The organism is Ochrobactrum sp. BTU2 (genome assembly GCF_024539785.1).
Classification (GTDB): domain Bacteria; phylum Pseudomonadota; class Alphaproteobacteria; order Rhizobiales; family Rhizobiaceae; genus Brucella; species Brucella anthropi.
This window is the reverse complement of record NZ_JAHWRG010000012.1, coordinates 1-57671: the sequence shown is the minus strand read 5'-3', so window position 1 is coordinate 57671 and position 57671 is coordinate 1. Positions and strand designations below refer to the sequence as shown.

Here is a 57671-nt window from a genome sequence, read left to right as displayed (position 1 = left end):
CCCTTTCGGACGCTATTTATCTAAAGGCCTACAATCAGCTTTTAACGCGCTGGATCAGAGAAATGGTTCTCGGAGCGCGTTAATTCGTGTCTCGGTTCAAATTTCATTATTCAAAGCTAGACCTTGCCGTTTCTCGTTCGCTGTCTTCCGATATTGCTTATGGAACATTCATTCGTTTCACTGGTTAGGACACCTCTCACAGAAGGGAGGAATTCCATGAAAAGGTCAATCCACTATCCCGCAGCTGCTGCACTTGTTCTATTCGCATCCGCTGCATTTGCCCAAACATCTCCGTCGGAAAAGCCGCAAACACCTGCGGTAACAACGCCTGGTGAAACCAATCCAAAAGCGCCTGTACCGGGGAAGAACAGCTTTACCGAGGAGCAGGCAAAGCAACGCCTGACTGACGAAGGCTATACCGAAATCATGAACCTCGAACTCAGCGAAGATGGTATTTGGCGGGCCGAAGCGATGCGCGACGGACAGCCTTTTAAGGTTCAGCTCGATTATCAGGGCAACATAACGACCCGATAAGCAAGTAGCTAAGCCCTAAACTGAATGAAGGAGACGACGATGGTACATGTCACAGGTCTATTCGACAATCACGATGAAGCGCTTGACGCGGTCCGTGCGCTGGAAGAAGCAGGCATTTCGGCCGACAATATCAGTCTGATATCCAACAATACCAACGGACAATATGCCGGTGATGCGGTGCGGGAAGACCAATCCACAATCACGGGCGTAGAAACCGGGGCTGGCGTCGGCGCCGTCGCAGGCGGTGGTGCTGGATTGCTGACAGGACTTGGCTTGCTCGCAATACCCGGCGTCGGGCCCGTTGTTGCTGGTGGCTGGCTCACGGCCACACTGGTCGGGATGCTTGGTGGCGCAGCTGCCGGAGGTGTCGCAGGCGGAATTGTCGGCGCGTTTATGGAGAGCGGCATTCCTGAGGAAGAAGCGCAAGCCTATTCAGAAGCAATTCGCCGAGGCAGCACACTGATCGTCGTTCGCTGTGACGAGAACGAACGACAAAAGGCCGAAGCAATTTTCGATGAATGGGCGCGCGTGGACATAAGGAAGAGACGCAACGCCTATATCGATGAAGGCTGGGAAGGGTTCAACGCTTCTGGAACTCCCTATACATCCGACCAGATTGAACAGGAACGCCGTCGATGGCTATAGGCCGGGAACGGAGCAGCCACTATGAAGGAGCTTTCTCCCAAGGATGCCCGTCAGGGTCGAAAAGGTCGTCATGTTTTCGTGATCCTTATCGTCAGCCTCATTCTGGCACTCATTGTCTGGGCTGCCGTTGGCTTTTACGGCTCCCAAATACCGGGCCGGGGTTTCATGGTAGATGACAGCAAGCCACCTGCGTCCACGGAATCGCAACCGCCTGCCTCCGCGACCGGTACGCGATGACACGCCGTGCGCATAAACAAGCGGAAGTCGCGTTGGGACCTGTCCGTCACGAAGCGCTCTATTGCAGTGTGCTTTTCCTGAACGATCGACGATGGCCGACGAATTCGCCAGTGAACCATAGCGCGAGTCCAAACGTGAAGTTTGTTACAGCGATAGCGCGGAACATCGATGGCCTGACGGGGTTAGGCTTATGTCACGCGCGACAAAACGCACTTTGAAACACCTAAACCACCGGAAGGAAAGAAAATGGCCCAGAGTCATTCACAAAGCCATACCCAGGGTGGCCCCCACGAACAGCATGTAAAAGCTGGTCAGCAAAGCCATAACAATGATGGCAAGCAGGCAAGCAGTGGCAACAATCAGCAGTCCTCATCACGTGGCGGCTCGCATGAGCAACATGTTAAGGCGGGACAGAAAAGCCACAAGAATTCATGACCAAAGGGGGCGGCCTTGTGCCGCCCCATTCTCAAACCGAACCGTGGTTCGGAAAGGTCAGACTGATGCCTTGCCCTCTTCATTCCGACTACACGTTGGAACCTGACGATCTTGTGGAGATGATCCCCGCTCTGCGCGCTTTTTCGCGCACTTTTTATCGACAAAGGGAAGATGCCGAAGATCTCGTTCAGGAAACACTTCTCAAAGCTCTCGCCAATCGGGAGAAATACGTCCCTTATTCCCCCCTCAAATCGTGGCTTTTCACTATTATGCGCAACACTTTTTGCACCCGTATCCGGCTGCAGAAGAGAGAAGCGCCCGGTGTTTCCGATTGCGTATCTCCAATTGCGAGCGTAGGTCCCTCCCAGGAAGACACTGTTGAAGCACATGATGTGCAAATCGCGCTGCAAACACTGCCGCACAAATATCGCCGGGTACTTTCGCTGGTGGTGTTTGAAGGCAAAAGCTACGAACACACAGCGGAACTTTGCGAGTGCTCAATCGGTACGGTCAAAAGCCGCTTGCATCGGGCCCGCCATAAACTGCACAACATGGTCGATGGTTCATGAATGGAAGCAATCAGGCTCGATTGTCTGATGAGGAACTGGTTATGACGCTGCAACGCGACCCGCTGATAGCTTGCGTTTTGAATTAAGGCATGACCAACTGTCTGTTATGACAAGTCGAAATGATAGTGCCATGCATTCATTTTCTGGCAAACGTATCCTGGTTTTTGAAGACAGCTTTCTTCTATCGGAAGAAGCCGCGCAAAAGTTTGGGTCCCTTGGGGCTTTCATTCTCGGACCCGTCAATACGATTGAGCACGCATTGCGTTATCTGGAAAGTAATCTGGTTGACGCAGCGATACTGGATGTTGCGCTCGAACCAGCAGCCGTGCTGCCACTTGTCGAAGCGCTTGAAACGCGCTCGACTCCCTTTGTCTTTGCACTGCCGGTCAACCCCGCCATCGACAGCAAAGGCTTCGCTGGCTTTGTACTCAGCAACCGAGACAATGACCTATCCGTCATCGCGGAAGCACTTTTTCGGCGACGTGGTCTGGAACAGTAGGCCTGATCTTAGGCCTCTTTTGTAACGTGATTGGAACACAGGATGTCTCCGGTGGTTAGGTCCGAAGCAGCAACTATGCTGAGGAAGGATTACCCGTCATGAATGAGCAATATCCCGCCCCACCTTTCGATACGCCCCGTCAATCCATACCCGGCTTGACGGAACGAATGAATCCAAGACCCGACCATGGCGAAAAATCCTACAAAGGGTCCGGAAAGCTTGAAGGCCGCAAAGCCATCATAACGGGCGGCGATAGCGGCATCGGTCGGGCCGTTGCAATTGCGTTCGCACGCGAAGGTGCAGATGTGCTTATCGCCTATCTCCAGGAAGAGGCTGACGCGCTTGAAGCCGCTGCTTTGATCGAGGCTGAGGGGCGCAAGGCTATCTTGATGAAATGTGACCTTCAGCGCGCAGAAAACTGCCGGGAGATCGCGAAGCGGGCCGCGAGAGAATTTGGCCAGATCGATATTCTGGTTAACAACGCGGCACACCAATCGAGTTTTGCCTCGCTTGAAGATATCAGCGACGTTGAATGGGAATTGACCTTCCGCGTGAACATCCATGCGATGTTCTATTTGACGAAGGCCGCTTTACCCCATATGAAGCCGGGCGCGGCAATCATAAATACAGCTTCGATCAATTCAGACATGCCGAACCCGACCTTGTTGGCCTATGCGACAACCAAGGGCGCTATCCAGAATTTTACGGCAGGTCTAGCTCAATTGCTGGCGGAGAAAGGCATTCGCGCCAATGCAGTTGCGCCGGGTCCAGTATGGACACCACTAATCCCCTCCACACTTCCGGAAGAAGCTGTGGCGTCCTTTGGAAAGCAGACCCCAATGAAGCGACCAGCCCAGCCCGCGGAACTGGCATCTGCTTACGTCATGCTGGCCGACCCGCTATCAAGTTATACCTCGGGTGCGACCATCGCGGTCACTGGCGGCAAGCCTATTCTGTAATTAAGCGCCCGCATGGAACGGGCACTTTTAATTGGGAGGATTGGTTTGTAAAGAATGAGGAGGAGGCTGCGTGCCAGCATCGTCATCGGCTATTCGATACAGAAGAGAGCCAACGACCAAAAGTAAAACCACGCCGATGATCAAGGGAAGAAGTGTTTTCATTCGTCTTCAACGCGCTGTGCGTAAAGCCAGTGCTCCTTATCTAGGTCGTCCTTTTTCGAACGTTCAGCCTCTTTTCGCGCCTTAAGCTTTTCAGACTCAGTATCCAGTGCGCGAGATGTCGTTTTATTGTTATTCGACGCCTGCTTGTCGACAGTATCCACCATGTCGTTCTCCTTTGAACAGATGCCTCTAACCGACAAGGGAGGCCGATGTTCCCGATGAAGGAAGTTATTTGCTTTCATTCCGGTTAAGAGCTGCAATGAGGCTCATCAATTGAGGTTCGTCAACCAACAGACCCACTTCCTCTGTGGAAAGCCATTTGCGCTGACGCTGCTCATATTCTGGCCATTGCGCCTTCTCACATTGAACATGCAAGGGATAAACCCTAACCTTCACTGGGATGAATACTCTCTTCAAGCGTTTCCAATAAAGATAGTGGCCGATTGTCGAACGAGCGACGTTTCCTTCAATTCCGGCTTCTTCCTGAGCTTCGATGCGCGCAACATCGGCCATACTTCTTTTTTTCATCGGCCAACCTTTCGGCAGGGTAAATCTGCGCGTCCCGCGCGATGTAATAAGCATTATCTTAAGGCTGCCATTTTCAAACCGGTAAGGAAGTGCAGCGGCCTGCTCAATCTCCTGACCAGCCTTCGCCCGTCGAATTCGTTTCTTCCATTTTCGTTTGCCCATCGGCTCCTCCTCAGAGAGCGTCTGATGCATAACCGCCAACATTGCTTGCTGTTCCATTGAAACAAAAGTGTGGCTTCGCTGTTGGGAGCTATCATTGGATAGGAGAAAATGACAATGCGCGATACAACGCTAATGAATTGCATCTGTGCCTGTCTCGAATGCCATCGCACCTGTACAGAAATGGCGTCGGACCATTGCCTTGAACGTGGAGGGCCGCATGTCGAACCAAAGCAATTCCGAACCATGCTGGCATGCGCCGAAATTTGTGGAGCTTCAGCGCAGATGATGATGCTTCAAAGTCCTTATCATCACGCGCTCTGTATGCTCTGTGCGCGGATATGTGAAGACTGCGCCGATAGTTGCCGCGCCTTGGATGGAATGGAAGCCTGTGTAAAGGCATGCGAACGTTGCGCCGTATCATGCCGCGAAATGGCAATCCATCATTCGGGAAAAGACGATATTCTCAAAGCGGCTTTTCTTGAGGTATCCAATGGATCGCATCGGGATTGATTCCGAGAAGCAATGCCACTGCGACGGCGCGCGCCTTCAACTCCGTGGTTAGAACTGCAGACCGAGACAATACCCAGAAATAGTTGCGGCTTGATCCGACCACGATTGACCATTCATAATTTGCATCCAGATCGACAATATTGTAGCCGCCGAAGAACGGGCCGAAGAACGATACCTGCAGCGCACCCTCATCTGTCGCACCGACAAATCGCGCAGTGCCAGTTGCGCTTGTAGTGCATCCCTTCCAAGGATCAAAGCCGCGATTGACGACGCGTACCGTTCCATCTGCATTCAAAGAGTATTCCGCGGAGGTGTGGGTCAGCCCGCGCTCAAACCGGTTTTCGATACGGCCCAGTTCAAACCATTTTCCCAGGTAGCGCGAGATGTCAAATGGCTTGACTGGAATAACACCTTTTGGCACCTGCGGTGACGCGGCCCTAGCCAGAGCGATCCCCAGTGCCAACCCCGAAATGCCGAGTAGAAACTTGGCCGTTCTCATGTGATATCCTTCCTTGTCATTCCATGACTAACCTCATGCAAGAAAAATGGTTCCGACTTTAGGCATACACGATCAACCATTTCAGCGTATTGCGTTCGGCTTTGCTCAGTCGAGGGGCCACAAGCCGATTTGAGGCGACTGCTTCAATTTCGGATGCCAGCACGCCTTCAAGCCAATGTTCGATGACATTCGGATGAATATAAGCACTCCGACATACTGCACGCGTATTGCTAAGGGCTTGTGCAATTTTATCAATCACCTGATTGAGTGCTCGCTTCTTCGCGGCTTCGCTATAGGGAAGTTCCATAGATTGAAATGCATCAAGCGCGCCGACGGTTGCAGCCCAGGTTCGGAAATGCTTGGATGTGAATTCGCTCTTCATGACATCCTGCAAGTAGTCATTGATGTCCTGAGAGCTAACAGGGTGATAACTCCCCTCATCATTGACATACTGGAACAAGTGCTGACCGGGCAGTTCCTGTATGGAGCGTACAATACGTGTAATTCGGCGATCGGACAGTTTCAGGTTCCAGTTTTGACCTGATTTACCCGTGAAAACGAGGCGCAGGCTGACTCCTTCGTCTTTCACATGGCGGTTGCACAAAGTCGTGACGCCAAAGCTCTTATTTGCACGCGCGTAACCGGAATTACCAACGCGCAACAACAGTCGGTCCATCAACCAGATAATTGTCGCGACAACTTTTTCTCGGCAGAGAGAGCGTCGACGCATATCTGCATCGATCTTCTCGCGCAGTTGGCTCAAATCGCTGCCAAAATATTGCAAGCCCGAAAACTTGCTGTCGTCACGTCGTTTCATCCAGTCGGGATGATAGATATATTGCTTTCTGCCACGCGCATCACGGCCTGTTGCCTGTATATGCCCATATTCGCTCTGACATATCCAAACGTCCTTCCAAGCGGGTGGAATGGAAAGGGCTACAATGCGCGCTTTATCCGCCACACTAACAGCACGTTCTTGGGTATCGACATAGCGAAAACCTTTGCCACAGCGAATACGCTTCAGCCCAGGTTCGGCATCACTGGTATGAATCAGGCGTGAACGGACCGTTGATTTCTTTGCCAAAGTGATCCCCGATTTTTCTGTCGTGATTTCATCGGTGAGATAACACCCCAAATGAGCGGTGGGTTCCCGCATCAACATTTAAACCCGGAACCTTCCAGCCTTCAGCTGGTTATTCTTCACTAAAAAGAGGATAAGCCGGTGCCCCACGCATTCTGGAAAGGTTACTTAAAGTTATCGCTCGTCACCTGCGCGGTGGAAATAATGCCTGCGACCATTGAAAGCGAAAAAGTGCGCTTCCACACGCTCAATGCTAAAACGGGCAACCGGGTGATCAGTCGCTATGTCGATTCAGTGACACATAAGCCCGTGCGCGACGAAGACGAAATTAAGGGTTTCGAGAAGGCCGAAGGAGACTATGTCCTCCTCGAGGACGACGAGCTCGAAGCCGTGGCTCTCGAAAGTACTCGCACTATCGATATCGAAAAATTCTTAGAGCGCGATAGCATCGGTTGGATTTGGTACGATAAACCCCATTATCTTTCACCATCTGACAAGGTCGGGCAGGAAGCCTTTGCGGTTATTCGGGAGGCAATGGACAAGAGCGGCGTCTATGGTCTGGCAAGGCTAGTCATGTATCGGCGTGAACGAGCTGTTCTTCTGGAGCCACGAGGACAAGGTATTGTGCTATGGACATTGCATTTCGGTGATGAAGTTCGAAAAGCCGACGATTACTTCGCAGGCATCAAGGCGGAGAAGCCCGACAAAAAGCTGTTCTCCATGGTTCGCACACTGATCAAGCGCAAAACGGACGACTGGAAGCCGGACTTGCTGACGGATCCGGTTCAGAAGAACCTGCAGTCAATGATCGCCGCCAAGAAAAAGAAAATTAACACGCCGACAAAACCCAAATCTGCAGCGACCGCCCCGGCGGCCGGCGGCAATGTCATCAACATCATGGATGCTTTGCGCAAAAGCCTTGCCAACGAGAAAAAGCAGCATTAGCTGCTCAAGAGACAACCTTTTCGCACTATTTTGGCAAAGCCGTCGCCGCTTTGCGAAAGTCGTACCAGGGATCAAGCTTCGAAGCTGCTAGCCGCGTTGCTGTATTCAGGATCGTGAAATGTGCTGGACCGATAGCGGGATTCAGTTCATTCCAGGCGAGTGGCATGGAAACGGCTGCTCCAGCGCGAGCACGTGGAGAGTAAGGTGCAACAGCCGTCATGCCTCGTTGATTGCGCAAATAATCAATGAGTATTTTGCCTTTGCGTTTGGCTTTGGAAATGGTTGAAACATAGCGGTCAGGACTGTCTGCCGCCATCTCATTGGCAATCGACTTGGTAAAGATTTTGAGGCTGTCCCAATTGGCTTTCGGCTTCAATGGCACGACGACGTGCAGTCCCTTTCCTCCGGATGTTTTTACAAATGTTGTCAGGCCATGCTTCTCAAGCCGCTCTTTGGTTTCAAAGGCCCCGTCGATGACACGTTCCCAGGCAACCCCCTCCCCTGGATCAAGGTCCATGGTTAGCATATCCGGCAATTCCCAGTCCCTGAGGCTCGAACCCCAAGGATGGATTTCTAGCGAGGCAGCCTGAACCAAACCGATCAAACCGTCAAAATCCTTGATCGCGATGTAAGGCTCTTCATCCTTCTCCGAGGGATCATCCACCTCAACAATATGTTCGTTCAGACCCTTCCATGCATGTTTCTGGAAGAAATGCTGGCCATCGATACCGGTCGGACAGCGCAGCAGAGCCAAAGGCCGATTGACAATAAATGGTTCAATTCGTGACCAAACTTCGGCGTAGTAATCCATCAGCCCCTGTTTTGTTATGCCCTCCTCTGGCCAGTACACGCGATCCGGGTGAGTGAGCTTCACATCAGCTTCTTCGTGGGATGTCCTATACGGCTGAGATGGCATTGCACTTTTATCCAATGTGACCTCCTCGGCAGTCTTGTCGTCACGCAGTCCGCGGAAAGATGCATGGCGCAGTCTTCTGTCTGCAGTCCAGGCACGGAACTCTATTTCTGCAACCATTTGCGGCTTGACGAATATCGCGCCGCGTTTTTCTTCAGCGGTCAGCTCTATTGCGAATGGGCTTTGTTCCTGACGTATCGACGTGAGCTTCGTGTAAAGATATTTGGCCAGCTTGACGGAAAAACCAGTTCCCACACGCCCAACAGGAACAAGTCCTTTCTTCTCCTGAGCGCCCAACAGCAGAGAACCAATTGCGCGAGACGTCAAACTTGAAGGCACAAATCCGGCAATTACAAATTCCTGCCGTCCTATGCATTTCGATTTGCGCCAGCCCTTGCTGCGCCCGGAAATAGAAGGAGCATCGCTCAATTTCGAGACGATCCCCTCCAGTCCGAGCCCACAAGCATTCTTCAATACAGTTTCACCATCGGCATCAAAGGCTTCGCTATAGCGCAGCGTTCTCGAGGGATGGGAAATGAGCTTTGTCAGTAGGGATTTGCGTTCGACGAGCGGCACTTGCCGCAAATCGCGGCCATCCTGATAAAGCAGATCAAAGATATAAAAGGCGAACCGGTCCGAACGTCCGTCACTCAGATCGCTTTGCAGTGCCGAAAAGTCCGACAGGCCCGCCTTATTTTCCACGACAATCTCGCCATCAAATATGGCATTCTCGACCCCCGTAGCCAGAAGATCGTTGACTATCGAACGGCCAAATTTCTTTGTCCAATCCAGCCCGCTGCGTGAATAGAGCACGACTTTACCGTCAGCGACATGCGCCTGAATGCGATAACCATCAAACTTGATTTCGTGAATCCAGCGGCTTCCTCCGGGCGCGGCTGATACCAATGTCGCCAATTGAGGTTCTATGAATGGCGGCATCGCAGCTTTCTTTGTGCGCCTCGACAATGGCACAGCATTGCCTTCCTTCGCTGCGCGGTTTTTATCCAGCGGTCCGGTTTTGGACGACCAGCCCGGCGCTTCATGTTCCACATCGGCGATAACTCTCCCGGTTTTCACCGATTGCGGTTTCTCCTCAAGAATATCGGGGGCGTCAGCCTCTCGTGAAAACTCGTCCTCGCCCTTTATGAGTAGCCAGTTTTCTCGCTTTTCGCCCGGTTTTCCATGCATTCGAACCAGATGCCAGCGCCCCTTCAGTTTATCGCCGCTCAGTTCGAATTCGAGATGCCCCTTCTTATAATTTTTGCGAGCATCGCCAACCGAGGTCCATTGTCCGCTATCCCAGACAATGACCGTCCCGCCGCCGTACTCCCCCTTGGGGATCGTACCTTCAAATCCGGCATATTCAAGCGGATGATCTTCCACATGGACGGCCAAACGTTTCTCGCCCGGGACCAGACTTGGGCCCCGTGTAACCGCCCAGCTTTTCAACACTCCGTCCATTTCCAGCCTGAAATCATAATGCAGCCGACGCGCATCGTGTTTTTGCACCACAAATAAATCGCCCCTGCTTCGCCTGGCTTTGCCGTGGGGCTCCTTCGTCAGGTTGAAGTCACGTTTCTTATGATAGGTTTCGAGCGGCTGTCCCATTATCCAGCCTTTCGGGGCTTCGCTTTGGTTGTTCCGGATTTAGCCGGTTGCTTTTTTGGAGAGCTCAAGGCTGCGCTCTTGCGTAAGGCTTCCTTCAAATCAATCACGTCGGCCGACTTGGGAGCTTCAGGCTTTCTGAGAGGTTTTCCTTCAATCTTTGCCTTAATCAAGTCGGCTAGTGCTGCATCATAGCGGTCGTCAAAACTTGACGGATCGAAGCGGCCCATCTTGGTGCCGATAATATGTTTGGCCAGATCGAGCATTTCCTGATCGAACTTGAATGCTTCCAGATCTTCGAAAGCCTCTTTTACGGGTCGAACTTCGTAATCAAAGTTCAGCGTCGATGCGATCATGCCATCGCCATCCGCACGAATGAGAAGTTTACGCGCACGGCGAAAGAGCACCGCCTCAGCGACTGCCGCCACGTTTTCAGCTTTCATTCCATCACGGAGAAGCAAGAACACCTCGTCATCATCTGTGGGCGTCAGATAATAAGGTCGATCGAGATAAGCATCGTCGATTTCACTGCATTTGACGAAATGCGTGATATTGAGTGTTTTATTGCTTTCGGGAATTGCAGACTGGATTTCTTCATCATTGAAACTGACGTATTTGCCGGACGAAACTTCATATCCCTTCATCTGCTCCTCTCGCGGAACAGGTTTACCCGTATCGCTATCGACAAATTCACGACTGAGACGATTACCCGTCTTGCGATTGATGAGATGAAAAGAAACCCGCTCTGATGTCGATACAGCCGTATAAAGGCCGACCGGCATCAAAAGCTGATCGACTTTCAACAGACCTTTCCAGTTTGCGCGCAGAGCCATAGCTGCCTCGCTCCTGTGACGAATTGAACCTGATTAGATAAACTCACGCCACCTACTGGTTGTTCCCGACGATTTAGTCAGAAATGCTGCTTTGACATTTCTATCAGCCGCTCTAGCTTTCCGCTTTGAATTTCCTCGCCTCTGCAAGAAGTTTCGGTCGGTCCCGGTGACCAAGGCGATCAATCAAATCACGCGCCTGCAAAGGCGACAGGTCCGAATTCTCGGCCAGAAACTTGATATCCTCATCTTCTGTGAGAGGAGCATGCTTATCGGGTTGACTAGCCATGATGGTTCTTCCTTCCGTTAATGCTTTTAGGGCATCCACGGCTGACCGCCTATAGTGCCCGCTTTTGTTGGGATGAGTTGTCAAAACGCATGAGCCCTTAATCTTCCGTAATGCCACCAGCCGACAAGTTTGGAATTCCCTCTCGATTAGTTGTAAAATGTCCGCCACCCAACAGGGCCCATATAAGCAGGACCATTAACAATAGACCCAAGACAAGGAGCATCATGCGCGGGAAGTATCGCAAAATTCCCGACGATCGATCCCGATAGGAATTCGAATTCTGACCTGTCTGACTGTTCATCGCTAAATCCATGGCGTTATGACGAGCATCGCCAGTATGATCGTTCGACGGATGACATAACTGTGGCGTTCCTGTAGGCCACGGAGACGTTCAACCGGTGATCGGTTCCTTTTTTGGCGTCGTCAGCATCTTATTAAGACGAGCATTATCGCTAGCTTTGCGTTGTGCAGTCATTGCTATCGACCTTGTTTTCCCAACGATTACACAGGATAAATGTTCCGGCCACTTCATAGTCTTCGTCGTAGGGGGCTTTCTACTTCCAACCAGAATACCTCGGCGAATTGCTCGCTTTTCAGGGAAAATTCACAGAAACGGAACCGATGGGTGAACAAGTCAGTTCTATCGGGACGCTGAGCGTTGGGCGGCGGATAGGGGCACGTTCTTACAGTCGTAGAGGAATTGTCATGGAAAAGTTCTTCACTCGTCTTTCCCAAACCATCGCTGAAATCGCAGGGACATCCTATGCCTTTGGCTGCGCGTTGGGATTCATCGTCGTTTGGGCCATTTCTGGTCCGCTTTTTGGCTTTTCCGATACCTGGCAACTCGTGATCAACACCGCCACCACGATCATTACTTTCCTGATGGTGTTTCTGATCCAGAACTCGCAGAATCGCGATTCCACCGCTGTAGAAGCAAAGCTGGACGAGGTACTTAGATCTGTAAAGGGTGCGCGCTCACGGCTTATCGGGATTGAACACCTTACGGAAAGCGAAGTCGAAGCCATCCGAGCAGCCATCGAGGACGAAAACTGCAATAAATCTCCCACTGCGAATGTGGAAGAATTGCTACGCGCTGCGACCAGAAGGGCAAAACAACACGGTGCGAAATAATGATCGTTCTAAAAAACTGCGGCACCCCCGCCTATGCTTCGCAAGTGTCAGCCCTATCCCGACCGTCGCGAGATGCCCACATTATTGGCTGGCCAGGACTGTTTGGTTCCGGTGAAGGTTGCCCCGGATTCGGAAGAGGAGGTATCTGCTCGGGTTCATCCGGATTAGCCGGTTCGCTATCGGGGATTGATTCCGGTGGTGGTTTCGGTTGCTGTTCCGGCTCAGCAGGCGGGATTTCTGTAGGACCCTCCGACATTGGCAGAAGAACGGCACCATTTAAGGCTGGCCACGTACGTTTGACATCAAATTGCGGCGCGTCCATTGAACAATCCTTTCTCATTTCTAAGAAAACCGAACATTTCATCCGGGTGATTGTTCCTCATTCAGTCTGATATCTGTCCGGCATAACGACTGAATGTGCGGACTTACGGACGAAACAAAACTACGGGATTCCTTGAATAATAGAGGGTCTTTGCCAAATTTATCGTAGAATAGATTTGGAGGAGATCGTTCATGCCCGATCATGATGCAGAAACTCGGAAAGACGACCTTCGAACAGGCATCCCCTTCTGGATAAAAACACCCAATTCCACCGTTCAAGCAGAAACCCATCTTCCTCGAAGGGCTTTTGACGTAATAGTCTCGGAGCAGGTATCTCCGGAGCACTGACGGCAGAAGCGTTGACGCGCAGGGGAAAAAGCGTATTGATCGTTGATCGGCGCCCTCCGGCACGCGGCTCGACATCAGCATCGACAGCAATGATCCAACATGAGATCGACGTCCCCCTGACCCGACTAAGCCGGAAGATTGGTGAGCACGGAGCTCATGCTGCCTGGTTAAGATCAGCGCAGGCGGTTCAGGACTTGATTGATTTGTCGGGTGCGCTCGAGCTCAATTGCCAAATGCATGCAAAGCAAGCGCTTTACCTGGCTGGCGATGAGATGGGAGCGAAAGCGCTTGCCAATGAGGCAGCTGCACGCAACAAAGTTGGCATCAGTGCCAGTTATCTTAGTCACGAAGTCCTCTTAGAGCGCTTTGGATTGAATCGCCCCGCAGCAATTTTGTCGAACATTTCTGCATCAGCCAATCCCGCGCAACTTACCGCAGGGTTGTTGCACACGGTTCTAACCCGCAATGCCCAGATTGTTTCGCCCGTCGAGATTACGGATATGGCAGAGTTGCCTTCAGGCGTAGCCTTGGCAACTCGTCGAGGCGAAGTTCTGGTTGCTGAACATGCAGTATTTTGCACCGGCTATGAATATCTGCCTCAAATGGAGGCGAAATCGCACAGTATCACATCGACCTGGGCGTTGGCTTCAAAGCCTTTGCGAAACGCGCCACCTTGGTTGCGAGATATGCTCGTCTGGGAGGCTGCAGATCCCTATCTTTATCTCAGAACCGATGAGTTTGGTCGTATTATCGCCGGTGGCGAGGACGAACAGGCGCAAAATAGCAATGAGGATTCGAAGAAACTCGCAGATAAAGCGGCAATCATCATTCGTAAGCTGGAAGACCTCATCGGAGTGACGATTGATAAGCCCGACTATGTTTGGTCAGCTCCATTCGGTGTGACCAAAGATGGCTTGCCGATCATCGACCGAGTTCCCGGTTACGAGCGCATTTTTACCGCTATGGGCTTCGGTGGCAACGGAATTACCTTCGCGATGATTGCAGCTCAAAATATCACAGCCGCCATAACAGGCGAGACAGTTCCTGACACAGAACTCTTCCGATATCGCTGATCCATAAATCAAGCGATGATACAGACTACGAGCCTTTCACATCTGGACCGAGGGAAATGGAAGCCGGTTGCGCCATACGTGTTGATTTGCATTGATTGTCCGCCAAGGATGCCATGGAAGCACACCCTATTCGGGTAGCGCTTTTGGAAGTGAAATTGATATTTTGAGGGCATTCTCCACCCACAATCGATCAAAGCCTGCGTTCAAGGCCGACACCAGTGCCCTTTCCAGTCTTGTACCGAACCCCTCGCTGGGTTGGTCATCATGATACTCATTACCTGTTTCAAGCCAATAAATGAAAATAGTGTCAGACGACTCTTGAATATCTATCGAAAGCTCGCGTTCAGAACTCGCTAATGCACCGTGCTTGGCAGCATTCGTTGTCAGCTCATGCAAAAGCAGCGAGAGATTTGTCAGCGACTTTCCTGTGACGGCAGGATCATGGCCCGTGATATGAAAATTGTTTTCACCATAAGGCTCTAGAATAGTACGTAACAAGTTCTGCAACGGGACCGACGAGATCGTAACATCGGCATCATCCCATGTCGGCATCGTCAGTTCATGCGCCCTGGCAAGTGCGGCCAATCTCGCCTGAACCGCCTCGCGAAACTCATCAACCTGCGTAGCCGATCTTGCGCTCAATGAGACGATTCCGTTTGCCAGAGCGAACAAATTTTTCACGCGATGACGCATTTCGCCCATATGGAGCTTTTGTTGGCTTTGAGCCTCCAAGCGCTCGCTGATGTCGCGAGCAATTTTTGATGCACCAATAATAACGCCGTTTGTGTTTCGAATAGGTGAAATCGTTAATGAAATATCGATTGGCGTACCATCTCTCCGCTTCCGAACTGTTTCGAAATGATCGACTCGGTTTCCCTTTCGAATTTCGCTTAAAATAGCTGGTTCTTCGTCAAGCCGATCTTCTGGTATCAAGATTGTGACCGGCTTTCCAATGACTTCCTCTGCATGATAACCGAATAGGCGCTCGGCACCTCTATTCCAGCTTCTAATAATGCCATTCAGATCCTTGCTAACGATGGCGTCGTCTGAACCGTCAACAATTGCAGCGAGCCAATCCCGTGGATCGAGATCGGTTTCGCCGAGTTGTGGTTGCGAAGCAGGTGTTACCGACAACAAAATGCGATGTTTCGCGTAAGCCGAACCAAGTCGATCAGAGCCAATTTGGTCTTTATTTTTTTCCATTGTAGGCCGCCCATTCTAAAGTCATGAAAGAATATTAATTGCTCAGAACACGATATCAATTCCTTAGATCCACGTAATGTGTGAAGTGTTTTCCTTTATTCAAATTCTGGATAATCGCCCTCCATACCGGTTCTTCGCCTAACAATGTGATGAACTGTTCACTGCTAAATATCGCCATATCGCGTGACGAGCACCATGATGTGCTTTCGTCGGTCTATAGCGGTACATTAAAGGACCGATTTTTGACGGTCAGCACGAGCCGTTTTCTATTTGCAACGGTAATAGGGCGTCCGAGATAATCTGCAGTCGAAATCATGCTTTCGTCTGGTTTGCTACCGCATGGACATCAAACGCACTGATTGCCAGTCAAGAATAGGCTATACGCGCCTTTATCGTCCATATGCCAGCCCTCCCAGAGGACACGAACTGACGGTAGCCCCCTAGCCAGATTCGGTTTCCGTCACCAACAATGGCGTATCTGTTGTATGATCACAGATTTTGATACAATTTATGCGGAAGTATTGGAAGAAGCCCTGATTTTGAACAGTTGCTCATGAGTATACCAGGTGGGTTACTCTCCTAGGCAGTGGTTGGTGGCGACTTCTTGCTGGGAAAAAGGAGTTCAGTATGTACAAGCATATCCTGATCGCAACCAATGGTTCCAATCTTGCTGATCGCTGTGTTGAGCAAGGGCTGGCTCTGGCAAAAGCGTTAGATTGTGATGCGACAGTAGCAACAGTGACTGCACCTTACAGCAGCGCCGGTATCTTTGGCGGAATGTTTGATGATGAGGCCATCGTAGTTAGATATGATCAAAGCTGGAAAAAACATGCGGAAAGTATTCTTCAGAATGCCCAGGACAGAGCGCGGAAAATCGATCTCGATGTCAACGTTCTGCACTTGGTCAATCCAATACCATCGGATGCTATTCTAAAAGCAGCAGACTCGATCGGATGCGATCTTATAGTTGTAGCAACTCACGGATATTCTGGGGCGCAGCGCCTGCTTCTTGGTAGCCAGGCAAATGAGATTGTCACGTTGGGTAAAAAGTCAGTCCTCATCGTAAAATAGGCTACAAAAATAATTTTCGCATCAGGAGACGCGTAAAATGGCGTTTCAGTAGAAGATGTGTGTGACTTCTAAAGAATAGAGAATTTGTAAGCACTCACCAGACGTAGCAGATATACTAAAAATACACCGCGACAGTTTATGTCCCAGAAATACCTGATCATCACTCAGAGAGCCCATGGAACAGCACAACTCGCCGCCTTGCCACGATGGACATCTACACCGTCCTCAGACTTTCCTGCGCGTTCTTGGTCCGGGACTTGTTACAGGTGCTGCGGATGATGACCCGAGCGGGATCGTAACTTATAGCCAGGTGGGAGCGCAGTTTGGCTATTCGCTCGGATGGACCATGTTGTTCAGCTATCCTTTAATGGCTGCGATGCAAGGTGTGAGTGCTGGTATCGGCGTCGTAACCGGACAAGGAATTGCGCAAAACTTGCGCCGACATTATTCGCCGTGGTTACTGCGTGGGACGGTTGTATTGCTATTCCTCGCAAATTTTATCAATATAGGGGTGGATCTTGCAGCAATGGGGGCTGCAGTGCGGCTCTTCGCAGGCGGGCCCGAAATCCTCTACACTTTAGCTTTTGCAGTTCTATGCGTGACGCTTGAAGTCATGGTGAGCTATAGGCGCTACGCCGCAGTTCTCAAGTGGCTAACCCTTTCGCTATTTACATATGCGGCAGTGGTAATGACAGTGCATGTACCGTGGGACGTAGCCTTGCGAGGTGCACTCATACCCAGCCTTGTTTTCGACAAGGAGCATGCCATGGCTTTGGTCGCACTATTTGGCACAACGATCAGTCCCTACCTATTTTTCTGGCAGGCAGGAGAAGAAGTTGAAGAGTTGCATCGCCGACATCTCGGGCGTTTAATTGCATCGCCGAAAACAGCTCACACGGAACTTAATAGAATCAAGATCGATACTTTGATCGGAATGGCGATCTCGAATGTAATCGCGTTGCTTATTATTATTGCAACGGCATCCACACTGAATGTCAACGGTATAACCGAAATCGGAACTTCGGCCCAGGCTGCGGAGGCGCTGAGACCGATTGCCGGAGAGTTTGCATTCGTTGCCTTTGGCGTCGGCATTATTGGCACCGGGTTGCTCGCTGTTCCCGTATTGGCGGGGTCGGCTGCTTACGCCGTCGCGGAGATGTTTGGATGGCCTGAAGGACTTGTTCGGCGTCCTCGCGAAGCCAAGGCGTTCTATGGCACGATCGCTATTTCAACGATTGGTGGGGTCATTCTCAGTTTAAGCGCAATAGACCCGATACGCGCCTTATATTGGTCGGCATTTCTCAATGGTGTGCTGGCTACACCTCTGATGATAGTCCTGCTGGCAATGGCAACCAACAGACGTATCATGGGGCGACTCACAGCACCCATTTGGATGGTTAGTCTGGGGTGGTTGACAGTTTTATTTATGTCACTGGCAACTATAACTTTTTTTCTTTTATGATAATTGTATCAAGTTCTGCTTAGAGACTGCCCGTTCATTGAACAGGCCCGAGATGCACGGGCTGTCGGATGGGCAATCATTCAGTTTTCACTTGGTCACTGCTGTGGGAGGCTGCCAATTGGTTAGTTATCTGACGCCAATAGAGTTGCGATACAGGATATATGACGCAACCATGAAGATTATCGCAGCGAATATACGGTTTAAAATGTTCTTGTATGCGCTCAATCGCGTGGCGAGCATCATTCCGAGTACCCCTCCTATGATACCACCTCCGATGAACTCACCAGCAAGCCACCAGTCGACAAGACCGGAACTGGCATAATTCAGAGCCGTGGCCAGTCCGAAGGCCCCCACGGAGAGAAGGGATGTGCCGACTGCGTTGATCATCGGCATACCTGTTGCCAACATCAAGCCGGGCACAATCAGGAAGCCGCCGCCGATACCGAAGAATCCTGATGCCGCACCCGAAGCGAGAGCCACTGCTGCCGTTACGAGACACATTCTTAAATCGATCGGGCGGCGCTCCACGTCCAATCTCTTTTTGGGCTTCAACATGAACAGACCGACGACGATCATGAGGATACCGAACAAAAAGATGAGGCGATCACCGTCTAGAGCTTTTCCGAGACTAGATCCGATAATTGCCCCTATAACGCCTAGTGCGGAGAAGACAACACCACAACGCCACCAGACGTGACCCTTCAGAGCATGGCTCGTAAAATTCGCGAACGCGTTGACTGAAACAGCAAGTGCACCCGTACCGATGGCGAGATGGGGCTGGCTCACACCGACGACATAAAGGAGCAACGGTGTAGCGAGGATGGAGCCGCCGCCGCCAAGCAATCCCAGCATAAAGCCAACAACACTTCCGGAACCCACCGCCGCAAGGATGGAATTACTCAACACCATAGGATCCTAACTCTCTCACGCACTGTCAGCGCTCATTTCGCCTTCTCCACGCAGAAGATGTCGTAAAGGGAGGCGACCAGTTGCGCTGCCTTTTCTTCTGTGAGGCGATAAAAAATCTGTTTCCCCTCCCGTCGCGTCTCGACTATTCCGGAACTGCGCAACACCGTTAGATGCTGCGACAGGTGCGGTTGATGAACCCCGATCTTTTCTTCCATCCTACCAACGGAATACTCGCCTTCCACCAAGGTACAAACGATCATCAGACGCGCTGGATGGGACAACGTCTTGAGCAGGTCTGCGACTTCGTTCGCGCGCAGAGATAATTCAACTGAAGATAGTCCATCTTTCATCATCGTTATGCTGTTCACGGTCATTCCCATGCAGCCCCTTCCAGAGCATCCAGCGGAAACTTCAGATAGCGCTTACCGTTGGCTTCTGGCTCAGGTAGACGTCCACCACTTATGTTCACCTGCAACGCATGCAAGATGAGCCTTGGCATTGGCAGCGTTTTGTCGCGCTTGGTCCGTAAGGCAACGAAGGCTTCTTCCGATACGCCCGCCAGGTGCGGATTGTGCTTCTTTTGATCAGACACTGTACTTTCCCACCGCGGCTTACGACTGCTCGGTTGGTAATCATGTCCGGTGAATAGCCGCGTCTCATCGGGAAGTGCTATGATATTCTGGATTGACCCCCACAATGCTCGCGCATCGCCGCCGGGAAAATCGGCCCGTGCCGTACCGCTGTCGGGCATAAAAATTGTGTCGTGGACAAATGCCGCGTCGCCGACCACGTAAGTGATTGAAGCGAGCGTATGTCCCGGCGAGAACATAACTCTGGCATCGATGGAACCAACCTTAAACGCCTCACCATCGGCAAAGAGCCGATCCCATTGCGAGCCATCTGTAGCTAGTTCGGGCCAGTTGTAGATCTCCTTCCACAGCTTCTGGACTCTGATTACATGCTCGCCTATCGCCGTCTTTGCGCCCGTTTTCTCCTTGAGATACTGAGCTGCGGAAAAGTGGTCGGCGTGTGGATGAGTGTCGAGAATCCATTCGACCGTCAGGCCACTATTGCGGACGTAATCGAGAATTGCGTCTGCATTGATCGTCGCCGTGGCCCCCGACTTTTCATCAAAGTCGAGAACGGGATCTACAATGGCGCAAATACCGGTTGCCGGATCGGACACCACGTACTGAACACTGGAGGTTCGCTTATCGAAAAAGCCTTTTACCCGCGGTTGATGGTCAGCAAAGCGTTTAAGCCACGATACTGCGACACTGGTATCAAAGCCGAGCTGATGTCCGAATGGTACGACGTCTTCAACAGACATGCGTCCGTCCAATACCTCGCCGATCAGATAAAGGCTGAGCGAGCGCATACCCGTCTTGCAATGCGCAAGCACTGGGCCATCGGATTTTCTGACCGCCGCCTGAAACGCACGCACATCAGCTTCAGTGATCGTATTCATTGTGACCGGAATATACGCATAAGAGAGATCGGATTGGTGGGCTGCATCGCATTCAGCCTGGTTTCCAGGCTGGTCTGCGCTTTCATTATCGGGACGGTTGTTGATCAGCGTTTTGAAGCCGCTTCGATCGAGTACACTGAGTTTTTGCGCGTTTGGCTGCGAAGATACCGACAGCTTCTCAGATATTCTGGTGACGGGCATCGTTGCCTCCGACGTTAACATTATATAATATACTATAATGTATAATGTTAACTTTTCAAGCCTCCCTCGAACAGGCAGATCCTCAAAACCTGCGCATAAACTCTAACGAAAAAGGTAAAACCCCAATCACCGGAGAAGAATTCTATAACTTCAAATTTTCAGTCCACTGGCAAAGGGTCTCGATAGCGGTATGATGATATGAATCCAACGTCCGGAGGTAGCTCAATGAGCCGATTGCATACAGAAAACCACCTCGTATCTCGGATCGGATGGCTTCGCGCAGCGGTACTCGGCGCCAATGATGGCATTGTCTCAACGGCGAGCCTCATTATGGGCGTCGCATCTGCTTCAACGGGAACAACACAGATAATGGTCGCTGGCATCGCGGGCCTTGTCGCAGGCGCGATGTCCATGGCGGCGGGTGAGTATGTTTCCGTCAGCTCTCAATCCGATACGGAGTTGGCAGATCTTGCCAGAGAGCGCAGGGAACTCGAATCTCAGCCCGAAGCAGAGCTCGATGAATTGATGCAAGCCTATATTGATCGCGGCCTAACTTCGGAATTGGCGCGGGAGGTGGCAATACAGCTGACCTCACGCGATGCTCTGGAGGCACATGCCCGTGACGAACTGGGAATTGTCGAACACATGGAAGCACGGCCTGTGCAAGCAGCACTGACCTCAGCGGCCACGTTCTCGATTGGGGCCGCCCTACCCTTGCTGATGGCGTTCATCGCGCCTCCCTCGATCTTGCTTTATGCGGTTGCTATCTCTTCCTTGCTGTTTCTAGCTTTACTAGGCGCAATCGGCGCCAAGGCGGGAGGAGCTAATATGCTTAAGGCAACCGTTCGCGTCACTTTTTGGGGCGCATTGGCCATGGCAATCACGGCTGGTATTGGGGCCCTAGTCGGCACAGCGGTCTGACCGTCGATCTGAGTTTATAGGGAATACATATGTAAAGAAGAATTACTGTAGTCGGTCAGAGGCAGGGCTCTATAATTTGCTCATTCTATAGGTCGGGGGAGACTATGAAGATGCGGTTCTCGGTTGAAGATCGATCAAAAACAATCCTGCTGATTTTTGCCTTGTGCGGACTTGTGATGGGGCTCGGCTTGCACTTTTCCGGCTACTTCTCGGGAGCACGGATAATCTGGGCCATTGCCACTTTGCCTGTGCTGGGATCTTTGCTCGTCGAGATTCTCCGGAGTTTATGGCGAAAGGAGTTTGGGCTGGATATCGTCGCGGCGATGTCGATGACGGCCGCGCTGGCATTTGGGGAAATGCTGGCGGCTTCGATTGTCGCTCTCATGTATACTGGGGGAGCCTTTCTTGAAAGCTTTGCCGAGGGACGAGCACGCCGTGAGATGCATGCTTTGCTGTCCCGCGCACCGCGAACAACAATGCGATATGTCGATGACCATCTCGAAGAGATTGCCGTCGAAACTATTCGTCCGGGTGACCGCCTTCTGATCCGTCAGGGAGACGTCATCCCCGTCGACGGAAGTATCACTTCCGTAAAAGCTTTCGTAAACATGTCTGCTTTGACGGGAGAGTCACTTCCGATTTCGCTTACATCCGGAGCCGATGCTTTGAGCGGATCAGTAAATGCTGGCGATGCCTTCGATATTGTTGCCAGACACGAAGCAAAAGATAGCACCTACGCTGGCATTGTTCGGCTCGTGGAAGAGGCCCAGCATTCGAAAGCCCCGATGTCTAGGCTAGCAGACCAATGGTCTATCGGCTTTCTGATAGTGACCGTCTTAATCGCCTTCGGCGCGTGGTTTTTCACGGGAGACCCGATTAGGTCGGTCGCCGTTCTCGTCGTGGCGACACCATGTCCTCTCATCTTGGCGGTGCCAGTCGCTCTTGTTGCGGGACTATCGCGCGCCGCTCATTTCGGCGTGCTGGTAAAGGGTGCTCGTCCATTAGAGAACATGGCCCGTATCAATACGCTGGTACTGGACAAGACTGGAACACTGACAGATGGCCGCCCACAAATTACTTCAATCAATGCGCAGCCAGGATTGAGCGAAAATGATCTACTGCGTTTCGCCGCCTCCCTTGACCAAGTGTCCAAACATCCGATGGCGCAGGCTCTTGTACTGGCCGCTCAGCGGCGCGGTATAGATCTTGTATTGCCGACCGATGTAAGCGAACTGGCCGGAGATGGCGTGGCGGGCTGGGTCGATCGCAAAAGCGTCGTTGTCGGTGGACATAGCTTCGTTGAGAGACAGGTCAATGCAAAACTGAGTGAAATCCCCCATAGAGAAGCTGGAGCGGCCCTGGTTGCAGTCGCAATAGACGCCAGGATTGCGGGCTATATCATCATGGCCGATCCCTTGCGCGGCGAAGTTGTCGATACGTTACGGGGATTGCGCAAGGACGGCGTAAAGCGAATAGTGCTGGCGACAGGTGATCGTGATGCGGTGGCCAAACGCATCGCCAAGGGTTTGGGGCTCGATGCCGTCTACTCGAAGCTTTCGCCCGATCAAAAGGTGCTGACCGTGCTCAGCGAGCGTAAGAACGGCCCCGTGATGATGGTCGGAGACGGCGTCAACGACGCGCCCGCACTTGCAGCGGCTGATGTTGGCGTTGCCATGGGTGCGAGGGGAGCGGCAGCCTCGGCAGAAGCGGCCGATGTCGTTCTCCTCGTAGATAGAATAGATAGACTCCGCGCCGGGATTGAAATTGCCAAGCGGTCAAGGCGCATTGCTGTCGAAAGTGTAGTGGTTGGGATTGGTCTTTCTGTAATCGCCATGATCGCAGCCGCGTTCGGTTATCTAAAACCTGTTCAGGGTGCATTGCTCCAGGAGCTGATTGACGTCGCTGTCATCCTCAATGCGCTTCGGGCGTTGAGAATCTCCCCCAAGATCGGCTAAAGGGCGTCGTGGTACACCAGAATTTGAACTGGTGAATAAGTCACCTACAGCTTCGCACCCAATTGTCGTTCCTGCAGCACGCAATAAGAACAGAACATTGAAGCTTAACCGGCTTGCCAGTACCGCGCCGGTCTTCGAACCTAGCACCATTAGCGCTGTTGCCCATGCATCCGCTTCGGCACAGGTACGTGTCACGATTGTGACTGACGCCGGAGGCTCCATCACGGGAGCACCGCGAAGCGGGTGCATGGTGTGCGACAGGCGGTAATCGTTGACATTAATCCAATGCCGATAATCGCCCGACGTGGCGACCGACGCATCCTGAAGAGCCAAAACCGAGTGGGCTGCGCGACGATCATAGTCAGGAGCCTCAACTGCAATCGACCAAGGACTCCCATCTGGCCGCAACCCGAGCGCCCGCATCTCCCCATCGATTCCGACGAGGCTGGACGAAATCCCGAAAGACAGTAATGTCTCCGCCAGACGATCCACGCCATATCCCTTGGCAATTCCATTGAGATCAAGCGTGATGGGAGCCGACTTTCGCACCATTCCCAGCTTGACGTCCAGTTCCAGAACGTCATGGGCTGGTCGGCGCTCGCGCTCGAGCGCTGCTCGCATCTGCTCAGGGACCGCCTCTGACGCCCCGAAACCCCAGGCGCTTACGGCATCCCCCATGCCGATATCAAACGCGCCGCCCGATGCACGGCTAATGTCGAGCGCAAGGCGCAAAACGTCCAGCAGTTGCTGCGGCACCTTTATCCAGTGTCCCACCGGCGCGGCGTTCACCTGCATTAGATTACTATCCGGCTTCCATGTTGACATCTGCATGTCCACCGCGTCCACTGCCGCCTGAAGTGCGGCCCGAACGGATTGTGGATCGAACTCCGCTGCTTGGTAAAACAACGCTGACCAACGTGTACCCATGGTAGGCCCGCTCAAAGCGTGACGTTGCTTCTCAGTAGACGTCTTCGACATAACGTCCCTCCGCCCTGAGTTTGGCCAATGTCAGCCCCGTGGAACCCAGAATATCGGCAAGAACCAACGAGACTCCGTTGGCCATATCGCGTCCGCCACATACCATGATCCGCGCCCCCTCCTGAATCAGCCGAGTGACGTCATCCGCTTCTTCCCGAAGAGCATGCTGCACATAGCGCGGCATTTTCCCGCGTGAACAACAGGAGCTAATGTGCGCAACTTGCCCCTTCTGCTTCCATTCATGGAGTTCGTCGCCAAAGAAAAAATCGCTATTCGTCTGGCGCATTCCAAAGAACAAATGGATCAGGCGATGCCGCGTATTGGCACGGATAAAACCCGCCAAAGGTGCGATTCCTGTTCCGGCGCCGATCAAAATCAGGGGCGTATGTGTCCGATCGTCCGCATGGAAACCGGGATTGCGACGCAGGAAAGCGCTGATCGTATCCCCGGGTTCCAGTTCCAGGAGCTGGCAGGAGCATAGCCCACCCGGATGTTTTCTCACGACGATCTCGACAAAGCCGTCGTTGCGTCCAGTAGCCAGCGAGTAGAATCGGGGCACGGTCGATCCCGAAGGAACGATGGCGATGAGATCGCCGGCCACAAAGCGCCCGAGTCCGTGGCCAAGCACTTGCCGCCAGAAGGAAAGCTTTGGCAAGGCAAAGCGCAAGATTGCTGCAGGTGCCTGTACTGCCGCGCCATAATCACGGCGCGACACAAGCGTGAGCGGGACGGCGGGGGGGTTAACGACCTGATGCGTGAGTTCAAGATTTATGCCCAAAGCAGCACCCAGTGTCCGTCCCCATCGGGCAAAAGCCTGCGGCGACTGACGGTCCACCGTGTCAAAGGGTATGAGCATTCTCCATCCGACGGCATGCGCCGTATCCGTCACCGCTCGCGCGAATCCACAATAGGCTGGAAAGCTACTATCGCCAAAACCGAGCACAACCAGCGGAATTGCCGAATCCGCTGCCTGAGATAACAGTCCTTCGAGAAACCCCTTGGCCGAAGCGGGTGCATCGCCGTCGCCATAAGTCGCGGCCAGGATGAGGATGCGCCGCGCCTGCCCGTAACGGGCCGGGTCGAAAGCCGACATCGGCGCGGCATGGACGGCCTGACCGGCGTCGGACAGCGCCGCATGGAGCGTAGCGGCAAAGCCCCATGTGCTACCGCCTTCACTGCCGACGAGAATGATCGTCTCCGCCCGTCCCGCGGCAACATTTTCGCGAATGCGCGGCCGTCCGCGACGCCCGTCGAACCAGAGAACAACGCCCGTGCCCGCCATGACTGGTACACCAAGAGCCGCCAGGCCAAGGATCAGCGCCAGAACAGAAGCCCCCCTTCCCGTATGGAGCATATAAATGGTTTCCGACAGACGTTGCCATCCGGTCAGGCCGCTCCAGCCGAGAAGAGCGCCCGTGCCCTGATCGATATAGCCGGTGCCCCGATCGGTCTTAAGGGTGAGAATCTCCATCGGGTTGGATGGATCGGCGAATGACAGGCTGCGCATTTCCGCAACCGGTATCTGCCGCAGCGGTGCCATCGTCGCCGGAAGCGCTCCAGTCTGGCCGCTTGCCTCAGTCTGCATGACCGGCGAAACCGCACTATCAGGCAACAGATCGAAGGTGGAGGCCATCATCCACAAAGCCGTGGCCGAGGAAAGCAGCAGGCCTGCGACGGCCAGTCGGGCGACCTCGACATGCAGACGCCCGGAGAGCGGGCCACGCAGGCGCGAGAACCAGTGCTGCCACCCCCCGGCCCGACGTGCGACAAGCGCCACCCCGGACAGGCTCAGCACCAGCATGGCGGCAGCGCCCGCAGCCATGACCATGCGACCGCTATCATCAAGAAAGAGCGAACGATGCAGACGTGTCAGCCAGCGTTCGACTGGATTCGGATCGGCAGAAGCGATAGCCTGACCGGTGGCGGGATCGATGACCGCCGCCTGAGGCGCACCATTATCGAACCAATAGGCCGTCATCCGGCCAGACGGCGCCCGCCGGATTTGCTCCACCTGCGGATAGACCGCTTGAACACGCGCCGCCAGATCGGCGATCGTAAGTGTCACATCAGCCTGTGGAGACGAAATACTTTCGACAGCGGGAAAAATCGACAGTGCTGCACCGCTGATACTGAGCACAATCAGGAGCAACGCGGCAAGAAGTCCCGGCCAACGATGGATAACGCGGAACATAGCAATCACCGTTTATAGTGAATAATCGGCTGTTGCGATGTAACGGCGTCCTTTGACTGGAGCTTTCACACCGCCGGATGTCAGCGGTATAACCACCTCATTGGGACTGTCGCGCATGTCTTCCACCGCAGCGTCGACGTGCAATGTGTAGCCCGCATCAAAAAACGCATCGGCCAGATCAACTGTGATTTTAAGCGTCTTGCCCGTCCCGACGCTCGCGCCAGTGATACCATTGATTTCGCTCGTGTTGCCACCCGTTGCGCGATACCACCCAGACAGGTGTTCGTAATACTTGGATTTGCCACCAGCCATCCAAAGACTACCAGCATATTTGCCCTGAGCATCGGTGACGTAATAGGCAAGATAAGCGCCGTCCCCGCCATAGCTGTTCAGCGTCGTGGTCAGAGTTACGGGTCGCGCCATGGCGATACCCGGAAGCGTAAGTGCCGTGGTCATTGACAATACTGCGAGAAGTACTTTCATGACAGACTACCTCTTTCAAAGAAACGGGCGCACGGACCTGAACCGGATCCGTGTTCATGCCAGCCACTCTCGCAAGATGAGCTGAACGCCGCCTGACACTGATGTAATTTCTGCTTCAGCGCTTTGTCAGGAAAGACATAACGAAAACGGTGGACCTGCCAGCAGGTCCACCGTTTTAAGAACCGACGATGCGGGCTGTTATCAATGCAGCGACATGCGCTTGAGCGTGCCGTCGCGCAAAACGAACTGGTGCCATATCGCCATCAGCGCATGAAGACCGGCCAGATAAAGAATGATGGTGCCGGCATTCTCGTGGAAGTCGGCGATCAATCCGGGGGAACCTTGCACTGGGGCCGTAATGGCTGGAACGGAAAGGCCGAAGAATGATATGGGAACGCCAATCCGCGAGGCGGCATACCAGCCGCTGAGCGGCAAGGCGAGCAGAAACAGATAGAGGATTGCATGACCTGCCTTGGCCGCAAGCGCAAGCATCCCTTGCATCGGAGATGCTGACGGCGCAGCGCCAGAAAGACGCAAGAGAATGCGTGGGACAACAAGCACGAGCACGGCAAGCCCTAGAGAAAAATGCAACATAGGCGGATTTTCCGCCATACGGCGTCCACCCACCGACGTCAACCATGCACCGAGGATCAACGCTGCGGTGAACCAGTGAATCACAACCATGCTTTTTGAATAACGATCAGGACTGCGAGGCATGACAAGTCTTTCCTTGACTGAAGGCGCTCTATTAGCGGAGCGCCGGGTGCTTATTTGGCAGGGAGTTTTCTCGAGCAAGCGGCTGGAAAGCATGCCGACGCAGCGCTTGACACCTATCCCTAGTTATCTCTTGATTTGCGACGGCGATCATCGTCGTGGTCGGATTCGCCGACCTTGTGTTTTATCTTGACTATAGCAAGCGTCGCCGGATCAACTTTGGCCCTGAAAGCAATTCCGGTTTTGTCGGAGCCGCGGACTTCATAACAGCCGTCGTCGATTTTGATCCGCGCTACGGTCCAGCCGCGAGAAGTAGCCATGGCCTGAACCGCGTCCCTGGATTGCCACTTGTCCATCGACACATGGCAGTCATCATCGGCTCGCGCCACGCCGCTTCCTGCTGTAATCAATAAAAGGGAGATTGCAGCAAGGTAATTTACCATCATATCATTGTTCCTGATCAATGCGCTTTGAAGAGAATAATGCCAGCCATTTCTGACGAACAGCTGAAGCTGGCAAGGATATGACGTCAGAGGAATGACAGGTTACAGCTTCAGTTAGAATATGTTCACATCTGACTGAATCGGGTCGACACGGGGCCGCTTCTTATTGAATAAAGGGTGCTGTTGTATGCGGGTTCTGTTGATCGAAGACGATACAATCCTGGGCAAGGCCGTTCGCGACCATATCGCCGTCAACCATTCCGTGGATTGGGTGACTCGGCTCGACGACGCAACAGAGCATGTCAACTCTGCAGTCTACGACCTAATGCTGTTGGACCTGATGCTTCCCGACGGGCTGGGTGTCAATTTTTTACGCAATCTTCGCGCCAAAGGCAGTGTCACGCCTGTCATTATCCTCACGGCACTGGACCAGATTTCCGACCGGATCGAAGGACTCGATGCCGGGGCAGACGATTACATGATCAAACCGTTCGATCTGGCGGAACTGTCGTCACGACTGAATGCCGTTGCGCGACGTTACAGCGGCAATCCCAACCCATTGATCAAAATAGGCGACCTCCAAATCGATCTGGCCGCCAAGACCGTGAGGCAGGACGGGCGCCCCGTTGAACTGACCGGTCGCGAATGGGCACTGCTAGAAAACTTCCTGCAGCGACCTGGTATTGCATTGACCAAGTCGCAACTCGAGGATCGGCTCTATGCCTTTGGCTCAGAAGTCGAGAGCAATACAATTGAGGTCCATGTCAGCCGTCTCCGCAAAAAGCTTGGACATGCGATCATCGAGACGGTTCGCGGCATCGGATACCGGCTTGGAAACGCAAAATGATGCAACCGAAGAGCCTGCAATGGAGACTTTCGCTCTGGCTCGGGCTCGGCGCGGCCCTGTTGTGGGTTGTTACAACGATTGTGACAGCACACCTTCTGCGCCAGGAACTGAATAAGGCCTTTGACAGCGCCCTCGAAGAAACGGCGCAACGTATTCTGCCAGTCGCAGCGCTTGAGATATTGGGACGCGATGCCGACGACACCGAGCAGAGGGTGGCGACCCTGCGCCAGCACGACGAATATTTCACCTATGTGGTGCGTGACGCAGCCGGAACCGTGCAGATGCGTTCCCATAGTGCGGATGTCACCATTTTTCCGCCCTATTCAAGAATGGGTTTCAGCAGCACACCAACCCACAGGCTCTACTCTGACGCCGCAATGCAGGGTAGTCTCACAATTACTGTCGCTGAACCCCTCTCCCACCGGCGCGATACGGCTAAACACATATTATACACGCTTGCTGTACCTCTCTCCCTGGCCGTCCTCCTCGGCTTGATCGGTGTCTGGTTCATCGTACGTCTTTCCATGGCACCGGTTCGCAGTTTTCGCAATCAGATTGAGGCGCGTGGCAGTGGAGATCTTGATCCGGTCGCCGTAAATGGGCTTCCCTCCGAAATTGACACTGTTGCCATAGCGGTAAATCGGTTGTTGGATCGTTTGAAACTGACCCTGGAAGCCGAACGCAGTCTTGCAGCCAAATCAGCCCACGAATTGCGCACCCCGGTGGCAGCGGCGCTCGCACAGTCGCAAAGACTGATCGTCGAGGCGCCCGATGCTACCACGCGCGAACGTGCGCAGGACATGGAAACGGCGCTGCGCCGCCTCGCCCGCTTGACAGAAAAACTGATGCAGTTGGCAAGAGCCGAGGGCGGACGGCTCCTTGCCGAAAAGCCAGTAAATATTGCTGCAATCCTTCGATTAGTTGTAGGCGAGTTCAACGGATCTACCGATGCTGTCGGTCGCATTGAGTTGACTCTCCCTGATTGCCCCGTGCTTAAGAGCATTGATGCGGATGCGTTTGCCATACTAGCGCGCAACCTGATCGAAAACGCACTCAAACACGGTGCACAGGACATGCCTGTTCTCGTAAGTCTTAAAAGCGACGGGGAACTGCGTGTTGTTAATGGCGGCCCAGTCGTGCCGCCCGAAACGCTTGCTCGGCTGAGTGAGCCGTTCGAGCGCGGTCAGGCTCTTGTGCGCGGTGCAGGACTTGGTCTTGCCATTGCCAAAACAATTGCTACTGGAGCAGGCGGTCGGTTGGAGTTTTCCTCCCCGGCATCTGGCAAGAAAGACGGCTTCGAAGCGAGGTTTTCTTCCATTGCATGAATGCCGAACCGGTGCACCACTGACCATTGAGAAGCGCCTCGCTGCTTTGATTGCCAGTCAAGAATTCATGTTCGTCCAGATGTGACGCTCAGTATGGGGCCTTACGCTTTCATTAGGAGCCGGAGTTAACGGTCAGATTCGCGACTTATACCATCCGTTTTGGCTCCAAATGCTGCCCGATACCGCCAGCAGCACTCAGCAACGCCATCTTTCTCCCATGGCGCGGACTTTAGTCGTAGTCGGGCTCTTCAACCGGGAACGCATCGACGTAGCCGAAATCTACGGTGAAAGTTTTCTGACTGACCTCAATCTCGTGGAGCACAATGCCGTTAGTAACGTCCCGATCCGCGACAATCGTGAGATGAACAGGTACGTCCGTAGTGGTCGCCACATACTCGCTGCCCATGCTGACGCTTTCTCGGTCAAGGCTGTCCCAGACCGAAAAGCTGAAGTTAGCCTCGAAATCTGCCTGGATGTCGACCTCGACTGAGAATGTGACTGTGTTGTCATCGGCTGCCAGTACTACCGGCTTGGCGAGCGTGCCCATCAGGATTTCTTTGAGCTTAGCATCCATAGGCTCCGCTTCAAACTCGACTGAGCAGTTGGCATCAACATCGTAGTCGATATATGTGAGCCGTTCGACGATTGCGTCGCGAACCGCGCCTTCGAAGTGCTTCTCATCTCCATCGAGCCAAAGCTCGACGATCTTGTCGGCGAGATCTGCGTCCTCGAATGCCTCGCTGTAAATCCCGAGTGCCTCAGTCAGCGGAAAGACCGTAACCAAGTGCTCTGACTTCGCGGCGAAGTCCTTCCACGCACTGTCTTGGGCAACACAGATGACGAGCTTGCCCTTCGCCTTCGCGTACTCTTCTAGGCACAACAGTGCAGCGGCATCAGGGAATTCTTGCTTGCGAGTTTCCTTTTTCCCGAAAGGCGTCTGCACAGCAAAGTATCGGCGGAACAGCTCAGCTAGGCCGTCCGGTGTATCGGCGACCTTAATTACCTCAGCGCCTACAACTTTGACGAAATCGTCAAACTCTGATCTTGCGAATTCCGCGGGATCTTTGTCTATAAACAAAGCTGTGTGCTCGCCTGCCGGACTCTGTCGAAACCACCGGAGATTGTTGCTTCGGAGAGCCGTCTTCAGTGCCCGCTGCGTGTCCGCAGCCTCAACTTCCAAATGAGCCATCATCTCGCTGGCAATCACATCCGTGATCAGGATAGGTGTGTGCCGGGTTCTGATCTGTGAGATCGACCGGAAATCGGTGCGGCGGAAATCCCTCTGCTTGCTGTCGAAGACGGTTGTATCGATCGTTACCGCTGCGATTCGGCCATCGCTGATGGCTTCAATCACCTGCTGTCGGGTCATTTCCGGCATTTTTTCACCAATGCTTGTTTCGAGTATGGTTTTATCTTTTTACTAGGTCCCAATCCAGCTCGGTCGGTCATAGGTCTCAAGTTCTCGGCAGGCTACTGCTTAGCCATCCCTTCGTTGGAAGTCTGCTTTGCTCAGACCAAATGATTGCGAGGGTTCACCGCGCAGGACCGCGCGCGCCAGATCAAAGTTCACTGGCATAGGCCGTTCCGCTACTGGATCGTGATTAATACAACAAGCAGAGACGTGTCGGTTCATGAACACAACTGACCGAAGAGCATACTTTCAACATTGAACTACGCTTAACTTGCAGGCGCGAGCCATAAATCCGGAACCAGTGCGTCACCATCCCGCCATTCAGCAATAGGTACAACGCCAGAAAGTTCTCCCCAAACGTCAGCACCGGCGTGGTCGAGCACAATCGCCTGCAACTGGCCTTTCGCAAGAACGATCTCGTCTGCAATGGCTGAAAATACTCCCCGTACGGCGGCAATGTCCTGATTTCGCGTTCGCCCTGGCGCATCCCGACCGGGTCTGTCAAATCCCGACGGGAAGTAAACCTGGCTTGGCTGGTCATAGATAAGGAAACCCGGAACGCAATGATCCGGAAGCTCTCTGAAGAAACGCTGGAGTGACAAAGTTACCGCGACATGATAGGCGAGCCAGTTCGCCCCGCTACCTATTTCCCATAAGTAGTCCTTGCGATCGGGATGAACAACACGCACCGTCAGGTCATCAATCAGAACCTCAATCGGTGCGTTTGGCCATTCCCCATCCAATTTGGGGAGGATGGAGGCCGCGATTTTTGCAACGTAAAGAAGAGCATTTTCAGTTCGTCGACGCACCTGTTGCTCTGAATAAATAGCCTTTTGTTCATCGATTAGCCCATATAGGCGACCAACCTCATCAGCTTGCGCGCCACTATCGTCGGCGCGCTCAAACGTTTCGAGAGCTTGTTCCAGCCGGCCAAGGAAACGCTCTACTCTATCGCGTCGGTAGGTTGCTTCCTTCACCTCGTCAGATCGCCGTTCAAGGATATTGATCTCTTGGCGAACAGCAGCCAACTCTTTCGTCGCAATATCCAAGTCCGATCTGATCCGTAGGCGTTCTTTGTCGAAAGTATCAGATAAGCTCGGTTGCGTGCGCAACTGGATTTCGATCCCTGCAAGAGCCTGCACGAGCGCGTCGATTTTCTCACGGCCTTCCGCAAGTACCGCTAGGGGATCATTAACGGGTTCTGTCCTGGTCTTAAGCCAATCCGCGATATCCAGCCGGTCCTTCTGGATTCGAATGGCCCCACCGTACTTTCTGCTACTTTCAACAAGGCGTTCCACCTCTCCAAGGTGTTGCCGGAGAATGGAAAGTCTGGCAGCAGTTTCCGATTCTCGATTTTGTAAAAGTTCGAGTTGGCGTAGCGAGGGCTCTATCGAGTCAACAGTCGCGAATGATGTTCGTGTGTCAGCGCGTGTCGCCAAACGGAGGAGATCAATCGTATGGTTGGGATCGTCTTCGGGCATCGACGTTCCCTGGGGTAGAAGGCCTAGTTCCAATGCTTGCCTAAGCCAACCGTTGGTTTCTGCCTGCCAAGCCCGGACTGCCTTCTTAACCGTAGACAAAGCGGACTCTGCTTGCCGAAGAAGACGCTGTAAACGATCGATCTCCCAACGAGCAGCGACCAATTCTGGCGTCAACGCGCCAAGCACGTAAGGAAATATTGCCTTTAGTTTTTCGCGATGTTCGGTCGTGTCGGCTCCGAAATATAGAGCCAGGGGATTCGCGACGATATATTGAGGCTGAAAGTTAAAAGCCATCAGGTCGCGAAAACTTACACGACTTTGATAGGCAACATCTGCATCTGGATTGAGACGGAGCCGAGAAAGACCAGACAATTCTCCTAGCTTCCGCTTCACTATATCCGTAGTCGTGTTCTTTTCTGTGATCCTGTCCGGAATGTCGATTTCATCGCCCTCAAGGAGATACATATCCCCCGTCTGCCTAGCATCACCGGGCTCCCTTCTTGCCAAAAGCTTTTTGCCTTCGAGAGTATCCACAACAATACCAAACCAATCGCAGGTATTTCGTATTGTTCCAACCGGAATGCTGCATTTCCCCGATGCCAAGCAATAGTCAATGATTGGAATGACCGCTGATTTACCCGTTTTCGATGCGCCCGTGATGACATTCACCATGCCGGGCACGAAATTTAACACACGCGGTGGATGATTGGCCTTGGGCCAGAGAATCAAACTCAAAATCTGAAAATGCATCTAAGGTTCCACCCACAATAGTGTAAATGCCTGTTCAAGGGTAAGCCTAGCCAACCAGTGACCCAGTTTTTCTGCTCCCGCAATATGATACTTTAACCTTACAGGCGGTTGTGGAGGACGCACCTCATTACTCCGAAGCCTACCCGTATCGTAAGAGATATGCATGAGTCCGCTGGAAATCGCCGCTCCTACAGCGGACAATGTCAGTTCCCTCATCTTCAGTGCGCGTTCCTGTATTGAGATCAGCAGTTCTCGTTCTTCGCCGAGCTTTTTCGTAAATTGTGAAAGACCAGACGAGTTGTTTGTAGATTTGATGCGATCAAGTGTAGGCGCATGATAAAGGAGTGGGAGCACCACAAAGAATGAATGTAACTGAGCAGCTGTACCCAGTTGCTCCTCTTGATAGGATTTGCCAAACCGCCACAGAAGCAGCGCTCCCAAAGCAGGATTCTGTACCAATGCTACCGTTGAAAGGGTTTTCGTCGTCATGACGTTGCCTTCGGAAACAAAGAAAGATGGTCCGGGTGCCAACCTACCTTGCGCTCGTCTGCGAGACAGTTGTATTCTCCAGCGACGAAGTAGCTGGGAAGGGTTTGGCCTTCCAATGGCATCTGTAATTCTGCGCACCTGCGGTAAAGTTGTCGTCCCCTATGCGTGGGAACTAGATGTCCATGGGTGTCCGCAAGCTCATCAGAAGTCAAAGTATGATGGCGAATTAGTGACTGGTCGAGCTCTTCTAGGCTACTGTCGACTATACTCCCGTTATCGGCCCATGTGACTTTGTCAGCTATCGTTCGTAGAAAATCACTCACCGCCGTTGTCATGAGGGTCTCCGACACCTCGATAGCGGCAAGCTGGCGCACGAATGTTGGCTGTCTGCTCAGAACATCAGCGATTTGATTAGGTCCGGGTACACCCGTAGTCGAGGCAAGAAGCTTTGAAAAGTCATGTTTTCTTATAAAGGCTCTTAGCTTCTGCCGAAACGCTCCTGAATCTAGAATCGGTATTTTCTTTTTACGAATTAGGCTGTCGACTTCGGTCTTGGCCATTCCGATTGCGGCGGCACAGAACTGATCAAGGCTTTCTTCGGGAAGTGTTGCAAGCAGCTTTCCCCGGATTGGGTCGACTGGGTCTTCTTCGGTTTGCAATTCAAATTGTCTAATCACTTTCAGACAAATGTCATCGCCTGCGTCGAGAAATTTGTTGATTAACGGCTCCACGCCAACGCCCTTTTTACCTCTAAAGGTCTTCGTTTTGAATTTCTTTAGTAGCAGGGCTGCTTTGGTCTCATCGTTGGCGTCATGTAAATCACGCACGAGATTGCCAACTTTGACGGGTGTGACGTAAAATCGAAACACTGTTGCAGAATTAAAGAGTGATGTAGGCAGTGAAGCCCAATTCGAAAGGGTCTTCCACAATTCCGCCGAGCGATCTGACGCTGGATTACCAGTCAGCGAGCTTTTTGATTGCTCGAAGCCCACCCCGCCGGACGCATCGTGGATCGCGATATCATCAAATAGTTCCAGCGAGACCCGACAACCATTTGCGACACTCATCAGATGGTAGCAAAGCCGCACCGGTTGAAGGCCATAGCCAAGATATTGGCCTGGTACAGATGTCTTGAGTTTTGGATATTCGTCCAATGGCATCGTATTCCGAAAAGATTCCCCACCGACTCAAGCTAACCGAAATCTGTGGTTGCACAAGACTTGCTCACGTTAACTAACATCCTTTTCGAAAAAGGAACCCATATACTGGTGTCTCAGAATGGGGTTGTGATTATCTGTTCACAAGCCAACAGCGCGATTTCCAGCAATGCGCAGCGTGGTAATCTCTTTGGAGAGCAATCAGACATGCCATCCCGGCGCCCGTGCCTTCGAATTGCCGAGCAGATTCTCGCTTATCGCGATTTTTAGAGCATATAAAAACAATGGCTTAACATCGTTTTATCAACCTAAATGGCGCTTAGCTTTCGTTACATCGACGGTGTTTTTCTGTGTTTATCACCATCGATAATTATACAGTATCGATGGTGATTGATTTGAAGCCGCAAATCGGTAAAAGTCGGGCAAAGGCGCGCGAAAGCAGCGCCTCTTGACCGATCACGGAGGCTGTCTTTGGCCCAATTGCCCGATCCCGCCAGTGAGTGCCGTGCGCTACAGCTCGATACGATTGCCGCCGTGCTGCCGATGAACCGGCGCGACATGCTGGCGGAGATTTTGACCGATCAGGACGTCGAGACGCTCCGCCATCTGGTCAAGGAAGGCATGGGCGAGAATACGCTGCGTGCGCTAACCTCGGATCTGGCCTATCTCGAAGCCTGGTCGCTGGCTGCCACCGGTAGCCCCCTGCCCTTCCCGACACCCGAAGCCCTGTTGCTGAAATTCATCGCCCATCATCTGTGGCGACACCAGCAACGCGAGATCGATCCCGATCACGGCATGCCAGCCGGCGTGGAAGCGGAATTACGCAGCCAAGGTTTTTTGCGCGCATCCGGACCGCATGCGCCAGCAACCGTGCGGCGGCGTCTGTCCAACTGGTCGACATTGACCCGCTGGCGCGGGCTGGAAGGATCGTTTTCGGCACCGTCCGTCAAATCCGCTCTGCGTCTTGCCGTGCGCGCCACCAATCGTCCGCGCAGCCGCAAGAGTGCGCAGGCGATTACCGGCGACATCATGACGAAACTTCTGGAAACCTGTGTTGGCGACGATTTGCGCACGCTGCGCGATCGGGCCATCCTGATGGTCGCTTTTGCCTCTGGCGGCCGCAGGCGCAGCGAGGTCGCACGCCTCGCACTGGAACAGTTCACCCTGGAAGAGCCCGTAATCGACAAGGATGGCAGCCCCCTCCCCTCTTTGTCGATCCGCCTCGGGCGCACCAAGACGGCCAGTGCCGAGCAAGACGAGGTCGTCTATCTGACCGGTCGCCCCGTCGACGCGCTCCATGCATGGATTGCAGCGGCGAAGATCGAAAGCGGCAGTCTGTTTCGCGCCGTCGATCGATGGAACAATGTCGGACGCCAGGCAATCGATGCCCAAACGGTCAATGCAATCGTCAAAGCACGGGCCGCGAGCGCCGGTCTCGATCCGAAGGCGTTTTCGGCGCACGGGCTGCGCTCCGGCTATCTCACCGAAGCGGCCAATCGTGGCATTCCGCTCCCGGAAGCGATGGAACAATCACGCCATCGCTCCGTGCAGCAGGCATCCGACTATTACAACAATGCCAAGCGGCGCAGCGGACGCGCGTCACGATTGCTTTAGCCCCGGAAGCGTAGAGCTTGGATCAGCATGGAAAACCCGGAGGCGCGGAGGAATGCTGCCTGCGGCTCGGGTAATAGAGATAATAGCCGGGGAACAGCGGACAGCAATCATCAAGCACGCGATCGATCAGTCCGTCGGCTATGAGCGGAAGCACCTGATCCTCAGTGATATCGGCATTGAAGTGGCGCATATGATCCGCAAGGGCTGCTGGCATGCCACCTATCTCTGCTGTGGCAGGATCAGGATTGCCCTGAAATCGTTGACGTTCGTCCCTGTTGGTCCAGTCACGAACAGATCATTCAGCATCGAAAAAACAGAATAGCTATCGTGCCGTGAGAGCATGTCTCTTACATCCATGCCATTTTCCAGAATGCGCCTCGCCGTCGTCCCATCGATGAACGCCCCTGCATTCTCCTCAGATCCGTCGATACCATCCGTATCCGCTACCAAAGCATGCACATCTAGGCCATCGATCCACGGAGAGAGAGCAAGTGCGAACTCGCCGTTTCGCCCGCCACGACCGCCCTTGCTTCTGACAGTGACCGTCGTTTCTCCACCGGAAAGAAGAACGCAGGCTGAGACAAACGGCTGGTTTCGCCGGGCAATCTCAGCCGCAATTGCACCATGTACTGCCGCGACGTCGCGCGCCTCGCCTTCGATGGCGTCAGACAGAATATGAGCTTCGATGCCGGATGATCGGGCCAACGCGGCGGCGGCCTCAAGCGATACGCGAGCCGAAGCGATGACCTGATGATGATTGCGGGAAAAAATCGGATTCTCAGGCTGCGGGGCGTCCGCATCAGACGAGCCAATGAAATCGAGCACTCGATCCGGTATTGCCAGAGAATACTGTTTGATCACACGCAAAGCGTCATGCCGCGTCGTCCTGTCGGGGATTGTAGGCCCGGACGATATGAGCGCCGGATTGTCGCCCGGTATGTCGGAGATCACCAGACTGACAACCTTCGCCTTTGTGACGGCAGCGAGACGCCCTCCCTTGATGCGGGAGAAATGCTTTCGAACGGCATTCATGGCGGAGATGGGAGCGCCGGATGCCAGAAGTGTACTGTTGAGTTCAATCTCGTCTTCCAGCGTAAATCCAGAAGGAGCGGCTGGCAGCAGTGCGGAGCCGCCACCGCAGATCAGCGCAATCACAAGATCATTTTCAGATAGGCCTGCGATCGTGTCCAGCAGCCTTTGGGCCGCCGTGATACCGGCTTCGTCAGGAACGGGATGCGATGCCTCCAGCACGTCGATCGACCGTGTGGCACATCCATACCCATATCGTGTGACGACAGTTCCCGTAAGCGGACCTGGCCATAAGTCTTCAAGAGCACGCGCCATCTGCGCAGAACCTTTTCCGGCACCGATAACGACGGTCCGACCATTTTCAGGCGGTGACGGAAGATGCGCAGCCAGGCTCAAAGCAGGGTCTGCAGCCTTGACGGCGACACTGAATAAGCTCCGCAGAAAATCTCTAGGCTCTGAGAGCTTCATGATGCAGAACCACAAGGAGAAAAGTCTTCAGGCAGATCGCCCCTAAGGTTGCTGGCACGCCGCTCGCGTAGCGCTGTGACGATCTGATCCACAGCTTGCTTTGCCCCTGCTACCCGTGAAGGATGATCCGTGTCTGCCGCTACATGAGGAAGCAAAAGCAACCTACCCGAATACTTTCGAGCAAGCGGGATAAAAGGAACCAATGGTCCGCTCTGCACGCCATCATCGGATCGAAAGATATCGGCGTCGATCGCGGCCGAGGCAATTTTGCCACGTGCCATGGCCCGGTCCAGCGCCGCCACATCGACAACCTCGCCCCGGTCGAAATTGATCAGGACGCCTCCATCCGCCATAGCGGAAAGTATTTCGTCTCCGATGAAGCCAGCATTACCGTAATGCTTTAGCTGGGGATCGAAGCTACCCAATCCAACGTGAACGGAAATCGCATTCGCGCCGGATGCGGCAGCAGCGGCATCCCCGGAAAATTGAAAACCTTCAGCTTCGATTTTATGGCGGTAATGCTCGCGAGCATAGACCGTGACCGACATCCCGAAGGCCTTGCCGAGGCGGGCAACTTCACGCCCGATATTTCCATAGCCAAATACCGTGAGGCGCTTGCCATCGGCCTTTTCAGTTGGAAAACTGCGAAGATCGCGTCCAGTATCGAAACTCCCAGCCATGACGAGATGATGAAGGGTGTCGAAAGGCAGGTCGGGTGTGAATCGTAAAAGTGCCCGTATCGCCATCTGCGCCGTCGCCCGGCTGTTGATACCGGGCGTGTTCATGAGCACGGCATTTCCGCCACGGCCATCACCACCACCCCAGGAAGATGATTGCATATTACCGGTGCCGGCACCTATGCGCACGCCTGCAACGCTGAACACGCTCTGTTTCGGGATCACGGTTGCGGCAGCGATGACCGCGTCATAGCGGCCATCGCTCGTTTCAGTTAGCAGTTCGTCTTCCGTGCTGAGGTTGGGCTGATAAAAGAAATGGATGCGACCAGCATCGAAGGTGGCGGCGGTTTGAATGCCACCGAGGTGGAAAACTTCGCCAAGCCCCTCGATATATTGCCGAACCTCACCGGGATCAGGTTCGCCTTTCTCGTCAAACTTAAGGCCTATAAGGTCGCAAATCAGGACTTTATAGGTGCCGTTTGCATAGTTTTTTGCATCCATTTCAATGTCCGTCAGTCTACGAGATCAGGGTCGGTGCGGATGATCCAATCATAGATCGGCTGGAAATGCAGCCACCCCATGAAGGGTGTGGCCAAATGTTTCGCAGAGTGTGCTGCTTTTTCAGGAGCTACCAGCTTCAGCGGTGAACCGGTTGCCTCCGCTTTCAACTGAATCTCGCAGGCGCGCTCAAGTGCGATAAACCACCAGGCCGCCTCATCGATGCTATGGCGTCCGACGCTGAACAGGCCGTGGTTCTGGTGTATTGCCACTTTCGAATCCCCGAACGCCTTGGCGACTGCAAAGCCCGCGCCGCGCTCCACGACGACGGCTCCTGCCTCTTCCGTAATCACCGCCTGATGACCGAAGAAGCCGCATGCAGTCTGGGTAATTGGATCGAGCGGACGACCCAAAGCTGCCCATGCCATTCCGTTGACGGTATGCGCATGGCACGACGCAATGATGTCCGGGTTTTCCTCATGGATCGCCGAGTGCAGAACGAAACCGGCCTGATTGACGGCCCATGTGCCTTCGACGACCTTTCCGACATGATCGACAAGGATCATGTCGGAGGCCTTGACACGCGACATGCTCATCCCGAACGGATTCGTCCAGAAAAGACCCGGATGCTCGGGATCACGAACGGTTACATGGCCTGCAAATCCATATTCGAACTTGTAGCGCGCGAAAATTCTGCACACGGCCGCAAGGCGCTCGCGGCGATGCTGCCGCTCCTCGGCAACCGTCGAGAAGACAGGCGGTCTGGGAAAATACAGCCCTTCCTGATCCGGTTCATAGATGGATTGCTTTTTCGCAGAAGCAGACATGGCATTCCTCCATTATATGTCTCAGGAAATCTCCAACCGCTATTTGAGTGCGGTTGGCAACCATAGACTTAGTTCGGGAAGGTAGGTGATAATCGCCAGGCAAATCAGCAGTGCCGCATAGAACGGCAGCATGCTCTTCAGAATTTGCTCCACTCTCAATCCCGCGATCTGACAGGCGACGAACAGGTTGACCCCGACTGGCGGTGTGGTCATGCCGACAGCAAGATTGACGATCATGACGATACCGAAGTGAAGCGGATCTATGCCAAGCTTCACCGCAACCGGCGTCAGGATCGGAGCAAGAATGGTGATCGCAGCTCCGGTTTCGAGAAACATGCCGACTATCAGCAGCATCAGGTTAATCAGCGCCAAGAATACCAACGGGTTGTCGGAGATCGCGATGAAGAACTGAGACACCATTTCAGGAATACGGTTTGCAGTCAGCACCCAGCCGAACACGCTGGCCGCAGAGATAATCAGCAGCACCACGACCGTGTTGAGAAGCGAAGATCGAAGCGCGGTCATCAGGCCATCGAAGCTGATGCTGCGGAAAATCAGACCACCGACAACCAATGCAAAACCGACTGCAGCAGCCGCTGCTTCGGTCGGCGTAAAAATACCGCCATAGATGCCACCAAGGATCATGACCGGTAGCATGAGCGGAAGAATGGCAGCCTTGAAGCTCTTCCACACTCCGTCACGCTCACCGGGAAGCAGACCGTCTTGCCCCTGCGTCTTACCGTAACCGTTCCGCTTACTGATGATGTAGACGGTGAACATCAGGCCACCGGCGACCAGAAAGCCTGGGAAAATACCGGCAAGGAAGAGATCGCCGATCGAGACCGGGACGCCAGCCGTCAAGGCGAAGATGATCATCGGAACGGACGGCGGGATGATGACGCCCAGTTCACCGGAAGAGGCCTGCACCGAGGTTGCGAACGGACGTGGATAGCCGCGTCTGGACATAGCCGGGATAAGGATCCCGCCGATAGCCGCCGTGGTCGCAGCGCTCGAACCGGAAATAGCGGCGAAGAACATCGCCGACATGACGGCCACGAGACCGAGACCGCCTGTTGCGCGCCCGACAAGAGCCTGGGCGAAATTGACGAGACGGGTCGAAATCCCGCTCACTTCCATCAACGCGCCAGCGAGTACGAAGAAAGGTATGGCGGTCAGCGGAAAGGAATCCAGCGCGGCGAACATGCGCTGAACCATGGCCTGCAATGGAATTCCAGAGCTATACATGGTGATGGCCGACGTCATCGCGAGCGTGATCGCGATGGGAACTGCCAGAATAAAGAATGCGAAAAGTGAGAAGCCGATGGCTATCGGATACATGGCGCGCCCCTAGCTTGCGGCTTGCGTGATGACCTGCTCAGGCGGGTCGATCGCAACGACGATTGTATTGATGAGCGCGAGCGCAGCACCGGCAGGAATGGCGAGATAGACAATGCTCATCGGCAGTTCGAGCGAACCTGACATGAGGCTTCCAACCATCCCGCGTACGGTCCAGCCGTAATACATCAGCACTACCCAGAAAAATCCGGATATGCCTAGGCTGATGAAGCCGATGGCCCTTGCTAGCTTGGACGGTGCGACCAGATAGATCGCCTCGACGGCAACCAGCATCCCGTGCCGCACCACGATGCCCGCGCCTAGAAAAACGCTCCAGATCAGCGCGAAGCGGATGACCTCTTCCGACCATGTCAAAGGTGAACCGATGATATAGCGGGCAATGACCTGCGCGATACCAAGCAAAGCGAGTACGCCGAGAGTCAAAGCTAGAATATTAAGCACAAGCTCGTTCAATCGATCGATCCAGCGGATCACCGCCCATCTCGGGCGATGATCTTCCTGAACCGGCCGAAGGCCCGGCAAGGCTTCTTCGGACGCGGAATGCTTCATATATTCCTCCCTAGTATGTTATACGGCCTTACTTTGCGGCAGGCACTCCAGCACCCGCAACCGTATTGTAGAGCTCGGATACAGCCGGGAAGTTGGCCTTCACGAAATCCGCACTGACCTTCTGCTGGAAGGGCTTCTTGTCGGGTTCGACAAGCGTCATTCCAGCGTCCTGAAGCGTCCTCACAAAGTTCTGCTCACCCTTCAGAACCTCATCCAAGGAGTACTTCTTTGCAGCGCCATTCGCCGCATCCATGATTGCCTTGCGCTGTTCCTCCGGCATGGCTGCAAGACGCTTGGCATCCATGACCACGACAACCGGCTCATAGGCATGTTCGGTGCGGATCAGGAACTTCACCACCTGCGCAAACTGCGAGGAAACGATCAGAGACAGCGGATTTTCCTGGCCGTCGATGACGCCCTGCTGGAGCGCATTGAAAACTTCGCCGAAGTTCATCGGAGTTGCCGCAGAACCCAGCTGATTCCATGACTTGACCGTGACAGGGCTATCCGGCACGCGGATCTTGAGGCCCGACAGGTCTTCCGGCTTGTTGATCGCCTTTTTCGTGGTCAACCAGCGCGGACCACGCAGCCAGTAGGACACGACCTCATAACCGGATTCTTTACGGATGCCGTCCGTGATTTTCTTGCCAACCTCACCGTCATAAACCGCGTTGTAGTGGTTAATGTCGCGGATCATGAACGGAAGCGTAAAGATACGCGCCGTTTCAGACGCTGTCGACAGAACGCCCGCACCGCCGACCCAGATGTCGTTGGTCATGAACTTGATGCCCTCGAGCAATTCACGATCGCTTCCCAGCGTGCTGTTGCCGTGAATGTCGATACGCACTTCACCGTTCGTAGCGGCCTTCACATCGTCCGCAAATTTCTGAGCGGCAGCGGCGTGAATTTCAGAATTCGGCCATACATGTCCAAGCCGCAGCACTGTCTCCGCCATGGCCGAAGACGCCATGAGGCCGCTGATGGTCAATGCCAGCCCAACTTGCTTGATAAACGTCATTTCAATCCTCCCGTTATTGAATTTCAGCTTTGGAAATAGGCACTCTTCATTGTGGTGAAGAACTCCTGGTTTGAATGGCCAATTGAGTAAGCGCCGAAGCCAGATGCTTTGACCCCTCCAAAAGGCATATGCGCCTCGCTGGCCGTGCCGTGGTTGACATGGACCATGCCGGTTTCGGATTCGCGCACGAAGCGCAAAGCCAGATCGACATCGCGGGTGTAAACAGATGCGGCTAGACCGTAATCGACCTCGTTGGCGATTCTGATGGCGTCATCTACAGACCGGGCCTTGATGACCGATAGTACAGGGCCGAACACTTCTTCAAGCGCGAGCCGTGAACCCGCGGCCACGTCGGTGAAAAGCGTCGGCTCGACAAAATGACCCTGAGCGAAGTCCCCATCTTCCAGCGAACCTCCTCCGGCGACCAGCTTGGCACCTTCGTTTTTACCAATATCGATGTATTGCCGAACTGATGATTTCTGATCGGCCGTGATCATCGGCCCCATCGTGGCGCCCTGCTCCCAGGCCGGGCCGACCTTGATCGTAGCCATTTCTGCCCGCAGCGCCTCGATAATCTCTGCGGCGCGATCTTCCAGTACGATAACGCGGCTGACGGCCGTGCATCGCTGCCCAGTGCACTGGAACGCGGCAGCGCCGATCTGCTTTGCGACGGTTTCAGCCGATGCATAATCGAAGACGATTGCTGCATTCTTTCCGCCAAGCTCAAGCTGAGTACGCACAAACGACTTGCCTGCTTCGGCGCTGATGGCCGCACCAACGCCGGTCGATCCGGTGAAGCTCACACCTTTGACCAGCTTGTGGCGGATCAGCGCTTCGCCGACCTTGCGGCCACTGCCGAGAACAAGACTGACAACGCCTGCCGGAACGCCTGCATCCTTGAAGACGTCCATAAGCTTGACCGCCGACCACGGCGTCAGGTTCGACGGCTTCAGAACGACCGAGCAGCCATAGGCAAGAGCAGGCGCGATCTTGCGGACGGGCGTGACAACCGGAAAATTCCATGGGCCGATCGCAGCAACAACACCGATCGGCTCCCGCAAAGTCATGGCCAGACCATTGCGCTTTTCGCTCGGCAGCACATCGCCGTCGATGCGGCTCGCCTCACCGGCGCAAAAGCGCATCTCCTTGGCCGCGCGACCGACTTCGCCACGTGCCTCTGCCAAGACCTTGCCCTGCTCGGCGGCAAGGATAAACGCTAATTCGTCCAGACGCTGTTCCAGGATATCTGCGGCGCGGAACAGGATCGCACCGCGCTCGGGTCCCGGCACGTTACGCCAGGAAAGCCCGGCTTCGTGCGCGACCTTGACCGCTTCGTCGACATCCGTCTCTTCGCTGTTTGCAAATGAACCCAGGCACTGATCGCGCAGCGCCGGATTGTAGATCTTGGCGGTATCGCTCTTTGGTGCCCGCCATTCGCCGCCGATAAAGTTTCCGTAGGTCGCGCCGGTGTTACCGCGCAACCAGTTCAACATGTCGCTCATGATTTTCTTCCACTATCGATCAGTTCAATTCGGCCTGCAGCAGGGCACGCATATCGTCATGCGTCGGCTGGCGAGGATTGACCGGCACATTGCCGGACTGCAACGCTTCCTCGACCACTTCATCTAAACGCTCTGGCGTGACGCCGAAATTGCTCAACTTGGCGCTGATGCCCACATCGGCTCTCAACTTGCTGATCGCATCGACCGAAAGCAGGGCGGCTTGCTCGGCGGAGAGACCACTGATATCCTCGCCGAAAATCTCGGCGATCCGCGCGAATTTCTTCGCGTTGGACAGATGGTTGAAGCGCATCACCTCAGGCAGCATGATCGCGTTGACCAGTCCATGCGGAATACCGAATTTCGCACCAAGCGGCATGGCAAAGGCGTGTACAACGCCGAGGCGTGTGTTGTTGAACGCCATAGCTGCAATTGTACTCGCGAGCAGCATGTCGCCGCGCGCTTCAAGGTTGGAACCGTCGTTGACAGCAGTTCGCAGGCTCTTGGCAATCAAGACCATTGCCTGTTCCGACATCGCCTCGGAAATTGGCTGAGTTGCCGTATTGACGTAAGATTCGAGCGCATGCGTCAGCGCGTCCATGCCTGTCGTCGCCGTGATCGCGGAAGGCAGGGACAGTGTCAGTTCCGGATCGAGGAGCGCGATCTTGGCGCAGTTCAGTGTGCTGCCGACGCTGATCTTGACCTTTTGAACCTTGTCGGAGAGCACCGACCAGATGGTCAGTTCGCTTCCCGTTCCGGCCGTGGTTGGAACCGCGATGACCGGAGCACCGGCAAGCGGCACCTTGTCGATACCGACATAATCCCGAATATTGCCCTTATTGGTCAGCATGAGGCCGATGGCCTTCGCCGTATCGAGAGCGCTGCCACCGCCGATACCGACGACAACGTCGGCTTTGTGATCTTTGCCAAGGACAACGCCTTCGTCAACTGACCTTGTCGCCGGATCGCTTTCGACATCGGTAAATACAACCGTCGCGATACCGCCTGCCTTCAGGATGGAGCTGACTTTCTCCACCAGCCCGGCGCGTTCGACGCCAGGATCACCAACCACAATTGCACGGCTCGCCTTCAGGCTGCGCACATAGCTCGGAAGCTTGGCGATCAGGCCATTGCCGAATTCGATCTGCGTGGGGATGTGGTATGTAAACGATTTCATTCTTTCCTCCCGTAAGCGCTAACGGCGCAGCTCGATCCCATAGGGTGCGCCCAAACTCTCTAGTTCCTGTTCGACTTTTGCAGGCAAGACAATGCCTTCGCGTAGCCTCTTCTGCTCGGCGCGATGCTCCAGTTCACCGGCATGAAGGATCTCGTCTGTGCCTTCGGCACGTGGTTCTGCTTTCAATTGTTCGATGTATCCGTCGAGCCTGACCCGGAATGCCGATAGCGGCATGAAACGCTCGATATCGATCGCGATGAACATGTGCCCGACATTCTGCGGGTCCTGCCAGTTATCGTACATATTGTTGACGGACGGTCCGAAACCCGCTCCGGTCAAAACGCCGCACAGAATATCGATTGCCATTGAGAGGCCGAAGCCTTTAGGCCCGCCCATCGGCAGCACCGCGCCATCAAGCGCCACATTGGCATCCGTCGTCGGATTGCCTTGCCTATCGACCGCCCAGCCCAAGGGTATTTCTTCGCCCTTGCTGGCTGCGACGATAATCTTGCCGCGTGCCACGAGGCTGGTCGCCATATCCAGAATGAACGGAACCTCGCCGCCGGTTGGAAAGCCGAACGCGATAGGGTTCGTTCCCACGAAAGGTCGCACACCACCGGTCGGTGGCATGGTCTGCGATGCGTTCGACATAACGATCAGGGCCAGACCACGCGCGACGGCTTTCTTGACATAAGATGCACCGGTTCCGAAATGGTTGGACCGTGAAACACCGAGAATGCAAGCGCCACGCTCTTTTGAACGGTCCATGGCGATGGCGAGTGCACGGTCGCCAACATAGGCGCCAAAATTATTGCGGCCATCCAGAAGCCCCATCGCGCCGCTGTCCGTGACCAGTTCCGGCTCGGCCTGCGGATCGACCATGCCCTCGGCAATGCGCCTCAGGTAAATGCCGAGCCGCACTACACCATGCGAACTGACGCCGCGCAGATCCGCCTCGACGAGATTTTGCGCAACGGCGAGTGCAACGTGTTGTGGTGCTCCATTAGCGACCAGCACATTCCGGCTAAACTCGACCAGATAAGAGGCTTGATAGGCCATGGGTGTCAAACCCCTTTAGATTTCAGCGTCTGGTCGATCCAGCTGCGATCGATCGTACCATCTGCAATGCTTTGCAGGATCGCCGCCTCCCGATCCTGTTGAGCGGTCGCAAGTACCAGAATCTCTTCAGCATGGCTTTGGGGGACAGCGATGAGTCCGTCAGTGTCTCCAATCACGATATCACCGGAGGAAACGACCATACCACCAACAGAAACAGGAACACCGATCTCGCCGGGCCCATCCTTGTAGGGACCGCGATGCGTCACGCCGCTCGCAAAAACCGGAAATCCTGCAGAGAGGATCGCCGACGTGTCACGGATCGCACCGTCGATGACGAAGCCACCAAGCGAACGAGACATGGCATAGCGAAGCATGATTTCGCCGATGATCGCATTGGTCATGTCGCCGCTGGCATCCACGACGATGATGTCACCGGGTTTGGCGATATCGAGTGCCTTGTGAACCATGAGGTTGTCGCCAGGCCGCGTGCGCACCGTCAAAGCACTACCGCACATTACGTTATCACCATGGAACGGTCGAAGACCCGAACCACCTGCAAACACACGGTTCATGTTGTCGCTGATGATAGCGGTTGGGATAACCCGGAATTTTTCGACAAGATCATTTGCCGGACGACGAAAGTCGTCCGCGACACGAAACCCTAGCAATGGAACCTCCCTTGGTGCCTCCGCACCTTTATGATGAGAGGAACCTAGAAGCTAGAAAACTTGACGTCTAATACATAATAGAGCAATTATTGATAACTTAGAGGTATCAATATGTTGGACGCGCGACAGTTACGCTATATTCAAGCGGTATCCGAAGAACTTCATTTCGGGCGTGCTGCGGCTCGTCTTCGTATCGCGCAGCCTGCCCTCTCTCGGCAGATCCAGCAAATCGAAGCAAACCTTGGAACTATGCTTTTCGCACGAACGCAGAGACGCGTGGAACTAACGCCTGCCGGTGAACTGATGCTGGATCGAGCCCGATCAATCTTGAAGGAAATGGAACAAGCGGAAATTGACGCAAGGCGCGCAGGCAAAGGCGAACTTGGTCGCCTTTCTGTCGGTTTTATCCATTCGTCCAGCTATGGCTTCTTACCGCGATTACTTCGCCGCTTTCACGATCGCTTTCCGGAAGTGAATCTGGAACTGAAGGAGATGGGAATTGCCGAGCAGATCAACAGCTTGCCGCTCGGTGCGATAGATATTGGAATTACACGGCCCGCCAAATACGCAAGCGGCATCGAAACTCTTCCAGTACTTGAAGAAGATTTTCTGGTTGCGGTGCCAGCGTTCAATCCGCTCGCATCCGTAAAGAGCACGTCATTGGCGCGATTGACAAATGAGAGCTTTGTCCTGTTTCCACGAGAAACTAGCCCCCTTTTCAATACATCCATTGTCACAATGTGCGAAAACGCGGGCTTTTCACCCATCGTTTCGCAAAAAGCGACGCAGGTTCATACGGTCGTCGGCCTAGTCAGCGCGGGAATGGGGATCGCAATCGTCCCCGCCACCGCACGAAATCTGCAGATATCCGGCGTCGCCTTCCTGAAGATCGAAGACGAACCACCTCCGGTAACAATCGTCCTCGCCTGGAAAGCAAACCGTGTAACATCCCACATGAAGGCATTCATGTCGATTGCAGTGTCGGCTGCGAGAGAACTTCAGGGCCTACCTAACGACAACTAAAACAACTTCATAAAAGGCGGGTTCTGGAATAGCCCCCTAATTTCCCGGACAGTTTCTCCCACTTAAATAAGTGATAGGACTACTGTTCACATTATGACTGGTAATAGCATTAAGATGGAAATTCTTTCCGGCCCTGAGCGGCGTCGACGCTGGAGTACAGCGGAGAAGCTTGCAATTGTCCACGAAACCTACGAGACGGACGCAACGGTCAGTGTGGTCGCGCGTCGTCATGGCATTGCGCCTAACCAACTGTTCGCGTGGCGCAAACTTGCGTCACAGGGTGCATTGGTTGCAACGGCAGCCGAAGAGGAGGTTGTCCCTGCCTCGGAATACCGGGCGCTTCAGGCTCAGGTGAAGGAATTACAGCGCCTGCTGGGCAAGAAAACGATGGAGGGGGAAATTCTCAAGGAGGCCCTCGAAATCGCCAACGGCCCAAAAAAACGGATGCTGCACTCAATCTCGCTGCCGAAGGACGTTTTGCGATGAAAACGTTATGCGAGACGCTAGGTGTTGCCCGGTCGAATATCGCGGCGCGAGCCACAGGCACCCTTTCCAAAGCCCGAGGGAGACCTCCGCTTCCCGACGCTGATCTGGTTGCTCAGATCAAGGCGGTCATTGAAGAAATGTCGACCTATGGCTATCGGCGCGTTCATGCCATTCTGCGGCGCAAGGCCCGTGAACAGGGCTGTTCATGGCCGAACGCCAAACGTGTTTATCGCGTGATGAAGCGGCATGATCTGCTCCTTCAGCGCCATACCGGAGCTGCCGGTGAACGCAGACACGACGGACAAGTCACCGTCGAGCGCTCCAATACCAGATGGTGCTCCGACGGTATTGCCAAGTTATTTGAGGTAGGCGGCACGACCCCGTTGAGCTTTTGCTCATGCGTTCATTTCAGCAGTGTAGTCGTGCCATAATGCAAATGCATCGATACGTGCATGGCGGTAGGAACAAGCTGTGAGTTTATGGCGATGTGGACGGAAAATCAGATTAATCTGATCGTGAGCGGCAAGGAACCTTTGCGCATGTCGCGCTGACTTGAACCGCCCAAATATCTTTTCCCGTTTTCGCGTTGGCCTATGCGAGACTTCGATGGCGTTATTCAGGCCTTTATGAGCCCGATGATCCGCATCTGGTGAAAGATTTTGTATTGGCTTAATGTAACTGCGCAGCTTATCCGTCACGACGACACGTGGTTGACCGAATTGCTTCACCAGTCTGGAGAAAAAGCGTTTGGCAGCCTTGGTGTTACGACGTGTTTGAACCAGAATATCAAGAACATCGCCGTCCGCATCAATTGCCCGCCAAAGCCAATACTTCTTTCCTCCGATAGTGATGACGGCCTCATCAATGTGCCATTTATCATTCGGCCTTGGTCGGTCCCTGCGGATACAGTCGGCAAAATGGCGGCCGAAGCGATTAATCCAGACGCGAACGGTTTCCCGGCTGACAAGCACGCCACGCTCAGCGAGAAGATCTTCCACATCGGCCGTGCTTAACGCAAATCGGTGATAGGTCCAGACAGCGTAGCCAATAATTTCACGCGGAAAACGAAACCCCTTCAACCGGGGAAAGGAGCTGGGTAATTTCATGCCATATTGATACCGGAAACGCCAGGCTCAAACAACTTGGCAATGCCGTACGGCGAGTTCAATGTCACATTGAACAAGCTAAAAATCGACCGCGTGACGGGGGATACCACACTCACGATGTCGTGGTTTCTAGTTCCGGCCCTACATATCAAGCATAAGTGTCAGATCTCGAGGCAGCCTGATAAAGACGCTGCCATTATGATTGGTGAGGCGTTTGAGGGGATGAAAGCCGAGATCAAACGGATCACTAAGAAGGGTGTCGAAAACCGACTTTAGCGAAACCCGAGATAGGAGAGGCCCGAGATAGGAGAGGGAGGAAGGCCTTCCCTCCATTTTCAATATTCTCAATTTTTGCGTTCCTGTAATCAATGAGGTCGGTTCGGCGCTCATATTGCTAGTGGTGAAGAGCGCAGGTTAAAGGACGTATTCGAAGCTGTCCTTGCTGCTGCACTCGGTTAGAACCGTCAGCTCCTCACATCGTCGGCTCGCAAAGAATTCGAAAAACTTTACAACTGTAAAGTCGCCCGCAACGACGGCCACCCTGTGAAAAACTTTACAGTTGTAAAGTCGAGCGTCAGCCAATGCCTCCGTTAAGCTCTCGTTAACGAAAAATTCCTTGTAGAATCGGTTGCATTCGGGTCTTATGACGGAAAGTGAACCGTATCGGGTTCAAAACCGTCCAGAGAACTAAATGCTTCAGTCGCACAATTCCGTCGTCACAGACACTGCGTCAAAGATCGAAGGCTACACCGCCAAGCTCTCGGCTGAGTTGAGGGAGATGCGTGAGGCCTTTTATCCGCCTTCCTCGCGAAAGTCATTCTCGCGCACTTTTTCGACACTCGATCTCGTCAGACTCCTCGATGTCCCTGAGAGCACCTTGCGTCAACTCACCATTGAGGGGAGGGGGCCTCAGCCTGATCGCGCGGAAAACAATCGTCGCACCTACACCATCGAGCAAGTCAAAGAACTTCGGGAATTCCTAGCTGATCTTCGTCCAGACGAAGCCGTGAGCCTGCTGCCGTATCGCCGTGGCAACGAGAAGCTTCAGGTTATCGCCACATCCAACTTCAAGGGTGGCTCCAGCAAGACGACGACTTCTGCCCACCTTGCGCACTTTCTTGGCCTGCAAGGCTATCGCGTTCTGTGCATAGATCTCGACCCTCAGGCATCATTGACGTCGATTTTTGGCATTCAACCTGAATTCGACCTTGAACCAAATTCGACCGCGTATGCCGCGCTGCGGTATGACGAAGAGCGTCTCCCTTTGTACGACGTCATTCGTTCCACATACTTCCCGGGTGTCGACTTGGTGCCGGGAAATCTGGAATTGATGGATTTCGAGTTCGATACTCCGTCATATCTGGCTGACCGAAACCGAGACGAGCTGGGCCTCTTCTTCGAGCGCCTGGTTAAGGCAATTCAGACAGTCGAAGATCGTTACGACATCGTCATTCTCGATACACCGCCTTCACTCGGTTACACGACGCTTGCGGCTCTATATGCGGCGACATCCCTGATTGTCACTGTTCATCCGGCAATGCTTGACGTCGCGAGCTGCAACCAATTCCTGATAATGATCTCGGATTTGTCGGAAGTGTTGGTGCAGTTCGGAGCAAAGTTCGAGCACGATCATTTCAAGTTCTTGCTCACCCGCGTAAACCCGAACGATGGCCCGCAGAAATATATGGCTGGTGTAATGCGCCGCCTGTTCGGGAACGACGTTCTGGTTGCTGAGGCATTGGAATCGACGGCTATCGCGGGCGCTGCAGTCGCCAAGAAGACACTTTACGAGCTGGAATCTGGAGAGGTGGGTCGAGAAGCCCTGAAACGGGCCTTGGAGAGCGCGGATCGCGTTAATTTCGACATCCTGAGCCTGATCCATAAAGTTTGGGGACGTAACCCATGAAAAAAAGCATTCTAAAGCAAATGGCCGATGTCGAGGCTAGGGGAGGGGAAGGCGCAGATAAAGCGATCCTGAACCCAATGGCGGCTCGACGTCATTCGTCACCAGTGATCTCAAACGTCGGCCGTGCGCTCACCCAGCTGACCGAGGACAGCATTGTCACGCTCGAAGCCAGCAAGATCGAGCGGTCTCCGTTCAAGGATCGTTTTGAAGCTGATGCTGAAGCCAACGAGGAACTCGAAGCCCTTAAGCTCTCGATTGCTTCCGAAGGCCAGAAAATCCCTGTTCTGGTGCGGCCGCATCCATCAAAGCCGGGGCATTATCAGCTTGCCTACGGCTATCGTCGCCTCGCAGCCATAAAGGCGCTGAACGAGGAGGATGGTCGCTCTGACCCCATCAAGGTTAAGGCCTACGTTCGTGAACTGACGGATCGCCAGCTCATCGAAGAGCAGTCCCTTGAGAATGGTGTTCGCGAAAGCCTGACCTGGATCGAGCAAGCGATGTGGACACTCCAGCTGAAGGCTGTAGGGCTGTCTCAGCGGGCGATCTGCCCCATCCTCGGCCTGACTGAAGCCGCGATCTCGCATTTTGGTAAGGTGACTTCAGCCATTCCTGAAGACGTCATCTATGCGATTGGGCGCGCGAAGTCAGTTGGTAGGCCGAAATGGACATCGCTCGCAGAGCTGATGTCGGGCGATGGCAAAGTCGAAGCCGTTCGCGAACTGATCAAGACGCCGGATTTCCAGGCGGCGGACAGCCCGACTCGTTTCTCGAAGGCCTTCGAAGTGGCCAAAGGCGAGAAGACTGTGCCTCAATCTGCGCCTGCTGCTAAGTCCTGGACATCCAAAGACAATTCGGTCAGCTTTATGATGAATCAGAAGCCGAAGAAGGTCGCTATCGAGCTAACTAGCACGAAGGCTGCACCCTTCGGCGACTGGCTATCGAGCCGTCTGGACGTCCTCTATGAGGAGTTCAGGCAATCAGAAACAGGAAATGGAGATAACTAAACCGCGAAAGAGAAAAGGCCCCACAAACACACGGTCTGCGAAGCCTTTCGGTATTCTCTAGCAAGATAACGAATCGCATTTCTCAGAATCCGTGTCAAGCGTTTTGACGTCGTTTGCGGCGAACGGATCTCTTTTGCCTTCAGTTAGGTGAGAGAAATGCAAGCTGGAGAATATGCAACGACTCCCTTTGGGAGCCGACCGATGACGCTTGCCTCGTTGGCAGCGCAACGTGTCACACGTGAATCCGAAGGGCAGGGCAGGGCGGTCGATAAGTGGGCGCTCTACAAGGATATCTGTGAAGCTAAGAGCGTGCTGGGAACGAATGACCGTGCGTTGGCGGTCTTGTCGGCGCTGTTGTCCTTTTATCCAGACAGCGAGTTGTCAGAGGAGAACGGGCTGATCGTGTTCCCATCAAACCGCCAGCTCTCGCTGCGTGCTCACGGAATGCCTGACACGTCTCTGAGGCGTAATCTAGCCTCTTTGGTCGACGCAGGCCTGATCCTGAGGCGCGACAGCCCGAACGGGAAGCGTTACGCCCACAAGAGCAGGGAAGGGGACATTGAGGAGGCTTTTGGGCTGTCTTTGGCACCATTGCTCGCTCGCGCCGACGAGATCGCTCAGGCGGCCGACCAGGTGCGTGCTGAGGCCCAACGCATCAAGCGGACAAGAGAGCGCATTACGCTCCAACGCCGCGATATCTCCAAGCTGATCGAAGTTGCCGTCGAAGAAGTCGCTGAAGGCGACTGGAGCGGTCTCTGGAGGCGTTTCCGTGCCATTGTAGACGCTATTCCGCGTCGAGCATCTATCACGGAGCTGGAGACGATTCTCGACGAACTGGTGGCAATCCGCGTCGAAGTGGATAACGCGCTGAATTCCTTTACGAATGATCAGAATATGGACGGCAATGATGTCCATACTGGACGGCAACATACTGAATCAAACCCAGACTCACATTTTAAACTTGAACCTGCTCCAGAAACGAGCGGGGTCGAGGTTGAGCCAAAACCTAGATCGGTGGAGCCGCCGAAAGGGTATCCGCTCGGCCTGATATTGAAGGCCTGCCCAGACATAATCGACTACGCCGTCGACGGGATCGCGAGCTGGAGAGACTTGATGGCGACGGCCGCGCAGGTTCGTGGCTATCTCGGGGTTTCGCCGAGCGCATATGCCGATGCCTTAGACATCCTCGGGCAGGAAAACACCGCTGTCGTGATTGCGTGTATCTTGCAGCGCGCCAACCACATCAACTCGGCAGGCGGCTATCTGCGAGCATTGACCGACAAGGCGAGGGCAGGGGGCTTCTCTGTCGGCCCAATGTTGATGGCGCAACTGAAAACGAATGGGGTGACGACGTCGAGGATGGCTGGATAAAATGCGGATTTGCCACGGAACCTCGTCCATCCATCTGGATTCCATCCTGCGTGAAGGACTGAAGCCGCGTGGCCAGAAGCCTTCCAACTGGCAAGCATCCAGTCACGCCGACCTGGTCTACCTTTCACAGGCATACGCTCTCCATTACGCGGGGAATGCGGCCGACAAAGAAGGCGGAGACATCCTCCTGGTCGAGATCGACACCGATCTCCTTCCAGCGTCGAGTTCGATGCTTGCAGACGAGGACGCAATCCTCAGTGCGCTCTCCATCCTGATCCTATAATGCCAACGCGACTCTCCATCAAAGTTACGACCAAAGATCCCGATGAAGTGAGTGACAAGGCAACCCGGCAGGCTGAACGGGCACCTCTTCAGGAGGTGTTATCGTCGACTGTAGAGCCGCAGGCGCCTGAAGATCCGCCAGTGAATGTGAAGCCTGAGCAGAAGGAGGAGCAAGCGGATGAAACCATTACTTTGCCTCCCGTTCCCAAATCACCACAAAAGCGGCCTCGTGCTAAAAGGCCAAGTCCCAAGACCGAAGACGGCCCGGTGACAGACGAAGAACTGGAAGAGCTGGAAGCGGAAAATGCCCGGCTCAAGCTCTCATTAAATGAGCAGTTGAAAGCGAAGCAGGATGGTTCTGAAAACTGACAAGCTGCTAGACTTGGGATGATTTGGATTAAGACACAGGGAATCGTGATGGCTGTTACATTGTTGCATGGAACCGGAAATCTCATTTGCGACGGCGTTGATGTGGGTGGAGTCGAATTCAGCATCGCTAGTCCTGAAGATGGTCCGGATGTGACCAGGCGCGGAAAAGTGTGGGGAAACAAAAAGGCAGTTGCAGCAGCCATGAACGCCACCAAGACAGAACTCGCCGTGCCTGAATCCGGTGGCTTGCTTCTCCTGGACATTCAGGACCTGAATCGCGACGGTGGAGCGCTGTTCACGGTTTTACAACCCGCACCCGTCTGACCACGGCACGGTCGTAAACTTTTGTCGATCAACGAAAGTCAAAGATGATCGAAATTTGACTTTATGATAAATACCGCTCCCAATATGCAGGAGCGGGGTCATGCATGGTCGTCTCGATTTTCATAAATCAAAAGCGTTAAATGCGCTTCTCACCACTGAAGCCAATGAACAGGCGGGATCAGCGCGGCATCATCGTTTCGACGATTGGTTCGGCGAACTGTTTTCCGTACGATACGTCATTATGGTGGTAAGCGGTCAGCCGATGGCGTTAGACTTGAAGTTCCAAGGCATCAGAGTTTCGATTTCGGTTACAGGCCAACCTTGAGCGATACGGTTCAGGGTTTGGGATAGCCAGTCGAGCGGATCGACGGCATTCATTTTGCACGTTTGAAGAAGTGTGGCCAGTGTAGCCCAGGTCCGTCCACCGCCTTCGCTTCCGGCAAACAAACTATTTTTCCTCGTGATTGTCTGTGGTCTGATCGCACGCTCGACAATGTTGCTATCGATTTCGACCCGGCCATCGGTGAGGAAGCGCTCCAGGGCCTCGCGCCGGGTGAGTGCATAGCGGATCGCCTCGGCGGTCTTGGACTTGCCAGATACCTTACCCAGTTCCTTTTCCCACAGATCAAAGAGGCTGGCGACAATGGTTGCGGATTTCTCCAGGCGTTGCACCGCGCGGCTCTCGGCATTCTTGCCGCGAACCTCATCCTCGATCTTCCACAATTTGGTCATGGCGATGACCGTATCTGTTGCAGCCTGCGAGACCCCGGTGACGTGCAGATCGTAAAATTTGCGGCGCAGATGTGCCCAGCAGCCTGCGAGCTTTATCTGTTCATTGCGCCCAGCCTTGGCTTGCGCCTTGATCATGCTCGTATAGGCGCCATATCCGTCCACCTGCAGGATTCCGTTGAACCCGGCAAGATGCCGCGCCACGCATTCTGCGCCCCGACTGTCTTCAAAACGATAGGCCACCATTGGTGGACTGCTCCCACCATAGGGGCGATCATCACGTGCATAAGCCCAAAGCCATGCCTTGGTGGCTTTTCCAGAACCGGGAGCCAGAGTGGGCAAGGTCGTCTCATCGGCGAAGACCCTTTCACCTTCCTTGACCCGTTCCAGGATATAATCGGCGCATATCTGAAGCTCGAAGCCCAGATGCCCCATCCATTGCGCCATCAAACTGCGGCTGATCTCGACGCCATCGCGCAAATAGATTGCCTCCTGACGGTAAAGTGGAAGGCCATCGGCATACTTGGAAACGGCTATATAGGCGAGCAGGCGCTCTGTCGGCAAACCGCTTTCGATGATATGTGCAGGCGCAAGCGCCTGAACCACACCATCATGGTTCCGGAATGCGTATTTGGGGCGGCGTGTCACGATAACCCGGAACTTCGGGGGCACGACGTCCAGGCGTTCCGAGCGATCCTCACCGATCAGGACCTTTTCCAGACCCTCGCAACCAGCCGGAATCGCCGGTTCGATGACTTCCTCAATGCGTTCGAGATGAGCGGCAAAGCCCTTGCGCGGACGGGGTGCCCGTTTCGGCTTGTCCCTGGCCGCATCGTCAAGTTCGCTCTGGATCGCCGAGAGACCGGTTTCCACTTCCTCGAAAGCAAACGATACCTGT

56 protein-coding genes and 3 pseudogenes (1 of these 59 running past the window's edge) are annotated in these 57671 nt (G+C 54.0%); 26 read left to right on the top strand and 33 right to left on the bottom strand.

What is annotated here, in order from left to right; translation table 11 throughout:
- From KWJ32_RS23065 to KWJ32_RS23030, 8 genes are all read left to right on the top strand, one after another.
- Positions 1 to 83, top strand: the 3' portion of a protein-coding gene (locus KWJ32_RS23065; protein ID WP_151591361.1) for an alpha/beta hydrolase. The gene continues 646 nt to the left of window position 1, outside the view; the window shows 83 of its 729 coding nt (coding positions 647–729); its start codon lies off the left edge, out of view; its stop codon occupies positions 81 to 83.
- Positions 84 to 216: 133 nt separating this feature from the next.
- The gene (locus KWJ32_RS23060) at positions 217 to 534 is read left to right on the top strand and encodes a PepSY domain-containing protein (RefSeq protein ID WP_151591359.1); all 318 of its coding nucleotides are present in this window, start codon (positions 217 to 219) and stop codon (positions 532 to 534) included.
- A 39-nt stretch (positions 535 to 573) separates the two neighbouring features.
- Complete coding sequence (locus KWJ32_RS23055) at positions 574 to 1179, top strand: hypothetical protein (protein WP_151610521.1); 606 nt, start codon at positions 574 to 576, stop codon at positions 1177 to 1179.
- Between the two features lie 21 nt (positions 1180 to 1200).
- Positions 1201 to 1416 (top strand): hypothetical protein, encoded by a 216-nt coding sequence (locus KWJ32_RS23050; protein WP_151591356.1) that lies wholly within the window; start codon positions 1201 to 1203, stop codon positions 1414 to 1416.
- 246 nt (positions 1417 to 1662) lie between these two features.
- Entirely contained in the window at positions 1663 to 1851 is a 189-nt protein-coding gene (locus KWJ32_RS23045) for a hypothetical protein (protein ID WP_151591355.1), read from the top strand.
- 65 nt (positions 1852 to 1916) lie between these two features.
- Positions 1917 to 2420, top strand: a complete 504-nt coding sequence (locus KWJ32_RS23040) for a sigma-70 family RNA polymerase sigma factor (protein ID WP_151591451.1) — start codon at positions 1917 to 1919, stop codon at positions 2418 to 2420.
- Positions 2421 to 2550: 130 nt separating this feature from the next.
- Positions 2551 to 2919, top strand: a complete 369-nt coding sequence (locus tag KWJ32_RS23035) for a response regulator (RefSeq protein ID WP_113533621.1) — start codon at positions 2551 to 2553, stop codon at positions 2917 to 2919.
- Positions 2920 to 3017: 98 nt separating this feature from the next.
- Positions 3018 to 3878, top strand: coding sequence for an SDR family oxidoreductase (locus KWJ32_RS23030; protein ID WP_151591353.1), 861 nt, complete (start codon positions 3018 to 3020; stop codon positions 3876 to 3878).
- Between the two features lie 158 nt (positions 3879 to 4036).
- Here KWJ32_RS23030 and KWJ32_RS23025 read toward each other — a convergent pair whose 3' ends face one another.
- From KWJ32_RS23025 to KWJ32_RS23005, 4 genes are all read right to left on the bottom strand, one after another.
- Positions 4037 to 4204 carry a hypothetical protein gene (locus tag KWJ32_RS23025; protein ID WP_192799573.1) on the bottom strand — a complete coding sequence of 56 codons (168 nt, stop codon included), beginning with the start codon at positions 4202 to 4204 and terminating at the stop codon, positions 4037 to 4039.
- A gap of 64 nt (positions 4205 to 4268) precedes the next feature.
- Positions 4269 to 4730: an NUDIX hydrolase gene (locus KWJ32_RS23020; protein ID WP_151591351.1), complete on the bottom strand. Its 462-nt coding sequence runs from the start codon at positions 4728 to 4730 to the stop codon at positions 4269 to 4271.
- A 463-nt stretch (positions 4731 to 5193) separates the two neighbouring features.
- Positions 5194 to 5739 (bottom strand): lipocalin family protein, encoded by a 546-nt coding sequence (locus KWJ32_RS23010; RefSeq protein ID WP_151591349.1) that lies wholly within the window; start codon positions 5737 to 5739, stop codon positions 5194 to 5196.
- A gap of 58 nt (positions 5740 to 5797) precedes the next feature.
- Positions 5798 to 6895, bottom strand: a complete 1098-nt coding sequence (locus KWJ32_RS23005) for a DNA topoisomerase IB (protein WP_151591449.1) — start codon at positions 6893 to 6895, stop codon at positions 5798 to 5800.
- Positions 6896 to 6961: 66 nt separating this feature from the next.
- Here KWJ32_RS23005 and KWJ32_RS23000 point away from each other — a divergent pair, with 66 nt between their 5' ends.
- Positions 6962 to 7765, top strand: a complete 804-nt coding sequence (locus tag KWJ32_RS23000) for a Ku protein (protein WP_151591347.1) — start codon at positions 6962 to 6964, stop codon at positions 7763 to 7765.
- A 25-nt stretch (positions 7766 to 7790) separates the two neighbouring features.
- Here KWJ32_RS23000 and ligD read toward each other — a convergent pair whose 3' ends face one another.
- From ligD to KWJ32_RS22985, 3 genes are all read right to left on the bottom strand, one after another.
- On the bottom strand, positions 7791 to 10286 hold the full coding sequence (gene ligD, locus KWJ32_RS22995) for a DNA ligase D (protein ID WP_151591345.1): 2496 nt from the start codon (positions 10284 to 10286) through the stop codon (positions 7791 to 7793).
- The gene (locus KWJ32_RS22990; RefSeq protein ID WP_151610520.1) at positions 10286 to 11116 is read right to left on the bottom strand and encodes a Ku protein; all 831 of its coding nucleotides are present in this window, start codon (positions 11114 to 11116) and stop codon (positions 10286 to 10288) included. The genes ligD and KWJ32_RS22990 overlap by 1 nt, the downstream gene beginning before the upstream one ends.
- A 112-nt stretch (positions 11117 to 11228) precedes the next feature.
- Positions 11229 to 11402 carry a hypothetical protein gene (locus tag KWJ32_RS22985; RefSeq protein WP_182522312.1) on the bottom strand — a complete coding sequence of 58 codons (174 nt, stop codon included), beginning with the start codon at positions 11400 to 11402 and terminating at the stop codon, positions 11229 to 11231.
- Between the two features lie 705 nt (positions 11403 to 12107).
- Between KWJ32_RS22985 and KWJ32_RS22980 the strand changes: the two genes are divergently transcribed.
- Both KWJ32_RS22980 and KWJ32_RS22975 read left to right on the top strand, forming a co-directional pair.
- Positions 12108 to 12533 (top strand): low affinity iron permease family protein, encoded by a 426-nt coding sequence (locus KWJ32_RS22980; RefSeq protein WP_151591341.1) that lies wholly within the window; start codon positions 12108 to 12110, stop codon positions 12531 to 12533.
- A gap of 704 nt (positions 12534 to 13237) precedes the next feature.
- The gene (locus tag KWJ32_RS22975) at positions 13238 to 14275 is read left to right on the top strand and encodes an FAD-dependent oxidoreductase (RefSeq protein ID WP_328593858.1); all 1038 of its coding nucleotides are present in this window, start codon (positions 13238 to 13240) and stop codon (positions 14273 to 14275) included.
- Between the two features lie 126 nt (positions 14276 to 14401).
- On the opposite strand, the gene KWJ32_RS22970 is transcribed toward KWJ32_RS22975, so the two are convergent.
- Positions 14402 to 15478: a PAS domain S-box protein gene (locus KWJ32_RS22970; RefSeq protein WP_151591338.1), complete on the bottom strand. Its 1077-nt coding sequence runs from the start codon at positions 15476 to 15478 to the stop codon at positions 14402 to 14404.
- 627 nt (positions 15479 to 16105) lie between these two features.
- Between KWJ32_RS22970 and KWJ32_RS22965 the strand changes: the two genes are divergently transcribed.
- Together KWJ32_RS22965 and KWJ32_RS22960 are read left to right on the top strand one after the other, a co-directional pair.
- Positions 16106 to 16549, top strand: coding sequence for a universal stress protein (locus KWJ32_RS22965; protein ID WP_151610519.1), 444 nt, complete (start codon positions 16106 to 16108; stop codon positions 16547 to 16549).
- Positions 16550 to 16724: 175 nt separating this feature from the next.
- A complete protein-coding gene (locus KWJ32_RS22960) occupies positions 16725 to 18011 on the top strand; it encodes a divalent metal cation transporter (protein WP_151591334.1) in 1287 nt (428 codons plus the stop codon).
- Positions 18012 to 18137: 126 nt separating this feature from the next.
- Here KWJ32_RS22960 and KWJ32_RS22955 read toward each other — a convergent pair whose 3' ends face one another.
- The 3 genes from KWJ32_RS22955 to blh are packed head-to-tail and all read right to left on the bottom strand — an operon-like array spanning position 18138 to position 20589.
- Positions 18138 to 18920, bottom strand: coding sequence for a sulfite exporter TauE/SafE family protein (locus tag KWJ32_RS22955; protein ID WP_151610518.1), 783 nt, complete (start codon positions 18918 to 18920; stop codon positions 18138 to 18140).
- A gap of 32 nt (positions 18921 to 18952) precedes the next feature.
- Complete coding sequence (bigR, locus tag KWJ32_RS22950) at positions 18953 to 19300, bottom strand: sulfite-sensing transcriptional repressor BigR (protein ID WP_112591132.1); 348 nt, start codon at positions 19298 to 19300, stop codon at positions 18953 to 18955.
- On the bottom strand, positions 19291 to 20589 hold the full coding sequence (blh, locus tag KWJ32_RS22945) for a bifunctional sulfur transferase/dioxygenase Blh (RefSeq protein WP_151610517.1): 1299 nt from the start codon (positions 20587 to 20589) through the stop codon (positions 19291 to 19293). Before blh ends, bigR begins: the two co-directional genes overlap by 10 nt.
- A 225-nt stretch (positions 20590 to 20814) precedes the next feature.
- Here blh and KWJ32_RS22940 point away from each other — a divergent pair, with 225 nt between their 5' ends.
- Positions 20815 to 21510 carry a VIT family protein gene (locus KWJ32_RS22940; RefSeq protein ID WP_011983041.1) on the top strand — a complete coding sequence of 232 codons (696 nt, stop codon included), beginning with the start codon at positions 20815 to 20817 and terminating at the stop codon, positions 21508 to 21510.
- Positions 21511 to 21620: 110 nt separating this feature from the next.
- Complete coding sequence (locus tag KWJ32_RS22935) at positions 21621 to 23465, top strand: heavy metal translocating P-type ATPase (RefSeq protein WP_192799864.1); 1845 nt, start codon at positions 21621 to 21623, stop codon at positions 23463 to 23465.
- 33 nt (positions 23466 to 23498) lie between these two features.
- Here KWJ32_RS22935 and KWJ32_RS22930 read toward each other — a convergent pair.
- The 5 genes and pseudogenes from KWJ32_RS22930 to KWJ32_RS22910 form a co-directional block, all read right to left on the bottom strand.
- Positions 23499 to 24443, bottom strand: a pseudogene (locus tag KWJ32_RS22930) (FAD:protein FMN transferase); the annotation flags it as partial.
- Entirely contained in the window at positions 24424 to 26634 is a 2211-nt protein-coding gene (locus KWJ32_RS22925) for a PepSY domain-containing protein (RefSeq protein WP_151610514.1), read from the bottom strand. The pseudogene KWJ32_RS22930 and the gene KWJ32_RS22925, both read right to left, overlap by 20 nt.
- 12 nt (positions 26635 to 26646) lie before the next feature.
- The gene (locus KWJ32_RS22920) at positions 26647 to 27117 is read right to left on the bottom strand and encodes a DUF2271 domain-containing protein (RefSeq protein WP_151610513.1); all 471 of its coding nucleotides are present in this window, start codon (positions 27115 to 27117) and stop codon (positions 26647 to 26649) included.
- Positions 27118 to 27318: 201 nt separating this feature from the next.
- The gene (locus tag KWJ32_RS22915; protein WP_151610512.1) at positions 27319 to 27834 is read right to left on the bottom strand and encodes a cytochrome b/b6 domain-containing protein; all 516 of its coding nucleotides are present in this window, start codon (positions 27832 to 27834) and stop codon (positions 27319 to 27321) included.
- A gap of 119 nt (positions 27835 to 27953) precedes the next feature.
- Positions 27954 to 28274 (bottom strand): PepSY domain-containing protein, encoded by a 321-nt coding sequence (locus KWJ32_RS22910; protein ID WP_151592437.1) that lies wholly within the window; start codon positions 28272 to 28274, stop codon positions 27954 to 27956.
- 187 nt (positions 28275 to 28461) lie between these two features.
- Here KWJ32_RS22910 and KWJ32_RS22905 point away from each other — a divergent pair, with 187 nt between their 5' ends.
- Entirely contained in the window at positions 28462 to 29121 is a 660-nt protein-coding gene (locus KWJ32_RS22905; RefSeq protein ID WP_094573455.1) for a response regulator transcription factor, read from the top strand.
- Positions 29118 to 30446, top strand: a complete 1329-nt coding sequence (locus KWJ32_RS22900) for an ATP-binding protein (protein ID WP_151610511.1) — start codon at positions 29118 to 29120, stop codon at positions 30444 to 30446. Before KWJ32_RS22905 ends, KWJ32_RS22900 begins: the two co-directional genes overlap by 4 nt.
- A gap of 229 nt (positions 30447 to 30675) precedes the next feature.
- Here the strand turns inward: KWJ32_RS22900 and KWJ32_RS22895 are convergent, their stop codons facing one another.
- From KWJ32_RS22895 to KWJ32_RS22880, 4 genes are all read right to left on the bottom strand, one after another.
- Complete coding sequence (locus KWJ32_RS22895) at positions 30676 to 31824, bottom strand: PIN domain-containing protein (RefSeq protein WP_151610510.1); 1149 nt, start codon at positions 31822 to 31824, stop codon at positions 30676 to 30678.
- 299 nt (positions 31825 to 32123) lie between these two features.
- Entirely contained in the window at positions 32124 to 34088 is a 1965-nt protein-coding gene (locus tag KWJ32_RS22890; protein ID WP_151591445.1) for a DUF3732 domain-containing protein, read from the bottom strand.
- A complete protein-coding gene (locus tag KWJ32_RS22885; RefSeq protein ID WP_151591443.1) occupies positions 34089 to 34577 on the bottom strand; it encodes a three component ABC system middle component in 489 nt (162 codons plus the stop codon).
- The gene (locus KWJ32_RS22880; protein ID WP_192799572.1) at positions 34574 to 35731 is read right to left on the bottom strand and encodes an ABC-three component system protein; all 1158 of its coding nucleotides are present in this window, start codon (positions 35729 to 35731) and stop codon (positions 34574 to 34576) included. The genes KWJ32_RS22885 and KWJ32_RS22880 overlap by 4 nt, the downstream gene beginning before the upstream one ends.
- Before the next feature lie 546 nt (positions 35732 to 36277).
- Here KWJ32_RS22880 and KWJ32_RS22875 point away from each other — a divergent pair.
- Positions 36278 to 37348, top strand: a complete 1071-nt coding sequence (locus KWJ32_RS22875; RefSeq protein WP_231771647.1) for a site-specific integrase — start codon at positions 36278 to 36280, stop codon at positions 37346 to 37348.
- A gap of 22 nt (positions 37349 to 37370) precedes the next feature.
- On the opposite strand, the gene KWJ32_RS28310 is transcribed toward KWJ32_RS22875, so the two are convergent.
- The 11 genes and pseudogenes from KWJ32_RS28310 to KWJ32_RS22820 form a co-directional block, all read right to left on the bottom strand.
- Entirely contained in the window at positions 37371 to 37562 is a 192-nt protein-coding gene (locus KWJ32_RS28310) for a hypothetical protein (RefSeq protein ID WP_192799571.1), read from the bottom strand.
- A 5-nt stretch (positions 37563 to 37567) separates the two neighbouring features.
- Entirely contained in the window at positions 37568 to 38845 is a 1278-nt protein-coding gene (locus tag KWJ32_RS22865; RefSeq protein ID WP_151610508.1) for a glycerate kinase, read from the bottom strand.
- A gap of 20 nt (positions 38846 to 38865) precedes the next feature.
- Positions 38866 to 39993 (bottom strand): annotated as a pseudogene (locus KWJ32_RS22860) (NAD(P)-dependent oxidoreductase); the annotation flags it as partial.
- A gap of 41 nt (positions 39994 to 40034) precedes the next feature.
- Entirely contained in the window at positions 40035 to 40847 is an 813-nt protein-coding gene (locus tag KWJ32_RS22855; protein WP_151610506.1) for a class II aldolase/adducin family protein, read from the bottom strand.
- A 39-nt stretch (positions 40848 to 40886) separates the two neighbouring features.
- A complete protein-coding gene (locus KWJ32_RS22850) occupies positions 40887 to 42185 on the bottom strand; it encodes a TRAP transporter large permease (protein WP_151610505.1) in 1299 nt (432 codons plus the stop codon).
- A gap of 9 nt (positions 42186 to 42194) precedes the next feature.
- Complete coding sequence (locus tag KWJ32_RS22845; protein WP_151610504.1) at positions 42195 to 42752, bottom strand: TRAP transporter small permease; 558 nt, start codon at positions 42750 to 42752, stop codon at positions 42195 to 42197.
- 28 nt (positions 42753 to 42780) lie between these two features.
- Positions 42781 to 43770, bottom strand: coding sequence for a TRAP transporter substrate-binding protein (locus KWJ32_RS22840; RefSeq protein ID WP_151610503.1), 990 nt, complete (start codon positions 43768 to 43770; stop codon positions 42781 to 42783).
- Between the two features lie 23 nt (positions 43771 to 43793).
- Complete coding sequence (locus KWJ32_RS22835; protein WP_151610502.1) at positions 43794 to 45272, bottom strand: aldehyde dehydrogenase family protein; 1479 nt, start codon at positions 45270 to 45272, stop codon at positions 43794 to 43796.
- Positions 45273 to 45291: 19 nt separating this feature from the next.
- Positions 45292 to 46446, bottom strand: coding sequence for an iron-containing alcohol dehydrogenase (locus KWJ32_RS22830; RefSeq protein WP_151610501.1), 1155 nt, complete (start codon positions 46444 to 46446; stop codon positions 45292 to 45294).
- Positions 46447 to 46464: 18 nt separating this feature from the next.
- The gene (locus KWJ32_RS22825) at positions 46465 to 47505 is read right to left on the bottom strand and encodes an Ldh family oxidoreductase (RefSeq protein ID WP_151648919.1); all 1041 of its coding nucleotides are present in this window, start codon (positions 47503 to 47505) and stop codon (positions 46465 to 46467) included.
- A 5-nt stretch (positions 47506 to 47510) separates the two neighbouring features.
- Positions 47511 to 48173: an RraA family protein gene (locus KWJ32_RS22820; RefSeq protein WP_151610499.1), complete on the bottom strand. Its 663-nt coding sequence runs from the start codon at positions 48171 to 48173 to the stop codon at positions 47511 to 47513.
- A 111-nt stretch (positions 48174 to 48284) separates the two neighbouring features.
- Here KWJ32_RS22820 and KWJ32_RS22815 point away from each other — a divergent pair, with 111 nt between their 5' ends.
- Positions 48285 to 49196 carry a LysR family transcriptional regulator gene (locus tag KWJ32_RS22815; protein WP_151610498.1) on the top strand — a complete coding sequence of 304 codons (912 nt, stop codon included), beginning with the start codon at positions 48285 to 48287 and terminating at the stop codon, positions 49194 to 49196.
- Positions 49197 to 49289: 93 nt separating this feature from the next.
- Positions 49290 to 50053: pseudogene (locus KWJ32_RS22810) on the top strand (transposase); the annotation flags it as partial.
- A gap of 24 nt (positions 50054 to 50077) precedes the next feature.
- Here the strand turns inward: KWJ32_RS22810 and KWJ32_RS22805 are convergent.
- A complete protein-coding gene (locus KWJ32_RS22805; RefSeq protein ID WP_151610497.1) occupies positions 50078 to 50788 on the bottom strand; it encodes an IS6 family transposase in 711 nt (236 codons plus the stop codon).
- A gap of 691 nt (positions 50789 to 51479) precedes the next feature.
- On the opposite strand from KWJ32_RS22805, the gene repA reads away from it, so the two are divergent.
- From repA to KWJ32_RS22775, 6 genes are all read left to right on the top strand, one after another.
- Entirely contained in the window at positions 51480 to 52694 is a 1215-nt protein-coding gene (gene repA, locus KWJ32_RS22800; protein WP_151610496.1) for a plasmid partitioning protein RepA, read from the top strand.
- Positions 52691 to 53698 (top strand): plasmid partitioning protein RepB, encoded by a 1008-nt coding sequence (gene repB, locus KWJ32_RS22795; protein WP_011983085.1) that lies wholly within the window; start codon positions 52691 to 52693, stop codon positions 53696 to 53698. Before repA ends, repB begins: the two co-directional genes overlap by 4 nt.
- Positions 53699 to 53854: 156 nt before the next feature.
- The gene (gene repC / locus KWJ32_RS22790) at positions 53855 to 55069 is read left to right on the top strand and encodes a plasmid replication protein RepC (protein WP_151610495.1); all 1215 of its coding nucleotides are present in this window, start codon (positions 53855 to 53857) and stop codon (positions 55067 to 55069) included.
- Position 55070: 1 nt separating this feature from the next.
- The gene (locus KWJ32_RS22785) at positions 55071 to 55352 is read left to right on the top strand and encodes a hypothetical protein (protein WP_192799570.1); all 282 of its coding nucleotides are present in this window, start codon (positions 55071 to 55073) and stop codon (positions 55350 to 55352) included.
- On the top strand, positions 55352 to 55720 hold the full coding sequence (locus tag KWJ32_RS22780; RefSeq protein WP_231771639.1) for a hypothetical protein: 369 nt from the start codon (positions 55352 to 55354) through the stop codon (positions 55718 to 55720). Before KWJ32_RS22785 ends, KWJ32_RS22780 begins: the two co-directional genes overlap by 1 nt.
- Positions 55721 to 55768: 48 nt before the next feature.
- Positions 55769 to 56044, top strand: a complete 276-nt coding sequence (locus tag KWJ32_RS22775; protein ID WP_231771638.1) for a hypothetical protein — start codon at positions 55769 to 55771, stop codon at positions 56042 to 56044.
- A 255-nt stretch (positions 56045 to 56299) separates the two neighbouring features.
- Here KWJ32_RS22775 and KWJ32_RS22770 read toward each other — a convergent pair.
- Positions 56300 to 57671 (bottom strand): IS66 family transposase (locus KWJ32_RS22770; protein ID WP_256886284.1); only part of this gene is annotated, 1372 nt, incomplete at its 5' end.

Coding starts and splice junctions, on each gene's coding strand:
- KWJ32_RS23060 (WP_151591359.1), top strand. CDS start 217: ATGAAAAGGTCAATCCACTATCCCGCAGCTGCTGCACTTGTTCTATTC.
- KWJ32_RS23055 (WP_151610521.1), top strand. CDS start 574: ATGGTACATGTCACAGGTCTATTCGACAATCACGATGAAGCGCTTGAC.
- KWJ32_RS23050 (WP_151591356.1), top strand. CDS start 1,201: ATGAAGGAGCTTTCTCCCAAGGATGCCCGTCAGGGTCGAAAAGGTCGT.
- KWJ32_RS23045 (WP_151591355.1), top strand. CDS start 1,663: ATGGCCCAGAGTCATTCACAAAGCCATACCCAGGGTGGCCCCCACGAA.
- KWJ32_RS23040 (WP_151591451.1), top strand. CDS start 1,917: ATGCCTTGCCCTCTTCATTCCGACTACACGTTGGAACCTGACGATCTT.
- KWJ32_RS23035 (WP_113533621.1), top strand. CDS start 2,551: ATGCATTCATTTTCTGGCAAACGTATCCTGGTTTTTGAAGACAGCTTT.
- KWJ32_RS23030 (WP_151591353.1), top strand. CDS start 3,018: ATGAATGAGCAATATCCCGCCCCACCTTTCGATACGCCCCGTCAATCC.
- KWJ32_RS23025 (WP_192799573.1), bottom strand. CDS start 4,204: ATGGTGGATACTGTCGACAAGCAGGCGTCGAATAACAATAAAACGACA.
- KWJ32_RS23020 (WP_151591351.1), bottom strand. CDS start 4,730: ATGGGCAAACGAAAATGGAAGAAACGAATTCGACGGGCGAAGGCTGGT.
- KWJ32_RS23010 (WP_151591349.1), bottom strand. CDS start 5,739: ATGAGAACGGCCAAGTTTCTACTCGGCATTTCGGGGTTGGCACTGGGG.
- KWJ32_RS23005 (WP_151591449.1), bottom strand. CDS start 6,895: ATGCGGGAACCCACCGCTCATTTGGGGTGTTATCTCACCGATGAAATC.
- ligD (WP_151591345.1), bottom strand. CDS start 10,286: ATGGGACAGCCGCTCGAAACCTATCATAAGAAACGTGACTTCAACCTG.
- KWJ32_RS22990 (WP_151610520.1), bottom strand. CDS start 11,116: ATGGCTCTGCGCGCAAACTGGAAAGGTCTGTTGAAAGTCGATCAGCTT.
- KWJ32_RS22985 (WP_182522312.1), bottom strand. CDS start 11,402: ATGGCTAGTCAACCCGATAAGCATGCTCCTCTCACAGAAGATGAGGAT.
- KWJ32_RS22980 (WP_151591341.1), top strand. CDS start 12,108: ATGGAAAAGTTCTTCACTCGTCTTTCCCAAACCATCGCTGAAATCGCA.
- KWJ32_RS22970 (WP_151591338.1), bottom strand. CDS start 15,478: ATGGAAAAAAATAAAGACCAAATTGGCTCTGATCGACTTGGTTCGGCT.
- KWJ32_RS22965 (WP_151610519.1), top strand. CDS start 16,106: ATGTACAAGCATATCCTGATCGCAACCAATGGTTCCAATCTTGCTGAT.
- KWJ32_RS22960 (WP_151591334.1), top strand. CDS start 16,725: ATGGAACAGCACAACTCGCCGCCTTGCCACGATGGACATCTACACCGT.
- KWJ32_RS22955 (WP_151610518.1), bottom strand. CDS start 18,920: ATGGTGTTGAGTAATTCCATCCTTGCGGCGGTGGGTTCCGGAAGTGTT.
- bigR (WP_112591132.1), bottom strand. CDS start 19,300: ATGGGAATGACCGTGAACAGCATAACGATGATGAAAGATGGACTATCT.
- blh (WP_151610517.1), bottom strand. CDS start 20,589: ATGCCCGTCACCAGAATATCTGAGAAGCTGTCGGTATCTTCGCAGCCA.
- KWJ32_RS22940 (WP_011983041.1), top strand. CDS start 20,815: ATGAGCCGATTGCATACAGAAAACCACCTCGTATCTCGGATCGGATGG.
- KWJ32_RS22935 (WP_192799864.1), top strand. CDS start 21,621: ATGCGGTTCTCGGTTGAAGATCGATCAAAAACAATCCTGCTGATTTTT.
- KWJ32_RS22925 (WP_151610514.1), bottom strand. CDS start 26,634: ATGTTCCGCGTTATCCATCGTTGGCCGGGACTTCTTGCCGCGTTGCTC.
- KWJ32_RS22920 (WP_151610513.1), bottom strand. CDS start 27,117: ATGAAAGTACTTCTCGCAGTATTGTCAATGACCACGGCACTTACGCTT.
- KWJ32_RS22915 (WP_151610512.1), bottom strand. CDS start 27,834: ATGCCTCGCAGTCCTGATCGTTATTCAAAAAGCATGGTTGTGATTCAC.
- KWJ32_RS22910 (WP_151592437.1), bottom strand. CDS start 28,274: ATGGTAAATTACCTTGCTGCAATCTCCCTTTTATTGATTACAGCAGGA.
- KWJ32_RS22905 (WP_094573455.1), top strand. CDS start 28,462: ATGCGGGTTCTGTTGATCGAAGACGATACAATCCTGGGCAAGGCCGTT.
- KWJ32_RS22900 (WP_151610511.1), top strand. CDS start 29,118: ATGATGCAACCGAAGAGCCTGCAATGGAGACTTTCGCTCTGGCTCGGG.
- KWJ32_RS22895 (WP_151610510.1), bottom strand. CDS start 31,824: ATGCCGGAAATGACCCGACAGCAGGTGATTGAAGCCATCAGCGATGGC.
- KWJ32_RS22890 (WP_151591445.1), bottom strand. CDS start 34,088: ATGCATTTTCAGATTTTGAGTTTGATTCTCTGGCCCAAGGCCAATCAT.
- KWJ32_RS22885 (WP_151591443.1), bottom strand. CDS start 34,577: ATGACGACGAAAACCCTTTCAACGGTAGCATTGGTACAGAATCCTGCT.
- KWJ32_RS22875 (WP_231771647.1), top strand. CDS start 36,278: ATGAACCGGCGCGACATGCTGGCGGAGATTTTGACCGATCAGGACGTC.
- KWJ32_RS28310 (WP_192799571.1), bottom strand. CDS start 37,562: ATGCCAGCAGCCCTTGCGGATCATATGCGCCACTTCAATGCCGATATC.
- KWJ32_RS22865 (WP_151610508.1), bottom strand. CDS start 38,845: ATGAAGCTCTCAGAGCCTAGAGATTTTCTGCGGAGCTTATTCAGTGTC.
- KWJ32_RS22855 (WP_151610506.1), bottom strand. CDS start 40,847: ATGTCTGCTTCTGCGAAAAAGCAATCCATCTATGAACCGGATCAGGAA.
- KWJ32_RS22850 (WP_151610505.1), bottom strand. CDS start 42,185: ATGTATCCGATAGCCATCGGCTTCTCACTTTTCGCATTCTTTATTCTG.
- KWJ32_RS22845 (WP_151610504.1), bottom strand. CDS start 42,752: ATGAAGCATTCCGCGTCCGAAGAAGCCTTGCCGGGCCTTCGGCCGGTT.
- KWJ32_RS22840 (WP_151610503.1), bottom strand. CDS start 43,770: ATGACGTTTATCAAGCAAGTTGGGCTGGCATTGACCATCAGCGGCCTC.
- KWJ32_RS22835 (WP_151610502.1), bottom strand. CDS start 45,272: ATGAGCGACATGTTGAACTGGTTGCGCGGTAACACCGGCGCGACCTAC.
- KWJ32_RS22830 (WP_151610501.1), bottom strand. CDS start 46,446: ATGAAATCGTTTACATACCACATCCCCACGCAGATCGAATTCGGCAAT.
- KWJ32_RS22825 (WP_151648919.1), bottom strand. CDS start 47,505: ATGGCCTATCAAGCCTCTTATCTGGTCGAGTTTAGCCGGAATGTGCTG.
- KWJ32_RS22815 (WP_151610498.1), top strand. CDS start 48,285: ATGTTGGACGCGCGACAGTTACGCTATATTCAAGCGGTATCCGAAGAA.
- KWJ32_RS22805 (WP_151610497.1), bottom strand. CDS start 50,788: ATGAAATTACCCAGCTCCTTTCCCCGGTTGAAGGGGTTTCGTTTTCCG.
- repA (WP_151610496.1), top strand. CDS start 51,480: ATGCTTCAGTCGCACAATTCCGTCGTCACAGACACTGCGTCAAAGATC.
- repB (WP_011983085.1), top strand. CDS start 52,691: ATGAAAAAAAGCATTCTAAAGCAAATGGCCGATGTCGAGGCTAGGGGA.
- repC (WP_151610495.1), top strand. CDS start 53,855: ATGCAAGCTGGAGAATATGCAACGACTCCCTTTGGGAGCCGACCGATG.
- KWJ32_RS22785 (WP_192799570.1), top strand. CDS start 55,071: ATGCGGATTTGCCACGGAACCTCGTCCATCCATCTGGATTCCATCCTG.
- KWJ32_RS22780 (WP_231771639.1), top strand. CDS start 55,352: ATGCCAACGCGACTCTCCATCAAAGTTACGACCAAAGATCCCGATGAA.
- KWJ32_RS22775 (WP_231771638.1), top strand. CDS start 55,769: ATGGCTGTTACATTGTTGCATGGAACCGGAAATCTCATTTGCGACGGC.